Consider the following 55,800-nt stretch of genomic DNA (forward strand, 5'->3'; position numbering starts at 1 on the left):
GTAGCACCGGAGAGTGGCCCCCGCCCCCCGCGTTCTGGACTGACACCCTGCCCGAGAAGACCGCCGGCATGAGGAGCCCGCACCTGTTCAAGGGGGTCGTCCCCGCCTCGGCGGCGAACGCGGACGCCGTCCTGGAGGGCTTCGCCGCGATCCGCCGCGCCCACGCCGCCGGGCTGGAGATCACCGCGAACGCCCGGGTGTACGTGGGCGAGGAGCACCGCCCGGACCTGGTGGACCAGGTGCTGGCCGCCGACGGCTGGCCGGAGGGCGGCTTCGTCGCGTGGATGCAGAAGCAGGTCGGCGCGGAGCGGTTCAGCCTGGTCCTCAACACCCTGGAGAGCGTCAGCGAGACGCTGGCCGCTGGCCTGGGTGAGTTCGTCGGCGCGCTGATGAACGGTTGGGGCGTTCCGGCCGGCGGCGCCGAGCTGGTCGCCTTCGTCGGCAACTACTCCGGCACCGCGTTCGGTGTCCACGAGGGCTACGAGAACGCGTTCCTCACCCACTACGGGCCCGGCACCAAGGACTTCTACTGCTGGCCGGCCGAGGAGTACCTCAAGCTCACCGGCGGCAGCGACCCACTGTACGGGGACTACACGTGGCTGCTGGAGCACGGCGAGCACTTCGCCCTGGAGCCCGGTGACGCGCTGTTCCTGCCCGAGCGCGTCTTCCACGTCGGCCGGCAGAGCGAGTTCTCGGTGTCCGTCGCCGTCCCCCTCTACACCTTCCCCTACGCGGCGATCGCCCGGGGCTGGATCGCGCCGGACATGGTGGAGTCCCTCCTGGCCAGCGCGCCGGACACCGACGCCGGCCAGCCGTCCCCGATGCAGCCGCTCAGCGCCGGTCCCGACGAGCTCGCCCGCCGCCTGGGCGAGGTGACCGCCGCCGCGTTCACCGCCGCCGCCGAACAGGCGACGGACGTCGCCGCCCAGCACGCTCACCAGCGCTGGCACACCGTCCTCAGCAACGGCGGCTGGCAGCAGACCGAGAGCGACCTCGCCCGCGACGAGGCTGCCGCCGCGTTCGCCGCCGCCAGCCTCGAACCCGGCACGAGCGTCGCGGTCCGTGCCCCCTACCAGCTGATCGTCACCGGCCGGCAGGCGTTCCTGCGCGGCTGCGAGGCGCCGGCCGACCCCGCCGTCCTCAGCCCCGACCTGGTCGAGCGCCTCAACAACGGCCCCACCCTCCTGCCCGACGATCCGCAGGTGCTCTCGGCGATCCGCACGCTCGGCGCCACCGGCGGCCTGACCCTCTCCACCACCTCCGAGGAGACCCAGTGACCACCACCGCCCCCGCGCCCACGCTCGAGGACCTGCGCGGCACCAGCCTCATCGAGCTGTACCTGCAGGCAAACCCGGAAACCCGCGGCTACATCCACGCCACCCTTCAGGGCACCCGCAGCAGCGGCGACGACCTGGTCGACAAGCACCTCAAGCCGATGATCGACGTGATCTACCGGCAGATCCGCGCCCTGGTCGACCCCGCCACCCTCACCGTGGCGCAGGCCCGCATGTACATCGCCGAGCTGGCGGTCTTCGCCCGGCACAACGCCCAGTTCCTGCGCCTGGCCGCCGCCCAGGTCTACGGCTCCTGCCCGGCGCTGGGGCACGAGTTCGACCGGAACTTCCTGGAGGAGGGCGGCGAGCCCGGCAAGGTCCCCGCCCACTACATCCTCTACACCCGCGCGCTGCTGACCGACCTCGGCCTGCTCGTCAACGGCCACGTTCCCGCCGACGAGACCGCCAAGCTGGTCCTCCAGCACCAGGTCCTGGTGAACAGCCACATGACCGGCCTCATCGCCGGAGGCTACTACGCCACCGAGGGCGTCGCCGTCGCCGAGACCGAGATCCTGCGGGACATCACCGACCGGTACGGCGAGCTGACCATCGGGGCCAGCGGCGCGGCGCTGAAGAACCTCGACTACTACTACCGGCTCCACCTCGACGAGGGCCACGAGGCCGCGCAGGTCGGCGGCATGAGCGTGGAGGAGGCCCACATCGAGGGCCTGGCCCGGTTCATCCGTCAGAGTGACCTCTTCCACCTCGACCTGCCGCAGGCCCTGGAGGGCTTCCTGCAGATCTTCGGCGCGATGGCACACTGGTGGACCCAACTGGCCTACCGCGCGAGGGAACTGAACTAGTGTCCGAGACTGTCGCCGTCACTGCCACCGCTGCCGCCACCGGCCCCGTCCTCACGGTTCGCAGCGGCAGCTGCCTGTGCAAGAGGATCCGCTTCACCGTCACCGGCCCGGTGGTCGACCCGCACGTGTGCAACTGCGCGCACTGTGCCAAGCGAGCCGGCGCGCCGTTCCAGTGGTGGGTCGGGTTCCCGATGTCCGGGCTGACGTGGACCGGCGAGGGCGGCGAGCCGACCTGGTACGACACCTACGAGGGCAAGACCGCCCGCGGCTTCTGCGGCAACTGTGGCAGCCACATCGCCGCCCGCGACTACGGCGACGACACGATCATCGGCATCCTCGCCACCGCGCTCGACCACTACGGCACCGACCCGGCCCTGGCCCCCACCAACATCAACCGCGTCGCCGAGGCCGCCCCCTGGCTCGCCCAGTGCGACACCCAGCCCGCCGCGGCCGGCTGACCCCGGACCCTGCGAGGGCGGGCGCACCTGACAGCGCCCGCCCCCGCAGACCCACCGCCACCGGGCCGTGCCGGGACCACCTCCACCCCGCACCACTGCGCCCGCACCGACCCCAGGAGGACCCGTGCGCTCCGACGTCCATGTCGCCACCGAGTACGGAACGCTCAAGCGGGTGGCCATGCGCCACGCCAGCGACTTCGCTCGCCCCCTGGACGGCCCCGACGTCCACCCGGTCCTCGCCCGCCAGCAGACCACCAGCACCTGGGCCACCTTCGATCCCGCCACCGTCCGCTCCCAGCAGGACCAGCTGATCGGCCTGCTGCGCGACCGCGGCACCGAGGTGGTCCTGCTCCCCGCGGCGCCGGGCTGCTCCGTTCAGCACTACCCCCGCGACATCGCCTTCGCCATCGACCACGTCCTGTTCCGGGCCCGCCTGAACTCCGCGCACCGCCAGGCCGAGGCCGACGCCCTCACCGACCCGGCCACCAGCATGCAGCCGGTCGAGCTCTCGCGCGGCACGATCGAGGGCGGTGACGTCCTGCTCCCCGACACCGGCCGTGTCCTCGTCGGCCTGAGCGAGGAGACCAGCCCCGACGGCGCGACCGCCCTCCAGGAGGCCCTCGCCCGACACGGCATCAACCGCGAAGTCGTCCCCGTACCCTTCGCGGTCAAGGGGATCGTCCACCTCGACGACCACCTCGCCGTGGTCGCACCCGGCACCGCCCTCATCCACCGCGAGGTGTTCACCACCGACCAGAACCGCTGGTTCGACGCCCACTTCGACCACCTCGTCCCCGTCACCGACGCCGAGGCTCGCGCCGTCCAGGTCAACGTCCTGGCCATCGCCCCCACCACGGTCGTCGTCGCCGCGGGCAGCGACCGCATCGCCACCGCCCTGGCCACCCTCGGACTCGAGGTCCTCACCGTCGACTACTCCGAGGTCACCCGCATCCCCGGCTCCCTGCGCTGCACCACCCTGCCCCTGCTTCGTACCTGAAGCCGCTACGCCCAACCGCCCGAGCCCGCCGGCCACCCCGCCGCCGGGCCGGCTGGCCGCGCCTGCCCGGTGACCTCCCGCCGATCCCCCTCGCCCTGTCGCCGGAGCGGCGGTGGCGGCAGCCGACCCCTGAGCGCAGGCCGAACCGGATGACACACCCGCGAAAGGCGGATCATGCACGAGACCCGAGAGATCAAGACCCACGGACGCACCGTGTGTGTGCATGTGGACCCGGAGCCCGAGCGGGAGGGCCGGCCCGCTCTGTGGCCGACAGTCGGCGAGTACCCCATCTACGACCAGTTCCTCTACTCGACCATGACCACCGACCACGAGCGCAACGAGCGCTTCCGCGCAGCGCTGGCCAAGCTGGCGCCGGGCCGGCACGTCCTGGACATCGGCACCGGAGAAGACCTCCTATGGGCGCGCGAGAGCGTGCAGGCCGGAGCCCGGCACGCCCTGGCCGTCGAGGTCATCGAGCCCGCGTTCCACAAAGCCGCCGACACCCTGGCGGCCCTCGACCAGCGCGACCTGATCACGCTCCTGCTCGGCGAGTCGACCACCCTCCAGTTCGCGCCCAAGGCCGACGTCTGCGTGGCGGAGATCATCGGCTCCCTGGCCGGCGCCGAAGGCGCGGCAGCCGTCCTGACCGACGCCCGCAACCGCCACCTGGTGCCCGGGGGCCTGGTGGTGCCGCACCGAGCGGTGACCCTGGCCGCGGCCGTCCGCCTGTCAGATCTGCTCCCCGGCCAGCCTGTCGCGTTCGCCGAGGCATCCCTCCCGTACCTGCAGAGCATCTTCGACTGGCACGGCGGGCCCTTCGACATCCGGCTGCGCATCGAGAACCCGGACACCGACGCCCTGCTCTCCGACGGCCGACCGGTCGAGGTGCTCGACTTCAACGGCGAACTGCGAACGGAGCAGCGCACGACCGTCCGCCTGGCCATCACCCGGGCCGGCCACGTGGACGGCGTGCTCACCTGGCTCAACCTCTGGTGCCTGCCGGACGAAGAACCGCTCGACGCGCTGCGCATGAGGACCAACTGGGCCAGCATCTACTTCCCGCTCTTCGACCGACCCGTGCCGGTCGAGCCCGGAGACGTCCTGGAACTCACCGTCGAGACGGCCCTCAGCGACGACGGCATCCACCCGGACTACCACCTCGGCGCCACGCTGCGCACCACCGGCGGGGAGGAGCACCACGGCTCGCTCGCGTCCCCGCACCACGGCGGCCCGTTCAGGGCCCACCCGGTCTACCAGGCCCTGTTCTCCACGACCTGACCGGGCGTCCGCCACGGGGCGGCCCGAGCAGCGCTTGTTGCGGCACTGCTGCTGGGCCGTCGGCATCGGTGCCACCGCCGTCGAGCACCGGGTCGCCCCGTTCCCGATCCCCTCGCCGCGGCCCGGCGCCTCCGAACAAGCGGGCCGCCGAGCCTCTCGCGCATGCCCGCGCCCACGCCGACCTTCGCCCGGAGACCGCTGATGTCCAGTCCGCTCTCGCTCGTCCTCGTCGCCGTCCCGGCCGTGGTGCTGGCCTGCCAGGCCGGCGGCTGGGCCGCCCGCCGCCTCGGGCAGCCACCCGTCATCGGCGAGATGGCCGTTGGCATCCTCCTCGGCCCCTCCCTGCTCGGCTGGCTCGCCCCCAGCGTCCAGTACACCCTGCTGCCACCCGCCGTCCTGCCCTACACCTCGGTGCTCGGCAACGTCGCCCTGCTCGCGTTCCTCTTACTCGTCGGCCTCGAACTCGACTTCCACTCCCTGCGGACCACCCGCCGCGCCGTGGCCTCCGTCGCCGCCGGCAGCATCCTGCTGCCCCTCGGCCTCGGCACCGGACTCGCGGTCGTGATGTACCCGGCCCTCGCACCGCCCGGCGTGCAGCGGCTGCCGTTCGTCCTGTTCGTTGCCACCGCGCTGTCCATCACCGCGTTCCCCGTCCTCGCCCGGATCCTCACCGACCGGGGCCTGGCCACCACGCGCCTGGGCGCCTTCGCGCTCGCGTGCGCCGCCACCGACGACGCCCTCGCCTGGTGCCTGCTCATCGCCGTCACCGCCCTGGCCACCGCCGGCTCCCCGCTGGACGCGCTCACCGCCCTCACCCTGACCGCCGCCTTCACCGCCGCACTGGCCGCGGCACGCCCCCTAGTCAAGCGGGCGCTGGAGCGCGCCGCCCGCACCTCGGAGGACCTGGTGACGGTGCTGCTGGTCGCCGGGCTGCTCCTGGCCGCGTGCGCCACCGACCGGATCGGCGTCCACCCCGCCTTCGGGGCATTCCTGTTCGGCGCGACGGTGCCGCGCGGACTGCCAGCCGTCGAGCGCAGCGCGGCCCGCCTCCAGGCGGTCTTCGTCCCGGTGTTGCTCCCGCTGTTCTTCGTCGACACCGGTCTGCACACCGACCTCGCCCACCTCCCGGCCGGCCAGTGGGGCTGGGCCGCGCTCGTTCTGGCCGTCGCCGTGACGGGCAAGTGGGTCGGCGCCGCCGGGGCGGCCCGGCTCGCCGGCTGCGACTGGCGGTGGTCGGCGCTGATGGGCACCCTGATGAACTGCCGCGGGATCACCGAGATCGTCGTCCTCGGCATCGGCCTCCAACTCGGCGTCATCTCCCCGAACCTGTTCACGATCATGGTCCTCATGGCCGTCGTGACCACCGCCGCCACCGCGCCCCTACTGGACCGGCTCACCCGGGGCGCCCCGGACCTCACCCCTCCGGCCCCCGCCGCCGAGCCGGTCACCTCCCTGCCCGGCACCCCCGGAGCAACCCGGTGACCGCCGCACCGCCCGCCGCGGCCGCCGCCGAGACGGCGATCCGCACCCGGCGCAGCACCATCCGCCTCACCGAGCCCGCCCCGGGCCCGGACGAACTCCTCGACCTGCTGGCGACCGCGGCCACCGCGCCCGACCACGGCCAGCTGCGCCCCTGGCGCGTGATCGCGATCTGCGGTGACGCCCGTGCCCGGCTCGGTGAAGCCGCCGCCGAGGCCGCGCCCACCACCGACCTGGCCGAGCGGGTCGCGGCCAAGCACCTGCGCGCGCCGCTGATGCTCGGCCTCGTCTTCCAGCCCCGCGACCACCCGACCATCCCGCGCTGGGAGCAACTGGCCGCGACGTCCGCGATGGCCACCACCCTGCTGCTTCTCCTGGACGCGCGCGGCTGGGGCGGCGTCTGGTTCGGCGGCCCGTACCCGGACGCGCCCCAGGTTCGCAAGCACCTCGGCATCGGCGACGACGAGCAACTGCTCGGCTATCTGTACGTCGGCACCCCCGTCCCCGGGGAGCCGCCCCGGCCTCGCGCGACGGTCGACGTCCGCGCCAAGCTCACCTGGCTCGGCGGCACCACGGTCTGACCGGCCTCGTGGTCCCGGGCTGCCCGACATGGCCGGCGTGGGGTCAGAAGTCGTGGAGGGGGCCGCCCGCGGCGGCGTCGGCCAGGCGCCTCGCCAGCCGCCGGCTCTTGAGGTGCTGCGCCGTCGTCTTCGCCTTCGCCAGCAGTTCCTCCCTCTCTGCCCGGTCGCCGCGCAGCCGGGCCAGCTCTGCACCGGTGATCAGCAATTCCACGCTGTCGCGCGTACGCTCCGGCGGCAGGCCCATCGCCACCTTCAGAGCCTGCGCGCCTTCCCCGGCCAGCCCGGCCATCGCCAGCGCCCACGCGGCCTGCCCCTCCAGCTCCGGGCGGTCCAGCCACGCCAGCCACCGCGGGTCCGATCCGCGCCCGGCCCGGTCGAACGCGGCACGTGCCCGCTCCACCGCCGCCCGGCACTGCGCGCCGTCACCGTTGTAGGCCCAGGCCCTCGCCTCGGTCACCGCGACGTAGGCCCGTACCAGCGCGGGCGATCCGGTAGCCGCGACCACCGCGCTGCGGGCGTGGGTCAGTACCTCCCGGCCATCGCCCCGCACCGCCGCCAGCCGCGCCTGGTGAATGCAACCGCGCGCCAGTCGGCCACGATCCCCGATCGCCTGCGCCAGCCGCATCGCCTGTAAGTCGTAGCGCTGCGCCAGACCGGGAAGTTGGTCGTCGTAGGCCATGCTCGCCAGCGCGAGGACCGCATCCGCAACGCTGCCGTACAGCAGCCGGCCGCGCCCGGAGTTGAACCCGCCTTCGAGTAGCGGAACGGCGTGGGCTGCGAGGAAGCCGGCGAACACGGAGCGGAACTGCCCGCCTCCGTGACGGGCGTCCGTCCTGCCGTACAAGTCGGTGTGCGCGTCCAGCAGCTCGATGTCCGCCACGCTCACCCGCCGCTGTCCGTACCCGGCGATCTCCGTGTCGGGCAGCATGACCAGCGCCTCCATCGCGGAGGGCGTCGCGGCGAACGGCATCTCTCGCACCGATGCACTCCTGGGAACGGCGTCCATCTGCCAAAGCCGTCGCAGCATCCGCACCGCGTGAGTCAGGTCGCCGTACTGGAGCGCCTGCTCGGCGACCCTCATGTCCTCGGACGGCCACCCCAGACTCTCGGGCGTCACCTGGCGCTTGCACGCCTGGGCGAGGACGTAGCACGCCGCGGCCGCCAGTTCCGGCCCCGGCCGCGCCCCCGCACACCATCGCGACACGGTGCTCGTGCTGACGGACCGGGGATGTCCGATGGCGGCGCAGCGCTCGCGGATCCGCTTGGCGAACCCGGACATCGACCACTTGAGCTCTTCCAGCACGATCCGCTCGAGCTCCCGGTTCCGCTGCGTGGTGGTGCTCACCGGCACCGACCCGCCGGAGGTTGGGCGACCGTCAGCTCACGCATGCCGGTCTCGATCCTGGACGAGGACCTTCGGTCGGGCCCGGCGCGACGCGAGAGCGCTGCGGTACGCGCCCGCGGCATCCTGGGCCGCCGGCCCGGCGAGCCTCCAGGCGCCGTCGTCCGCCGTGAACGGGTACCAGCTCCCGTCGGGATCGACGCGGACCTGGACACTGACGAGCAAGTCGGTGATCCGGCTACCTTCGGCCGACAGGGGTGACCGGTTGGCGGGCCGGAGCGGGGCGATGGCCTGCAGTGCTCGCTCCAGCAGGGCCGGGTCGGCGGGGAAGTCGGTCCGAGCGGCCCGCACTCCGGCCGCACCGGCCACCTCGTGGGCGGCCAGCAGCAGGCGCAGTTCGCCGGGTTCCAGGCCGAGGCGGTGCGCGAGGTCGGGAACCTTCCCGGCGGGTGGCAGGGCGGCGGCGATGCGGACCGCGTCGCTGACCGGGTCGCTGTCCAGCGTTCCTCGGCTCGCCAGGAGGTGCCGGGCCTCGTCGGCCGCGAGGGCAGCGAGATGGCGCAGCTGGGCAAGCTCGGGGGCAGGTTCGGGCGGTGCGGGCAGCGGCGCGTCGGCGAATGTGACGGTGCCTGGCTCAGGGAGGGGGCCGGATGCCGCGGGGGCGCTGGGCAGCGTGGCCGGTCGGGCCTGGAACGCCTGGTGGGCGGGGACGAACGCGGCGTACTGGCGTTGGTGCTTGGGACGGGCGCCGGGAGCGTGGTCGTGGAGGAGCTGGGTGAGGCGGTGCCCGTGAAGCCCGCGTAGGAGAAGGAGGAGGGCGGGGTCGGCGGTGAGGCGGTCGGTGACGGCGTGGGCGAGGGCCGCGGTGTGCCGGCAGGGTGCCTGGCCACAGGAGCAGTCGAACGCGAGGTGCGCGGGGTCGGGGGTGATGGCGACGCCGCCGGTGTGTTCGGAGTCGGTGAGCGCTGCCGGGAGGTGCCCGGCGAGCAGCAGTTCCCGGTGCGGGCCGGCTGCGAGGGCGGTGCCGAGCGTGGCCCGTTCGTCGGCGGTGAACGGCACGAGGTCCAGTTGGGCGCGGGCCGGCTCGTCCTGGTGGGCGGTGACGATTCCGGTGGCTCTCCCGGGAGCCAGGTTCAGGTCTCCGACTCCGCCCGCGAGGTGGATCGCGCTTCCCTGGAGGAAGGTGTGCTGGTGGGCGGCGGCCTGCTGGGCGGCGAGCTGCCAGGTCTGGGCCCACGGGCCGTGCGGGGTCATGGGCGCGCTCCGAGGGTGATGAAGTCGGCGAGCGCGGAGTCCGAGAGCTCTCCGAGCGCGGTCTCCGCGGCATGGGGTACGGCGGCGTCGGCCAGGGCCCGCTTGTGGTGGAGCAGGGCGTCCACGCGGTCCTCGACCGTGAGCTCGGTCGCCAGCCGGTGGACGTGAACCGTGCGTTCCTGGCCGAAGCGGTGGGCACGGTCGGTGGCCTGGTCCTCGACGGCCGGGTTCCAGGGGCGGTCGTAGTGGATCACGTCACCGGCGCGGGTGAGGGTCAGCCCGCTGCCGCCGGCCTTCATCGTGCTGATCAGGACCGGGCTGCGCCCGCCCTGGAACGCGTCGACGAGGTACTGCCGCCTGGAGCCGGGCGGGATGCCGCCGTGCAGGAACAGGGGTTGGATGCCCTGCGCGCTGAGATGGGAGACCAGCAGGCGCCCCATCGTGGCGTAGTTGGTGAACACCAGCGCGCTTCCGCCAGCGCCGGCAATCTGCTCGACGAGTTCGTCGAGCGCGGCCAGCTTGCCCGCGCGGCGCCGCGCCGCTGGCACGTCGTAGGTGCCCGCGTCCTGCGGCTTCTCACCCAGGTAGTGGGCGGGTGAGTTGCACACCTTCCGCAGCTCGGACAGAAGCGTCAGGACCAGGGCCCGCCGGTGCAGCGACTCAGTGCCGCGGATCCGCTCCATCGCCTCCCGGGCGACCCGCTCATACAGGACGACCTGTTCGGGCGTCAGCGGGATGTACCGGTGGGAGATGATCTTCGGGGGGAGTTCCTGGAGGATGTGGGCGTCGCTCTTGCGCCGGCGCAGCAGGAACGGGCTCATCAGCCGGGACAGGCGGCGGGTCGCCTCACCGCCGGGGTCCGCCTCGATCGGCCGGGCGAAGCGCTCGCCGAAGGCGCGCACCGTCCCGAAGAGTCCGGGGTTGGCGAGGTCGGAGACGGCCCACAGGTCCTGGAGGCGGTTCTCCATCGGGGTGCCGGTCAGCACGATGCGCCGGGTGCTGGGGATGCGGCGCAGGGCGCGGGCGGTCCGGCTGAGGTGGTTCTTGACGTACTGCCCCTCGTCGACGACGAGCAGGTCGACGGGGAAGCCGGCCAGGGTCTCGATGTCGCGCAGCGCGGTGCCGTAGGTGGTGATGACGACCGTGTCCGCGGTGACGCCGTCGAGGGTGCGCTCGGGGCCGTGGTAGGTGTGGGTCGGGGTGCCGGGGGCGAAGCGGGCAATCTCGCGCTGCCAGACGGTGATCATGCTCGCGGGGCAGACGATCAGGTCCGGGTGGGGCCGGGCAGCGCGTTCCCGGCGGTGAAGCCGCAGCGCGACGGTTTGGACGGTCTTGCCCAGGCCCATGTCGTCGGCCAGGACGGCGCCGAAGCCGAGGTTCAGGGTGTGGGCGAGCCAGCTCATGCCGCGTTCCTGGTAGTCGCGCAGCGTGGTGGTCAGCGCGGCGGGTGCGGGCACCGGCTCGCGGGCGCCGGGGCGCAGTGCCTCGACCAGGTCGGCGAGCGGTCCGGCCGGGTCGCAGGGGTGGTCCACTCCGTCGACGGCTGCGGTGCCGGTCAGTGCGGCGTCCAGGGCCCGAGGGGCGTCGAGGGTGCCGATGTCGCGGTGGCCGGCGCGGTGGGCGGTGGGCTCGTCGAGGAGGACCCAGCGCCGCCGTACCTGTTGCAGTGGCCGGGCCGAGGCGGCGAGGGCGTCCATCTCCGCCTCGGTGAGGTGGTCGCCGTCGAGGGCGATTTGCCAGCGGAAGTCCAGTAGGTTGGCGAGGCCGAACCGGTGCGGGGCGTCGGAGTCGTCGGGAACGGGGCGGGAGCCGACGACGGTGCGCAGCTGCAGCCCCATCGCCCAGTGCTCGGGCCAGGCGACCTCGACGCCGGCGCGGGTGAGGCGCTGGCCCATCTCGCCCAAGAGCAAAGCCGCTTCGGCGGGGCGGACGGTGAACCGGCCGGGCCGCTCCTGCTCCAGCAGCCGGCCCAGCGGAGGCCAGGCGGGCTCTGCCGCCCGCAGCGCGCTTCGGACCCGCTCCAGCCGGACGGGGTCGCAGCCCGCAGCCGGCAGGTACTCCGCGGCGGGGACGAGGTGGGTGCGTCCGCCGCGCGTGGTAGCGGTGCGCAAGCCCAGGTGGGCCCACAAGAGGTCGGTGTCCAGGGGGCTGCCCTCGGACGGCTGCTTGATCGTCAGGACCAGCGCCGGCAGCCGGTGTCCGATGCTGCGCTCCACCTGGTCGCACCAGGAACGGAGTTGGCGCTGCTGCGGGCGCGGCACCGGGCCGCTCCACGGCCCGGTCCCCAGAACAGCGGCGGCGCCTGGCCCGCGGACCACCGCATCAGCGACAGCGTCCAGGTACTGGCGCAGCACCGTGCGCGGCGCCCACAGCCGGTAGGGCGTACGGGCAACTGGCACGCAGTGGCCGTGGGGTGGCATGGCGTCGGCCAGCCCTGCGGCCTCGGCGGCCACCGCCGCCGGGAGCGGGCCAAGGCGCCACACGTCTCGGTCGCCGGCGTCCAGGGTCGGATAGAGCAGTCCGGCCGCGATCGCGGCCAACGCGAGCCGCGTCGCCCTCGCCCACAGCCGCGCCGACGGATGCAAACCGTGGTCCGGCAGCTGGGCCAGGACACCGGTCAGCAGCCGCATCGGCACCCGCCAGACGGGAACGCTGACCGCCCGCACGCCCACGCCCATGTGCGGGAGGACCAGCTCGAGGTCGCTCGGCAGGAGCGGCGCGGGGCAGGCGCCCGGGAGCGGAGCACAGTCCACTCGGTAGAGGGCCATCGCCACGCCGCCGTCTACCAGCTCGGCGACCAGCGCCGCACCGTCCAGCAGGACGTCGCGCACCGCCAGCTCGGCCGCCACTGCTTCGGCGGTGCTCGCAGCCGGCGGGCGGCGCTGCGCCGGGACCAACGCGGGTTCGGGGGCGGGTGGCGTGCCAGATGCGGTGGCGGTGGTGGGTGCGGGTACGGTACTGAGTCGCCGGACTAGGGCACGCGCCGCCTCGCGCCGGGCAGCCTGCTTGCCGACGGCGCGAGCGGTGGCCGTGTAGAAGGAGTCCTGGACGCGGCAGGACATGGTGCAGGGGAATTGGGGGCCGGTCGGAACGCCGATGTCCTCCTTGAGGTCGGTGATCGTCCGCTGGTCGCTCAGCACCTTCACCACCCGCAGCGGGTCCAGGCCGTCGGTGCGCTCGGGTGGGGCCACCATCCTCACCGGCCTGCGCTGGCGTTGCCGGGGCTGGAGGGACGGCAGGTCGAGGACGCGCCGCAACATCGCGTCAGCCGCCTTTTCCTGGGCGCTTCCCGTGCTCGCTCCGCTCCCACGGCACTCGAGGTCTTCGCCTCCGGCACTGCACGAGATGCGGCAGCTGAACATCAGGGAGGTACCGGTCAGCGCGTCGTCGTCCTCGATCCGCAGACCGGTCAAGAGCATCGCCTGTTCCATCTCGCGCAGCGTGGCGACGCTGTTCTTGCCTCCGGCCGAAGGGCCAGGTTGAGGGCCTGCGGCGGCTGGCCCGTCGAGGTCGGGCACTGGAAGGCCGGCGAGGTTGGCCAGCAGGTGCAGTGCGGCGACGGAGAGGGCCACCGTCGGCGAGCGGTAGGCGCCGCCGGTCACCTCGTGCGCGTGCTCGCCGACCTTGTAGACGGCTCGGACGGCAAGGCGCTTCCCGCGGTCGGCGGGGTCCGCGGCCGGCTCCTGGTGGTAGACCGGCCTGCGGACCCCTGCCTCCTTGGCGTGGACCTTCAGCACCGCCTGGGCCTTGCCGGGGGCCGCTGCGGCCTCCAGCGCGGTTCGGCGTACCGGCTCCCACTGCGGCCCGGCGGCCCGGAACAGGATCTGGTGGAGGTCGCGCGCGGTCAGGGCTCCCGCACGGGTCCGGGCGGAGATCTCGGCCAGGACCGCCGGCGCCACCGTCTCCAGCGCGCACAGCCGCAGCAGCTCGTTGTGGAACGCGCCCGGACCAGCGGTCTGCGGTTCCGGCACCGGTCTGGCGCCGTGCAGCGACCAGCTCTCCCCGTCCGGTGTGTCCTGGGCTACAGGGTGGGCTCCGCTGAGATGTCCGAGCAGGCTCAGGAACGCCAGGTCCTGCGCTGCCTCCAGGCTGTAGGAGAAGGCGGCGGCACCGTGGGCGAAACCGCCGTCCGAGCGCCGACCGGCCTGGACGGCCACTCCGTTCCCCGGCGCCGGGACCTGGCGGACCATCAGCCGGGCGGAGCTGTCGGCGGCCTGGTTGTGGGCGGTCAGCACGGTGACCGCCTTGCGCGGCGTCGCTGCCATCGCCTCCCACGCCGCGACGGCCAGCGGCAGGAGGCCGGGCGCCTTGTCGCCGAGCAGCAGGGCACGCAGGTACGGCGCGCGGACCCTGCCGGCGCTCACCCGCACCACCAGCTCGTCCTTGAACGGCTCCGGGACCACGCCGTCGGCGCAGACCGTCCGCAGCAGCTGACCGAACGCGCGGTCGGGGAGGGCGCTGAGGTCCGCTTCCGGGTCCGTCAGGGGCGCCGGTTCCTTCTTCGTCTTCTTCTTGAGCCGGAGGTACTTCGCAAGCTCGGCCGGGCTGACCGTTCCTCCGGTCATGATGTTCGTGCTCCTTGCAGCGGTGGTGCGGCTGGACGATCGGCCAGCAGGCTGTACCGGTCGGCGACGGCGGCCGCGCTCAGGCGGGTCGGGGCGCCGAGTTTGGCGAGGAGCCGCTGGATGTGGGTGCGGGCGGTGCTGACCGTGATCCCGAGCCGGGCACTGATCTCGCCGGTGTCGAGGCCGTCGCAGATCAGACCCAGGACCTCGAGTTCGCGGGTGGTGAGCGCGTCCAGCAGCCGTTGCCGCTCCTGGTCGTGGGGCGAGGCGGCGTGGTCGCGGGAGGCGAGCGCGTCGTGGAGGAGGCCGGCCGCGATGACGGCGCGTCCGGTCCGGGCGAGCCGGCAAGCGTGTTCGACCTCCTCCAGGCCGGTGGTGGCGGGCACGAACCCGGCGGCGCCGGCGCTCAGGAGCGCCAGCACCCCGGCGGGGTCGGGCCTCCCGATGACGATCACCGGGACGGTCGGCAGGACAGTGTGCAGCTGCCGCACCTCCGCGGCCGCCGTGCCGTCGGCCGCGTCCAGGCTGAAGAGCACTGCGGTGAGCGGCCGTCCCGGCGCCGGGACGATCAGGCCGGGCCCGGGGTAGGTGGTGGCCTGGTGCCCGCGGCGGGTGAGTGCGGAGGCGAGCGCCGTGATGTGCAGGGCCGGGGAGCCGAGGACCGCCACTCGAAGGGGGTTGGTCGCGTTCACGGTCAGCCCCGCTGCCCCCGGCGCCCGGGCGGGGGCAGCCCCGGGGCGCTGGGGTGCGAGGTCGGTGGAGCTCACTGCCGTACCCCCTGGGTCGCGTTCCGGCCGCCGACCGCGGCGTCGGTGCTCTCGCCGCGCCCCGGGCCGGGCGCGTGCGCCGATCCGGTGCCGGGGAGGACCGCGCGCGGCCGGCCGTGGATGAGCTCGGTGGTGACCGCGCGGGTGCGGGCGTCGAGGGCGGCGAGGATGCGCCGTGCCGCTCCCGGCGCAGCGATGACGAGTTCGTCCGGGGCGACCAGGAGCGGCCCGCCGTGCAGGCCGCGGTCTGCGGTGAGGGCGGCGACCTGCCGGGCGGTCAGCGGAGGGTGGTCGTAGACGCAGACCTGCTCGGCGTCCACCGGGGATGCGATCGGCCCGGCCGGATCGGGGGACCAGCACAGGGCCAGGAGCCGGCCCGCCTCCAGTCGGACCAGACCGGTGACCGCGGTGCCGTGGACGGCGGCGGTGGTGGCCGGGTCTTGGCCGGGCTGGACCGGGCCACCGGGCAGCCCGACGTTCGGACCGGCGCCGACGAGCAGTACACGGCCGTCCGGATCGCTGAGCAGGAGTTCCGCCCGCACCGGCCACAGCGGGCCGGCGGACACAGTCGGGTGAGCAGTCACGCGCTCTCCTGCGGTGCTGTCTGGACCTCTCCGGCGAGGTAAGCGGCGAGGGTGAGGGCCGGGAAGGTGGGACGGATGCTGTTCAGGGGCAGCAGGCCGGTCGCGATGGCGGCGTAGCCGGCCTGTCCGTGGCTTCGGGTGCCGAGTTCCCGGGCCCGCCAGTACGCGGTGACGGTGTGCTCCTTGACGTCCATGGCGACCGCGGTCTGTTCGGCGGTGCGCCCGCCGACGGCGAGCCGGAGTGCCTCGGTGCGCCGCACCGAAGGGCGCCGGGGCGGGATCGGGCCGATCCCGATTTGGTCGGCGGTCAGCAACCGGTGAGCGGCGACCAGCGCACCGGCTTGCACCAGGGTCGCCGCGCCGACCAGGCAGCACGCCCGGTCATCCGCGTCCGCGACCTCACCGGCGCTCAGCCCGGTGGCGGCCTGGCGGGCCAAGCGGCCACCGGGCAACAGCGCGTACCGCAGCAGCGCCAGCTCGGCGGGGTCGAGCAGCGGCACGCGCGGCATTGCGGCCGTGATGCTCTCGCCCGTCATTCCCGGGTCCAACCGGCGGCACCGCCGTAAGGCGCGGCGCGCGTGATCAGTATCCGCTCGACGGCGCCCGGCGGGAGGAGGACGGTGCCCGCCGCCGCGGTGTGGACGCACAGCAGGGTCACCGGGTCGAACGGGCTCTCGCCGGGGGCGCTGGCCCAGGTGAGGGCGGTGACGAGGTCGACCGCTGCCTGAACCAGCCTGCGCCGGGCGGACGGTCCCCGGCTCGGGGCTGCGGGTGGCTCGGCAGTCGTCTGGAGGGAGATCAATGGGGGTTCCTTGCCGCTCACGAAGTGACAGGTGCTGATGGTGGCCGGGTGCCGCCGAGGGCCGCGTCCCGGCCGCCGTGGCGGTCACACGGCGACCGCGACGGCGGCGTCCGGGACGGTGGCCGGCGTCTGCTGGCTGGGCAGCACGGTCCGCTCGCCCGCGCCGGGGGTGCGGGCGAGTCGCAGGGCTGCCGAGATCAGCGCCCAGAGCGGGAACCCCTGGGGCAGGTTGCCGACCAGGCGCCGCTTCGCGGCGTCCCACATCTCGCTGAGCACGCCGTGCGGGGTGCGCAGCGTCAGGAGCCGGTCGAACAGGGCGTGGGCCTCGGCGGTGCGGCCGATGTAGGCCAGAGCTTCGACGAGGTGGAAGCTGCAGGCGAGGAAACTGCCCTCGTCGTCGGTGAGCCCGTCGACGCGGCCGGTCGGGTCGGGCAGGTAGCGGCGCACGAGCCCGGCGGCGTCGGTGAGCTCGCGCTGGATGGCGTCGATCGTGGTGATCAGCCGCTTGTCGTCCGGGGGCAGGAATCCGCTGGGGGCCATGAGCAGCACGGCGGCGTCCAGGTCGCTGCCGCCGTAGTACTGGGTGAAGGCCCTCGCCCGGGGGTTGTAGGCGTGCTGGAGGATGTCGTCCTTGATCGTGTCCCGCTCGGCCGCCCACCGGGCGACGGTCGCCGGGTCAGTCGGCCCGGTCCCGGTGGCCGTGCGGGCCTGGGCCCAGTCGACCAGCAGGTCCAGGCCCTGCCAGCACAGCAGGGCCGAATGGACGAAGCGCCGCTTCGGGCCGCGGACCTCCCAGATCCCCTCGTCGGGCCGCCGCCAGATCCGCACGATCTCCGTGCCGAGCGCGACCATGAGGACGTCCACGCGGGGGTCGGCGGGCAGGCCCGCGCGCTCGGCCGCTACCAGCGCCTCGATGACCTCGCCGTAGACGTCGTTCTGCACCTGGTCGGCGGCCGCGTTGCCGGCCCGCACCGGGCGGGAGCCCTCGTAGCCGGGCAGCCAGTGCAGCTCACGCTCCGTCAGGGTCCGGGTTCCGTCCAGCCGGTACATGATCGCCAGGTTCTGCACGTCCCCGGCGATGGCGCGCAGCAGCCAGTTCCGCCACCGCGCCGCCTCCTTCAATGCGCCCAGCCGGACCAGGGCGAGGATCGTCAGCGCCGAGTCCCGCAACCAACTGGCCTCGTAGTCCCAGTTCCTCGTGCCGCCGAGCGCCTCGGGCACGCCGCGCGTGAGCGCCGCCGAGACGGCTCCGGTGAGACGGATCGTCAGGGACCGCAGCAGGATGGCGCTGCGCCGTACCGGCTCCTCGTAGGGGCCGCGGTAGGCGAGTTCGGCGGTCCACTCCTCCCAGTCACGGCGGGTGGCGTACAGGTCGGTGTCGGCGTGCGGACGGCTGTCGGGGTCGGGGTCGCCGATGGTCAGCGTCAGTGCCGTCCGGGTGCCCTCGGCGGCGGTGAACCGGACCGTCCACCGGCCGAAGGAGTCGAGGCCGTGGACCGGGCCATCCAGGAGGAGGGTGACGGGACCGGCGGACAGCCGCAGGGTGTGCCGGCCGTCGGCGCGTTCCAGGATTTCGGTGTGGCCGGGCAGTCGGCCGTCCTCGAAGCGGGGCTGGAAGGCGGAGTGCATCTCGACGGTGCCGGTGACGCCTTCGACGATCTGGTGGAGGCGGCTGGGTGCGCCGCCGTGCGGCTGCGGCGGCATGAAGGTGATGATGCGGACCGTGCCGCTGGGGGTGTCCCACTCCTGGGTGAGGATCAGGTTGTCGCCGTCCCAGCCGCTGCGGTCGGCTCGGCCCGCACCGGTCGGCGCGAGGCTCCACTGCCCGTGCTGGTGGTCGCCGAGCAGCCGGGCGAAGTGCAGGCTCCCGCCGATCCGGTCCGCGCCGTACTCGACGACGCCGCTGGTGCTCAGCAGGACCGCGGCCTGGTTGTCGCCCAGGGGGACGAGTTCCTCCAGCGGAGTGCTCGGGGCGGCGGCGGGCGGGGCGAAGGTGGTGGTCTGCACGGTGGTGGCTGTTCCGTTTCGGTGTGGGTGGGTGGGAACGGCTCGGGGCCGGTTGAGGAAGTCGGCGGCCGGGGCCGCCGGAGGGGTGAGCAGCCGGAAGGGGGGCGGCTGCCGATCGGGTCACGGGCCGGGCGGTCCGCCGGCTTCGGCCTGCGCCAGGCGCGTCTGGAGACGCCGGGCGTCGCGGGGGTTTCCGCTGTAGAGGGCGAGCGCCGCGCGCAGCAGCTCGCCGACCTTGTCCGGGTGGCCGGCTGCTGCGGCCGCGTCCGCGCGCCACTCCAGGGTCAGCGCCTCCCAGGCGCGCGAGCCCTCGGCGGCGAACTCCGACTGCGCGTGGTGCAAGGTCCTGGCCCCGTCGGCGGTCTCGCCGTTCAGGAGCTGTATCCGGCCGCGCCAGGCGAGCGCCCGGGCGGCGTCGTGGAGGTCTTCCACGGCCAGCAGGGTCTCGCGGGCCTGGTCCAGGTCCGCCAGCGCTTGAGCGTGGTCGCCGAGGGCGGCGTGCACCTGGCCGAGGAGGATGTCGGTCACTGCCGCGCCGCGCCGGTAGCCGATCTGCTCGCGCAGTTGGCGGGCTTCGGTCAGGTGCGGCAGTGCGGCGGCGGCCTGCTCGGGCGTGGGGAGGTCACCGGGAGCCGTCCGGTCGATCTCGATGAGGGTGGCGCCGATCTCGTGCCGGTGCTGGCTCTCGCCGCGCGGATCAGCGTCCAGGCGGGCCAGCTCCAGGGCCTCCTCGATCAGGGGGATCGCGTCGCCGGGGCGGTGCAGGCCGCGCAGCGCCACCGCGTGCTGGTTGAGCATCTCGCGCAGCACCAGAGGGTCACCGGTGCGGCGGGCAGCACCGACGACAAGTTCGCACGCTGGCAGCCACAGCTCGTAGGGACGGAGTCGGTGCCAAAGCGGCCACAGCGCGTGGACCATCTGCCAGGTCAGGTCGTCCCAGCCGGCCGCCGCGGCGGCGGCGAGCGCCGGGCGGATCTGCTCCTCCTGCCTAGCCAGCCAGGCCCATGCCTGCTCGCGGGAGTCGAAGTGCGGGTCGGCGGTGACCGGGTGGAGGTAGGTGCGCGCCAGGTCGCGGTGGTGGGGGGCCAGGTGCCGCTCGGCTCGGGTGAGGGCGGCCAGCCACCACTCCAGCGCCCGGCGCCGCTGTCCGGTCAGCTGCTCTGGGCTGTCAGTGAGTTGAGCCAAGTCGGCGGCGGCACGCTGGCCGTCGCCGGCCGGGACCAGGGTGAAGGCATCACCGGTAGCCGCCATGAGCCCGGCCCGCTCCAGCGCGACGAGGCTGCGCCGGGCCGCCGCCCGGTTGGTGGCGAGGACGGCGGCGAGCATCGGCTCAGTGATGTTGCTGAACGGCACGGTCCCGGCGGCCCGGTAAGCGGCGGCGGCGTCTTCAGGCAGCGCCTGGTAGGACTCGGTCAGGTGCACGGTGATCACGTCCATGGTGTCGTAGGGGTGGGGCACCGCCGCGGCGTAGGGCGGGTCTGCAGGCGCGCCGCAGCCAGGGCGATCAGCAGCGGACGGTTCCGGCACGCCTCGACCGTGGCCCGGACGGCCTGCGGGTCGGGGATGTGCCGAGTACCGGCCAGGAGTGTCAGCAGCTCCACCGCCTCGGCCGCTGGGAGCGGCCCCAGCTCGTGGTGCTCGGCGCCGACGGCGACGAGGCCGGGCAGCACACTGCGGCTGGTAACCAGCACGGTGGACCCGGCGGCCGGGAGTGTGGATCCGGTCGGGGTGCGGACCAGCTCGTCGGTCAGGTGCGCGGTGATGTCACGGCGGTCCAGGAAGTGCGGCGGGCGGCGGGGAAGTTGGCGCTGCACGGGAGGTCGGGGGGCCAGGGCGGCGGGGTTGATCGTCAGGCTCTCGATCGAGCGGGCCTGCACGGTCGCGCCGAAGTGTCCGCCCCCGATCTCGTTGTGGCTCTCAGGGCTCACGCGGCACCGGCTTCGGCGGTGAGGTCGGCGCTCTCGTGCGCAGCGAGGTGCGGGTGGGTGGTGGGCAGCAGGTGCAGGCGGTGGCCGAGGGCGACGGCGTGTGCGGTGGCGCGGGCCAGCAGGATGTCCCGGGCCGCGGCCAGGACCTTGTGGACCTGGCCGATGGAGATGCCCAGATCTTCGGCGCTGGCTTCCGCGCTCGATCCAGCGGCGGCGTTCGCCAGGGCGCCGCGCTCGGCGCTCTTGAGGTCGCGGCTGGGCCGTCCCGAGCGGATCGGGGCGACCACGTCCGGGTCGATCAGCTGCCACCGGATGGCCAGGTCGACCAACTGCGGGATCCGCTGGGCCCCGAGGACGGCGCGCAACCTCTTGATTCCGTCGCGGACCTGGCTCTCCTTCAGGCCGAGCTGGCGGGCGATGGCTGCCGTGGTCAGTCCGCAGGCCAGGGGCAGTAGCAGTGCCGCGTCGGCCGCGGCAACCACGATGGTGTGGCCGCACGGGCACGGCTCGCCGGACACCTCTGCCGGGGCGGCGGGCTCCGGTGCGCCGGGCCCGGCGGTGGCGATGTCCGCGCCCGGCAGGACAGGCGGTGGGGCAGCTGCTAGGCCTCTCGGCTGGGCGGCCCGCTCGCGCGGGGCACCGATGCCGATGGGTGCTGCCGGTCGGGTGGCGGTGGGAACGGGCGGCACAGCGAGATCTCCAGACGCAAGAGCAGGTGGCGGGCGGTGAATTGCGGTCGCGCCCGCGGTTACGGCGGACGGGCCCGGTGGAGCTGCGGCGCGCCGCAGCTCCACCGGGGCGCGCGGTCGGCGGCGGTGCCCGGCATCAGACCGGTACCTCGGGGTAGGCGGCGGCGACTCGTTCGGCGAGCTCGGCGTGGCCGGCGGCCGCGAGCTCGGCGGCCAGGTCGACGACCGTGCAGCCGCGCAGGACCGCCGCCTGGGCGGAGGCGACCAGCCAGCCCACCAGCGGGTGGTTGTAGGGGATGGTCGAGGCCTTGGCTCGAGGTACGGGGACGGGTCCGGCGGGGGAGGGCTGGTAGAGGGTGCCGCAGTAGCCGTACTCCGGGTCGGGGTCGGTGACCCGCACGGCGACCCAGCCATCTGCCAGGTGGCCGCAGGCCAGGACCGACCAGGCCGCCCCTTCGAGGGACAGCGGCGGGTGGAGCGTCACCGCGCCCTCCGGCCAGCCGGCGGGCGTCTCCTCCTCGCCCCGGACGTCGCTCAGGAGAAAGAGGACGCCCTGCTCGGTCCAGTCGGCCTCGGTGAAGAACACCTGGCAGCGCAGGTCGTCCATCGCGGCGGCCTGGCGCTCCGGGTGGGCGTAGCGGTACCGCGGCGCGCCGTCCGGGCACTCGCTGACCCGCTCCCACAGGACATCGCGGGCGTCGCGATCCTCCTCGACTTCGTCGGCGTAGCCGATCCCGACCGACGCGGGGCCGTTCATGGTGTAGACGACGGTGGGCCGGTCCTGCACTTCACCGCGACGGACCGTCAGATAAGGCACGGGCGCCTCGGCCGGTGACAGCGGTGCGCGTCCCATCAGGCCACCTCCGCGGCGGCGGTGGCCGTGCCGAGCTCGGCCAGGGTGCCAACTCGGGAAGCCGGCCTCTCCGCACGACCGACGCCGATTCGGACCGGAACTCGAAGACCAGTGCTACTACGCCGGTGTAGCAGGTGGGCCCTGACCTCCAGGGCCCGGGCGGCGCCGCGCGCAGTCGAGCGGCCGGCGAGACTGCCGGGGCCCGGCAGCAGGGTGAGGCCGCAGACCCCTAGCTGGGCTGCCCGATGGACGGCGGCATCGACGAGCAGCAGCCGCCCGGCGTCCCCGACGGTGGGCGGCGGTGCCTCGACAAGGAGCTGGACGGGCAGCCCGGCGTCGATCGCCGCCCGGATGCCGCTCAGCGACTGCTGGTAGCTCGCCTGGTGCGGCAAGGCCAGCGTGTCGTGTTCGAACTCGGTGGGCGCGTGAAGCCGCACCCGCAGTGCATGGACGACACCGGCCAAGTCCTCGGCCAGTCGCGGCAGACCGGGCCGGTTGGTCGTCACGGTCACCAGCAGGCCGGCGCGATGCAGCAGCCGGGCCGAGCGGACCAGGGTCTCGTCCGGGCCGGTGGCCAGCAGGTTCACCGCGACGATGCTGGCCTGGCCTAGAGCGGGCAGCGCGACGTGCGCGTCGGTGAACGTCCTGCTGGGGGCGCTGACGGCGAGCAACGGTGCGCGCCGCTCCTCCGGCCAGCCGGTGACCTGCTGGTCGTCCATGGCCACCCGGCCGCGAGGAAGCGGCTGCGGGCCACGGTGGGCGGCCCCGGTCAGCGGGTCGAAGACCAGCGGCCGGTCGCCGGTGCCGTCTTCTACAACGGCGAAGGTCCGGATCTGCCTCACGCGGCGGCCCCCCGGTCCCGGCCCGTGGCCAGCGCGGCGGGATGCACGAAGACCACGTTCGGTGCGGTGCCCGCGCCCGCGCGGTCGGGCACGACCGCCAGCACCAGCCACACCTCTACGGCGTTCGCGTAGCAGCGCCACGTCCCGTCGGCGCGCACCGAGGACGCCTGGAGCTGTCCCTGGAGGAAGGCACTGAGGTAGCCCACGTCCTCACCGTCGGGCACGGTGGCGGCGAGCAGCGCCTGGACGAAGCGCGCCCGGCTCCTCTCGGAACGGAGTGCGGAGCCCGGGAGGCGATGAACCTCGGTGCGGCTGCCGTCCCCGTACCGGCAGACGGTGAACGCCGGGCCGGCGACGTCCGTGGCTTCGGCGCTCACCCAAGGGGTGTCGGCGGACGCGAGGAGTGCCACCGGCAGCCCGGACGCGTCCGCAACGGCGTGGGCGCGCGCCGCGCCGGGAAGGTTCGCGATGTCGCGGTGGAACGCGGTGGTGGCGGTCATCCCGCACCACCCCCAGGCACTGGCGGGGCGTCGGCGAGCATCGCCTGGACCAGGTCGGCGGGCCGGGTGAGCGTGTCGGTCGGTGGCACGGACAGCCAGTACCGGCCCCGGGCGGTGCGGCCGGGGCGCGGACACCGCACGGAGCTCGCCGAGTGGATGGCGCCGTACAGGGCGAGGCCGTCGGCGGTACCCGGCTCGCACAGCAGTTCCAGGCAATGCCGCGGGGTGGTGGCCAGCACCGGGCCGACGGGGTCACCGGCCAGCAGCAGCCGGGCGACGGCGGCGACGGCGACCGGGGTGAGCAGGCGCACCACCTCGAAGCGGCCCGTGCCGTCGATCTCCGCGGGCTGGGCCGGGTCCGCCCACGGGTCGGCGGTCGCCACGGAGCCGGCGAGCCAGGCGGCAAGCCGGTCGTGGTCGGCCGGGCCGCCCTTGAGCACGGCGAGCTGCTCGGAGGTCAGCTGGGGCGCGGTTGCCGGGACACGGGCGAAGCGGCCCGGGGCGACGGGGGCGACGGCTCTCACCAGGTCACCCGCTCGTACACAGGGGGCACGACCGTGCCGTCGGGGTCCAGTTGGCCGCCGTCTTCGAAGACCAGCGCGCCGCTGGCCAGTCGTCCCCATCCCTGCTGCGGGAAGAAGGAGGCGAGCTTGTCCTCCTTGGTGTCGGACGTCGTGCCGGTCGTGGGTGCTTCGGCGGGCATCACGGGCTCCTTCGGATGGTCAGGGGGGACGGAGGCGGGGCGGAGCGCGGTCACTGGACCGGCCGCCACGTGGGCGCCGCCGGCCGCTCGGCGAGGGGCGGACCCGCGCGCCGCCCGGCGCCCGGCGGCGCGGGCGGGCGCAGCGCCGCGGCGACGTCGGCGAGCCGGGTGGTTCCGACGCCCGGCGGGACCCTCCAGTACAGGCCTTCCGAGGGCGTGGCGATCAGCGGCGGGACGTCGATCTGGGTGCCCTGCGGCATCATCCGCACCCCGGACGCGCGCGGCACCGCCTCGCGGAAGTGCTCACCCGGCGGGAGGAGAAGATCCGAGTAGCCGAGTGCCGAGGTGATCACTGGGCCGCAGGCGGGGCCGATCGCGGCCAGCACCGTCTCCGCTTCCGGTTCGTTGCACCGCAGCGCGTCGAACGTCCGCCCGCAGTAGAGGCGGACGGTGTGGGCCGGCAGCCACACCGGCCGGGACGGGAACGACGCCTGCGCCTGGGCGGGAACTCGAGAGCCGTACATCGTGGCCTCCTACGGCTTCCGGGCGATCACGGCGTAGGCGTCGTCCCGGCGCCGGGACGACGGCGTGTCCGGGCCCAGGGACGGTGACCAGTGGGGCAGGGGGACGACACCGGGACCGAGGGGCTCCCAGCCCTCGACCAGGCCAGCGACCTCCTCCCGGCTGCGCGCGACGTGGGGCAGCCCCGCCGTCCGGTGGCCGGCGGCTGCGGCGCGGCCGACCGGGGTGTCGGCGCTGCGGTGGCTGACCACCAGCCAACTGCCCGGGGCGACAGCGGCCTTGTAGGCGGCAAGCACTTCGGCGGCGGCCTCGATCTCGTGGAGGACGTCGAAGAAGAGCAGCGCAACCGGCCGGTCCGTGCGGATCGGCACGTCGGTCCGGCGGAGGACGGTGGCCGGGTCGGTGAAGTCGCCTTGGTGGTGCCGCACGCGCACCGGGCTGCCCGCCGGGGCGGCGAGTAGGGCCCGTGCGTGCGTCATCACCAGCGGGTCCCGGTCGACGTGCACCACCGTGGCCCCGGGTGGGGCCAGGCGGTGGATCTCGTCGGGCGCCGACTTGGGAAGGCGGAGGGTCCAGTGCGGCAGGGGGAGGCCGCACCCGAGGTCGATGAACTGGTCGGCGCCGAGCTGGGCGAGGCGGGTGGTGGCGAGCGTGCGGAACCGCTTGCGAGCCATGGCGAGCTTCCTCGCGTGCGGGTGGGCGTCCAGGACCTGTTGCGCTGCCGTCCGGTCCGCGGGGAAGTGCGTCTGCCCGCGGAGCAGGTAGTCCTCCACCCGGGCGGACTGCGCGAGATGCAGGTCCAGCCGCTGGCAGGGGTCCTCGCCGAGTTCCGGGGCGGTGGCCGGCCAGGGGGTGCGGAATCCGGCGCCGCCCACCTCGCGCGGCGGGGTGTGGAGCCTGGTCGCGGGGCGGTGCGGCCCGGCAGGGCGGTGGGCGGTGCGGGGCATCGGGTTCTCCGGCGGTCACGGGCGGCGGGGGATCGGGCCTGGATGTCAGGCCGGCAGTGCGGCGGCGGGGGCCAGGCGGGCGGCCAGCGCGGCGAGTTGCTCGCCGATGACTCCCAGGTCCGCCTCGCCGGTGGCGAGGACGGCCAGCAGCGACCCGTCGCCCGCCGTCACGATCAGCAGCTGGGAGTCGTGGTAGTCGACGGCGATGTGCTGGGTGGGGGATCCGTTCAGGGCCCGGGCGACGCTGGCGCTGATGGAACCCATGCCGGTGACCGCGGCGGAGAGGGTGTCGGCGATGTCGCGAGGCATGCCGTCGGTGGCAGCGAGGAGAAGGCCGTCGGAGCTGACCTGGAGGGCGTGGCGTACGCCGGCGACCTTCCCGGCCAGGGCGTCCAGGGTTGCGGAGAGGTCGGTGGGGGGCTGGTTCATCGGACCGTGTCTTCCAGGGTGTCGGGAGTCGGGGCGGATGCCGGCAGTGCTGGCGTAGCGTCAGCAGGGGCGGCGAGCAGGTGGACGGGCAGGTGGACCGTGGCGCGCGTACCGCTGCCCGGGACGGACTGCAGCTGGACGTTGGTCCCGATCACGGCCGCAGCCGCGGCCACGGTCCGCAGCCCGATCCGGGGGCGGGTCTGGCCGAACGGTGCCGGCCGGAGAGTCCCGGGTGCGGGGGTCGAGTCCGCTGCCGGGTGAAGCCGGCCTTCGACCAGCGCGATGGCCTGGGCCAGGGCGAGGTCGTCCATGCCCGGCCCGGTGTCGGTGATGGTGACCAGAGCACCGCCGTCGGCACCGCGCCCGACGTGCAGGTGTACGGGCTCCTCGCCTCCGGCCGCACGGACGGCGTTGTCGAGCAGCTCAACCAGGGCCGTCATCAGCGGCTCCACCACATCGCCGCGCACCTTGACCGCGGAGTCACCGGCCACCTGGACACGTCGGTAGCCCGCGATTGCGCACTGGGCGCCCTGGGCGACCGCGACCAAGGTGGTGGGCCCCCGGCGGGTGTCGGGCCAGGGGCCGCCGGCCAGCACGAGGGCGCGCAGCACGCCGTGGTGGGCCATCGCGTTGGCGTGGTCGAGGCGCATCATCGACGCGAGCTGGTTGGGGTCGGAGAGCGACTGCTGCTGTTGGGCGAGCATGCGGCGCTGGCTGACCAGGACGTCGAGGAGGGGCTCGATGCTGGCCAGCAGGTCCTGGCGGGCCGCGTTCTGGAGCTGTCCGACGCAGTTCGACACCTGCCAGGCCGCCTGGTGCAGTTCCGCCGGGGTATCTGGATGGAGGGGGTGGCCGCCGGGTCGGACGGTGCGCAGGATGCGGGGCAGGCTGCTGCGGACGAACTGCTCTACCGCCGTCCGGCCGGTTTCGGCGAGCTGTTGGCGACGGCTTTCGAGCTCGGCGTCCGTCGGGGGCGCGGTACGGCGGTGCTTGTTGCGGCCGATGATTGACCTGGTACTCACGTTCACCTCCAAGGCGGGTACTCGGTATCGGTGGGGGAGCGGCTGGTGAAGTGCGGTCAGGTCGGCTCGGGTGCTCCGAGCGCGGCGAGCAGTGCGCGGGGTGGCGTGGCCACCAGCCGCCCCGGCGGGACCGCCCAGTGCACGTCGCGGCCTGATCGCACTACCGCGGGTGGCACGCTCAGGCGGGCGTCGGCCCGCATCAGCCGAGCGCCGCGGTCGCGCCAGCCCGCGTTCAGGAGCCCGGGCTCGACCAGGAAGTCCATGGAGTCGGCCAAGCGACTGGTCAGGACCATCCCGCACTCGTCCCCCAGCGCGGCGATCACCCGGCGTCCGATCGCCTGCGGCATCCGGACGACGTCGAAGTGGTCGCCGACCACGACGGATTCGACCTGGTCGCGGGGCACCCAGTGCGGGGTGGGGCCGTAGCTTCCGTAGCCGCTTCGTTCTGCCTGGGATCCGGCCCGGAGCGGCTGCCGTCGCCGCTCGGCCGCGCCGGTCACCGGACCTGCCCGGCGGCGAAGGGCACGAGGTCGGCCGTGCACGGGCGGGCCAGGGATGCCGTGACGGCCTTCAGCGCGGATCGCATCGTGTCGAAGGGCGTGGTGCCGTCGGCCGTGACGACGAGCAGGCAGCTGTCGTCGAGGGCGGTGACCATGGCTTGGGTGTCGTGGGTACGGCGTGCCCAGTACCAGGTCCGTCCGAGGTGGCCGCCTTCCCGGGCCCACCGCCAGCCGCCCACCGCGACCCGTGCCAGGGCCGTTGTGGTTGCGGGGTCGAGTCCGAGCGTGTGGGCGAGGATCTCCCCCGTGGTGGTCGTGCGCACCGCGCCGACTCCGCCGCTGATGCCGGTGACCAGCGTGGACAGCCCTGCGGGGGAGCACGGGGGCGAGGTGACGGTGTGCGGCCGGGGGAAGCGAGTCGATTCGAATTCCAGCTCACGGGGTCGGTTGAGCTGGAGCTCGGGCTCCGAGCGTGAGGGATTCAGCACGCGGCGGCCCCCGCGTACCGGTGTCGGCCGGGCTGCTCACGGTCCAGGGTGCGCCGGGTCGGCGACGCCGCAGTGCCGAACGCGACGTGCGCGTAGGTGTCGAGGAAGGCGAAGTAGCCGGGCGGCACCCTGCCGTGGTCAACGGCCCTGCCCAGGGCGTCCCGCAGCTGCGTCTGAATCGCCAGATCGGCCTCGGTGGCGATCAACAGTGCCGCGGTGCTGGCCTCCTCGCCGATCAGCCGGTACGACGGCCACCCGTGGTCGGCCACGATCGCAGTGAGGAGCTCGACCGCGTGTCGGGCGGCCTTCAGACGTGCTTCGGCCCACGTGTAGTCACCGGTGCTGGTCTGCCGCCGGATCGCGCGGCGGACGGCATCGGCGTGGCGGACGAGCTGGCCGGCCACCAGGTCATCGAGCGTGAAGCCCCCCGCCTCCCGCTGGTCGAGGATCTGCTCGGGCGCCGCCGGCTGATGCCCGGACACCGAGAGCAGATCAACTCCGCTGCTGTGCAGAGCGGCTACCGCTGGCAGCGGCTGTCCGGCCGCCTGCGCCGGCGCAGTGGCGGCCGGGTCGTTGCGCCCGGACGACGGCCGGTGATCGTGGTCGGCGGCACGGCCGCACGCATGCAGCTGGAAGGGGCTATCGGCGCAGCCGGTCCGCATCAGCCTGCCGAGCCGGTTGAGGAGCCGGCGCCCTGGCGCAGACGGCTTGCGCCGCCGTGCGCCTCCAGCGCGGATGGTGGTCATTTCCCCCCCAGGGAACGGTGATTGGGTTTGGTGACGGGTGCGTGTCAGCTGGCGAGCGCCGGCTCGGTGGCTGTCTGGAGGCACTTGGCAGTGCCGTCGCTGCGCCAGTAGGCCGTGATCCGCTTCCCGTCACCGGCCTCGGTCTGGCCGAGCGTCAGGTGGTCGCTCAACGCGCTGACCAGTTCGAGCCCGCGGCCACCGGTATCGTCCGCTCCTGCCACGCGCTCAACCGGGAGGGCGAGGTTCTGGTCCTCGACCGAGACGGCGACCATGCTGCTGTACCGGGCGACGGTCACGGTCACGGAACTCTTGCCGCCGTCAGGTCTGGGCCTGCGCCCGTGCAGGAGTCCGTTGGTGATCAGCTCGCTGGCCACCAGGACCGCGTCGTCGGCCAGGTCGGCCAGGCCCCAGTCGACGAGCTCGTCGTGAACCAGACGGCGGCCGACCGAGGCAGCGGTTCCGTCCGCCTCCAGCTCCACCGAGCGCAGCTCTTCGACCTCGGTGCGGTCCGGGAGAGTCCCCGGCTCCGGCTCAGGGAGCAGCCAGGGCTGGTCCGGGCTTGTAGTCATGCCTTCAGCTCCCTCGCGTCAGCGCCGCCGCAGGGCAACGGGCCCAGCGTGCTGCGTACCTGTGCTGTCGAAGCGGCTGCCGCCGCCGGACGCCCGCTGTGTACTGCCGGCAGGGGGCAGATCGGGCCCGAGGCCGTCGCTGGTTTGTGACTCACGCTCACTCCGCCCTTCGCGCCGAAGCCGTTGCCGGCCGACGACGGGCAGCACGATCGCGGGCTCCGGTCGTTGACCTTGACGAAACCGCCTCGGCCCGGTGCCGCGGAGGAATATCGTCGACAGTGAGCGAACCGCCGATCACCGCCCGTGGGTAGCCCGCAGCGGCTGCGGATACCGCTAAAGCTGCTAAAGATCGTTTCGGAGAGGGGCGGCGAGCCGTGGCGCTTGAGCGCAACCTGGCGTTGGAGGCCGCCATCAAGGAGCTGGGCTGGTCGCAGGAGCGAGTGGCCACCCACTTCCGGCACGTGGCCGCCGAGAGCGGAGCCGTCGAACTGCTGTCGGTGACCCGCAGTCACATCTCGCAGTGGCTGCGGGGAGTGAAACCGAGCGACCGCGGCGCGGATATCTTGTGCGCGACGCTCTCCAGAGGACTGGGGCGCGTGATCACGGCCTCGGAGGTCGGGCTTGCCCCGGCCCGCCAGGCACGCCCGGCGTCCGAGTGGGACGTCGACAGCGTTTCCGCACTCGCAGACCTCGGGAGCACCAGCGACATGTTGAGCCGGCGACAGGTGATCGGAGGCTCGATCTACTCCGCGGTCGGAGCCGCACTCCCGCCCGCCCGCTGGTGGGACAGCCGACTCGCCACGGCGCAGAAGCGTGCGCCGGTCTCGCGCCTGGTCATCAGCCCGGTGGAGGTCGAGGCCGTGCGCGAGGCGACCGCCTTCTTCTCCTCGCGGGACCAGCGCCTGGGTGGCCGCGCGGGCCGGGCGGCCCTCACCACCTACCTGCGCACCGATGTCGTCGACTACGTCACCGGGCGTTTCCCCAGCGAGCAGGTACGCCGTGACCTGGTCTCGGCGGCCGGTGAACTCGTTTACCTCGCGGGGTGGATGGACTTCGACGCCGACCGGCAGGGGTCGGCCCAGCGCAACTTCCAGCTGGCGCTCGCCTTGGCCGCCGAAGCGGACGACGCCCCGCTGGCTGGCCACATCCTGCGCGCCGCCGCCCACCAGGCCGTGGATCTCGGCCACCCGGGCCGGGCGCTGCAGTTCGCCGAGGCATCCGTGGACCGCCGCCGCTACGGCCTGGCCGGCTCCCGGGAGAAGTCGCTGCTGGGTGTCGTCCACGCACGGGCCCTGGCCGCCGCGGGCCGCCGGCAGGACGCCCTGACGGCGCTGCGGCAGGCCGAGGACGACCTCGGCAACGCGGGCACACCCGGCGGCGGCGACGATCCGGCGAGGGTCGGCTTCTTCGGCGAGGCCAGCCTGGCCCATGAGACGGCCTGCACCCTGCGCGACCTCGGAGACCTCCAGGGGGCGGAGACCGCGTTCGTGCACAGTGTCCGCACCCGCCCGCCGGCCTTCGCCCGCACCCGCGCCGTCACCTTGGGATACCTCGGCGACGTCCAAGTCCGCCAAGGCCGGGTGGATGCCGCGTGCGCCACCTGGCACCAAGCCCTGGACGCCATGGCCGGACTCCAGTCCGGCCGTGCCCGCAGCACCGTGGTCCAGATGCGCCGCGCCCTGTCCCCAGTCCGGGGCCGCGGCGGCAGCACCGCGGCCCAGCTCGACCGGCGCGCCCAGGAGTTCCTGCGCACCGTAGGCTAACCGCGCCACAGCCACGAACACCCGGCCCGGGTCACGCCCCTGGGCGGACCGACGGGCCGACCGAGACGGGAGCCAGCCGTGCCCGACACGCTCCACTTCACGCCGATCGCCACCGTCGTGGGCGGGGCCCCCCAACCCCCCCCCCCCCCCCCCGGGGGCGGGGGGGGGCCCCACCCCCCCCCCCACGACTACCAGGGCGGCGTCGAGTCGATCATCCGACTGCACGACGAGTACCCGCTCGAGACCCTGCTGGGCATCGACGAGTTCTCCCACCTCACCGTCACCTGGTTCTTCCACCTGGCCTCGCCCGACGACGTCCAGCTCCACGCCCGCAGCCCCCGCGGGGACAGCCGGTGGCCGGCCACAGGCACCTTCGTCCACCGCAACCACCGCAGGCCCGCGCAGATCGCCACGTCCTACCCGCGCCTGCTGCGTGTCGCCGGCCGGGACCTGCACGTCACGGACCTGGACGCCGTGGACGGCACCCCCGTGATCGACCTGGCACCCTGGTTCGCCGCGATGGGCCCGCGCGGACCGATCACCGAGCCGGCCTGGCCGAGCGAGATGCTCACCCACTACTGGGACGACGCCGCCGACCGCAGCCACTGAAGCAGCACCGCGTCCGCGTCCGGCCGACGCGCGGCAGCCCGATCGTGCGGCCACAACAACCCGGCCCTGGGGCGGGCGGCCACTGCGCCCGACGACGACGAGGAGGCGGCTCGGCAGGGCGACGCCCGGCCTGGCTGAGCTGGTGGACCCCACGCCGTTCCTCCTTCGAGATGCCGACTGCCATGGATGCCGGAGCCGACGGCCGAGTGACCCCCGGGGCTCTGCGGGCTCGGCAAGACTCGCCGGGGTGGTCGGACGTGACAACCAAGTGAAAACGGGCCGAACGGAGAGAGCCGAGCCGAACGTTGGGCCGTCGCCGACGCGCGGCTCGGTTTCAGCAGCGAAACCGAGCCGTTCTCGGACCGAAGTCGCCGCAACATGCACGGCCTGGGCCGATGGGCCCGCACAATGACCGGTATGACGAATCGTCACGGGCGACCTTGCGCATTGCGGCTGCGGCATGATCGCGCGGTGTCCGACGGAGGACTGCCGGCCCTCGTAGCCGCTCTGCAGCAGTGCTGCGGAGTCAGCGCACTGAACGCCCACCGGCAGGCCCGAGGGTGGAGTCGCCCTCAGGTCATCACCAAGCTGGCGGAACTCGCGGAGCAGACCGACCAGGGGCCCTTCCGCGGCACCAAGGAGCTGCTTCGCGGCTGGGAGGACCTCGGCGTCCGCCCCCGCGAGCACACCGTCCGACTCCTCTGCCGGCTCTACGAGTCGACGCCCAGCGCCCTGGGACTGGCGAGCCCCGCGCCGGTGGCGCTCGCCTCGCCGCCACCGCCAGGCATGGAGCAGCCGGATCCCGTGCACGATCTCGCGGAGCGCACCCGCCGTGCGATCAACCGCTCCCTCGCCGACACCACGGTCAGCCCCGGCGAGCTGGACCTGCTCGACGAACGGCTCCAGACCGCCCGCTGCCTCTACGTCACCGCTCCACCGGAGCAGATGATCCAGATCCTGCTCAGGGACTTGCAGGACATCCAGGCCCTGTCCGCCGAACGGCAGCCAGCCGCGACGCAGTGCCGCCTGTCCGAGCTGACGGCCGTCGCCTCCACCCTGGTGGCCGACGCGATGATGAAGCTCGGCCGCCTGCACGACTCCCAGCGCTGGTACGGCACCGCCCGGCTCGCCGCCGACGACGCCGGCAACCCCGAACTCCGCGCGCGCGTTCGCGTCCAAGCGGCCATGCTGCCGTACTACTACGGCCCGCTGGCGGCAGCCGCGCAGCTCGCCCGGGAGGCACGCCTCCTGAGTCGAGGCCGCCCGAGCCCGACAGCGGTGTTCGCCGTCGCCGCCGAAGCGCGCGCGCTCGCCCGCCTCGGTGACCACGACGGAGCCAAGGCCGCGATCCGTCTCGCTCAAGAACTCTTCGAGCACTGCCACGGCGGAGCGGAGAACGACGCCTGGGCCTTCCCCGAGCGGCGCCTGTGGCTCTACCTGTCCGGGGCGTTCACCGCCCTCGGCCAGACCATGCAGGCGCGGCACGCCCAGCAGCAGGCGCTGGCGCTCTACCCGCAGGGTCACAGCGGCATCGACCCGGCGCTGCTCCGGCTCGAGGAAGCCATGTGCCTGGTGATCGAGCACAACCCCGTGGACGCGTTGCAGCTGGCCGTGCACACCTACAGCGATGTACCCGGCCCGCACCGCACCGCGATCCTCGGCGCCCGGGCCCAGGAGGTCATCGACATACTCCCCATTCAGCTCCAGTCGGGCCGCCCGGCCAGGCAGTTCGCGCAGGCTCTCGCACTGCCCGCCGGACGGGCGTGACACAGGTCCGTGCCGTACGACACCCTGACCACCATGTCCACCACCGCAGTCACTGCCGGCGGGTACACGCCCGCACGCCTGGCTACCGTCCTTGACCAGACGTGCCGCACCGTCGGCCTCGACCCCGCGGGCGCCATCCTGCTGCGCGGCCACACCAACGCCGTCTACCACCTGCCCGCGGCGAGGGTTGTCCTCAAGATCGCCCGGCTCGGCACATCGCCCGACGCCGTACGCCGCACGACCGCCCTTGTCACCTGGCTCACCGGACTGGACTTCCCGACCGTCGGCCTGCACCCGGTGCAACAGCCCGTCGAAGCCGACGGCCACCTCGCGACGGTCTGGACCTACCTCCCCCAGCCACAGCACCCGGTCTCCGCCGAACAGCTTGCGGGCCCGCTGCGAACTCTCCACCAGCTGACCGACCCGCCCGTCCAATTGCCCGTCCTGGACACGGTCGCCGCCATCCGCCGTTCCCTGACCGCCGCCGTGGTACTCACCCCCGACGAGCACGGCCTCCTGAGCCGACGGGTGGACGAACTCGAAGATCGACTCGGCAGCGTTACCTACCTCCTGGAGCCGTCCGTCGTCCAGGGCGACCCCCAGCACCGCAACGCGCTCCACGACGGCGCCGGCGCAGCAGTCCTCTGCGACTGGGACACCGCCTCGTTCGGCCAGCCCGAATGGGATCTGACCACCGTCGAGATCCACTGCCGCCGCTTCGGATACGGCCAAGCTCACTACAACGCCTTCGCCGCCAAGTACGGCCTCGACATCACCGAGTGGTCTGGCTACCCCGTCCTGGCCGCCCTGCGCGAGCTCCGGATGATCACCACCAATGCGAGGCGCGCCGTTCCGGGCAGCGTCACCCACCAAGAGGTTCAGCGCCGCATCAGTCAGGTTGCCAGCGGCGACACTGGACGGCGGTGGAGCATCCTCTGAGCCGAGGAAGCCAATGGCGGCCCGTACCACCTCGCTAGGTGGGAAGAACTGCGGGCCAAGCGCGCGCCCTTGCCGAGCGCCCGACGGCTGGCCCGAGCTCCGGGTGGCGCAAGGCTCTGCGGCGTGGCGGCGAAGGCGCATGGCGATTCCAGTTCGTTGGCCGAAATCAGTCCCGTGATCGGGTACGGCCACCAGCGAACCGTGATCGCAACGCGATAAGAAGGGTGCGCAGAGGTTGGTTTCGGCCACAGGGGTTGGCACGGTTGCTGGGAGGTTGGACAGGTGGCGGACTTGAAGGACAGCGGCACGCGGCCCGGGCCGGCAGGGCGATTCACGGGGCGCCGGTTCGTAGTGACCGGCGGCTCCAGGGGGCTCGGCGAGCACATCGTCCGCCTACTGCTGTCGGAGGGGGCCCGCGTCGCAGCCTGCGGACGGCGGGCCGAGTCGCTGGAGGCGCTTCGCAACTCGGTTGACTCGCCCAAGGCCCTGTTCGCTCACGCGCTCGACGTCACCGTCCCGGAGCGGCTTGAGCAGTTCATCGACCAAGCCGCCCTCGAACTCGGCGGCCTGGACGGTGCTGTCGCCTGCGCGGGCGGGGCACGGGGGCACGGGATCACCGATGCCACCGCGCAGGACTGGCTGGAAACCTGGCAGCTGAACGCCGGACACTTCGCCCGCCTGACCGCGGCGAGCGTCCCGCACCTTCGGACGGCTGGTGGCGGTTCGATCGTCGTGGTGTCGTCGATCTCGGGCTGGAAGCCGGGGCCCCAGGCCCAGTACGGGGCGGCGAAGGCCGCCCAGCTTCACATGGTTGCGTCCCTGGCCAGGGAGCTGGGCGGCGGAGGGGTGCGGGTGAACGCCGTGTCTCCCGGTTCCATGCTCATCCCGGGGAAGCGGTGGGACCGGATGCGCCGGGAGGAGCCCGCGGCGTTCCAGCGCTTCAGCGAGGAGTTCCCCGGCGGGGAGCTGGTGCAACCGGCCGAGGTCGCAGACGTGGTCGCGTTCCTGCTCTCCGACGAGTCGCGGGGCGTGACGGGGGTCAACATCCCCGTCGACAAAGGGCAGAACGCGCCGACTCCAGACGGGTACTGATCATCAGATCACGCTGCTGGGGCGCCGAGTATCGGGCGCGCCTTGCGCTCGAACTCCCGCACGATCGTCTCGTTGCTGTGCGGTGCCAGGCGGGCCCGGAAGGTGCGAAGGGCCTGGACGGAGCGCTCGCTGTGCACGCCGGCCAGGTGTTCGAGGGCGGTGCTCGCGGTGTCGACCGCCTCGTCGAGCCGGTGCTGCTGGAGGTAGGAGGTGGCGAGTACGGAGCGGCTGATCGCCTGGCGGCGGCGACGGTCGCCGTTGGCCTCCACAGAGGCCGAGGCGAGCTGTTCGGCCTGGGCCGACTCGCCCAGGTCGCGGTGCACCAGGGCCGCCTCCGCTTCCAGGTAGTGGTGGTCGAGGAAGCGCACCCACGGCGACTCCCCGTCCGCCCCTCTGCTCGTCTCCAGGGCGGCGCCGGCCGCGAGCAGGGAGGAGGTCGCCTGCCCTGCGTCGTCGAGCGCGGCGTATCCGCGGGCGGCCATGGCGTGCAGGCGCATGAGCCCGAGAGGACTTCCCGAGCGCTTCGCTGTCGCGACTCCCGCGCGGGCGAGGGCGACGCCTTCGGCCGGATTACCGAGGTTCGTGGCCAGGTGCGACATCCCCGCCAGGATCTGTCCTCCAAGGACGCGGTCGCCGCCCTCGGCACACAGCCGCAGGGCCTGGATCATGTACCGCTGCGCGAGTCCGTAGTCCGCGGTGTCGTAGGAGCACCAGCCGGCCATCGCCGCCAGCTTGGCGGCGTAGGTGTAGAGGAGCCGGCGCTGCGACGGGGGCAGGGTGCGCTGCTGGAGCATGGGGGTGAGCTGGGTGCTCAGGTAGTGCACGATGCTCGCGCGGACCCCGCCGCCGCCGAAGCGGTTGTCCATCAGGTCGAACATCTCGATCATGGCTTCGACCTGGGCGACCGATCCGCCGCCTGCCACAGCGGCGAGGACGGGTGCGTTCTCCTCCTCAAGCAGCCACAAGAGCCAGCGCCGCTGCGGATCCAGCAGGGCGCTCGCGACGAACGGAACCGCTCCCAGCACGCTGCGGCGGGAGATGTCCGTCGAGCCCAGTTCGGCGAGCGTGTGCAGTGTTTCACCCACGTCTTCACGGTACGTCAGTGCGCGAGCGACGACCGGACGTTGGGCCTGCTGAGCGAAGCCGGCGTCGGCCGGGGTGACCGGGCGTCCTAAGAAGCCGGCGAGGACCTCGACGATGTAGTGGGGCGATCGCCCGCTCGGCCCCTTGGGCGTCATGCCTTGCAGCCAGCGGGTCACCGACGCCTTGTCGTAGCGCGTCATATCCCCTTGTGCCAAACCGAGTTGGTTGACCTTGCGCGCCAGGGCCGCGTGCGAGCAGCCGGCTTCATGGACCAGAGCCACCAGCGCGGCGTTGCCCTCGCCGACCCCCTTCGCAACACCCATGCGTAGATGATGCCGCGCCGATCACCCTGTGTCCCAGGCTTTCGACACACGGGTATCGAGGAACAACCCGCGTGCAACCGTACAACCCTCGCGCCCCCTCCTCCGAGGACGTGATTACGTCGAGACTGGGAGGGCTTTGGGCTGTCGACCTTCCAGAGTGTTGGTCTGCTGGACCGCCCTCGCGGCTCGAGGCTCCGGAGGGAGACACATGCGGGTGATCTTGGACTGCTTCACCGTCGAGCCCAGTGGACTCGGCGTTCCGCCCTACCTGTCCACCTACGTCCGCAACGCCTGGTCGGCGCTCCAGCAGGCCCGTCCCGGCGAGGACGTGCGGTACCTGACCATCGACGACGTCCGGTGGTGCCTGGCCGGTGGTGGCCCTCTCGTCGAACCTCCCGAGAGCGACCCGCTCACCTACTCGACAACCGTCAACCGGGACGACGCCATCCAGATCCTGCGGGACGCCGAGATCGTCCTTGTGATCGCCGGAGACGCGGTGCCCTCGGTTCACCTCCACGCCGTCAACGGATCCCTGGAGGAGATCGCTCGCACGCTCGCCTGCACGCGCGGGCGCCGGTACCTGCTCGGACCGCTGTCCACCTACGCTCTCGCGGCACCCGCCCAGTACGCCGGCCTGTTCGACGCCGTCCACACCCACACGGTCACCTCCGGCGACCTCCTGCTGGGCAGCCGCCAACCCGCGGCCTACGATCAGATGCGGCGCGAGCGGACCTCGTTCACCGGCCTGATCGAGCAGATGCCGTGGCGACCCATCGCCGAGCTGGAGCTGTACCGCGGCTGCACCCGCCGCAAGTTCTGCGACTTCTGCAACGAGCCCGCCAAGTCCCCGCTCGTCGCCTTCCGCGACGTGGACGACGTCGTCGCCGAAGCGGCCCAGCTCTACGCCGCCGGTGTCCGCAACTTCCGCCTCGGCCAGCAGACCTGCTTCTTCTCCTACCGCAACCGCGACGAAGAGGCGATCCGCGCCCTGCTGAGCGGCATCCGCGAGCACTGCCCGGACCTCGAAGTGCTCCACATCGACAACGCCGACCCCCTCGCCGTCGCCGCGCCCGTGGGCCAGCGCATCGCCAAGCTGGTCGCGGACTACTGCACCGAGGGCAACTGCGCGCCGATGGGGATCGAGAGCTTCGACCCGGTCGTCATCGAACGCAACAACCTCACCTGCACGCCAGAGATCCTCCGGCGGGCCGTCGAGCACGTGAACGAAGCCGGCGCCGCCCGCGGCCCTGGCGGCCTGCCGATGCTGCTACCGGGCCTGAACCTGATCTACGGCCTGCCCGGGGAGACCCACCGCACCCACGCGGCGAACCTTCGGCGGCTGGCGGAGATCCTCGACGCCGGACTGCTGTGCCACCGCACGAACGTCCGTCTGGCCCGACCGTTCCCCGGAACGCCGCTGGCCGCTCTCGGAGCGCGGGAGCCGCTGCCGTCGGCGGAGCACTTCGACTCGTGGAAGGCGGACATCGACTTCACCTGGGACCTGCCGATGAAGGAACGGGTCTACCCGACCGGCCTGCAGCTACCCGGCCTGCACTCCTACTTCATCGGGCAGGGCGGGACCTGGTGGCGCCGTCTCGGCTCCTACTCCATCCAAGTCGTCGAACGCGGAGCGGCCGTACCGCTCGGGACCACCGCTGACCTCGTGGTCACCGGCCACGCGCCCCGGCTGATCCATGGAGAACGCCTTGCCCCAGCTGCCTGACGGATCGCTTGCGGCCCTCACCGCCCTGGACAGCGCAGCCACCCACATCACCCGGGTCGGGCTGCTGCTGCCCTGGGCGAACGTGGCGGTCGAGACCGAAATGCCGCGCCTGGGACTGCAGAACACGGTCTTCCACCACGCCCGCCTCGTGCCGGCGTCCAGAACGACCGCGGTCGACGACGCCTTCTGGCACGGGCTCCGCGACGCGTCGGCGCAGGCATTGGACTCGCTGTCCCACCTCGCGCTGGACGCGGTCGTCCTGGCCTGCACCTCGGCGGGCTTCACGGGCGGACCGCCGCTGCCCACCGGCGTCTTCACAGCGTTCGACGCGCTGCTCGACGCGCTGGCCGCCCAGGGCCTGGAGCAGATCGTGCTCGCCACCCCGTACCCCGAACCGGTCACCGAGGCGGAGGCCGCCGCGCTCGCCGAGGCCGGCATCGACGTCCTGGCCCACGCGAGCCTCGGGCTGGACGACGGGTACCCGCGGATCCCACCAGAGCGGATCCTGGCGCTCGTGGACCAGCTGCCGGACAAGGCGCTCGAAGAGGCTGAGGCGGTGGTGCTGTCCTGCACCGGCTGGCTCACCCTCCCGGTCGTCGCCGAACTTGAACTCAGCCTGGGCAAGCCCGTCTTCTCCTCCAACCTCGCCATGGCCCTGCTGGCCGCCCGCATGGGGGCCGCGTCGTGACCGCCGACCGCGCCGCAGCGACGGCGCTGGAGATCCGCCGAGTGCACCGGCTCGTCGCCCGCGCGGCCGGCCTGCCCGACGTCCAGGCAGAGGTCGAGGCCAACCACGACGAGAACCGGTGGTGGCCGACGACGATCACCGACCCCCGCGTGCGCATGCTCGCCGCAGGCTGGTCCACCCGGGTCTCCTACCGCATGGTCGAGACCTACGCCCGAGTGATCCGCGCCGCCGACACCCGCGGCTTCGACAAGCTGATCGCCGCGACGGACACCGAACTCACCGAACTGGTCCGCCCGCTCGGCCTTCCGCAGACCAGGATCGACTACCTGCACTCCCTCGCCGGGCTGCTCCAGAACTGGGAGCAGGAAGGCATCGACCCCACCTCATCGGCGGCGAGCAGCGACGAGCTGATCGGCGACTTCGCCGGCCGCGTGCGCGGGGCCTCGTACAAGGTGGCCCAGTGCGCGCTGCTCACCGCTCGCGGCTACCACTGCGGGATCATCCCGGTGGACTCCGGCATGGTCACCAAGCTGGCCCCGGCGCTGGGCATCGCCCTCCCGTTGGGAGCGGTGGCCCATGAACGGATGCGCCACGTCCTGGAGGCCGCCGTGCACGCCCGCGCCGCCGACTTCCGTGCCCTGATCGCTGAACACGAGTACCGCGTGAACGTTCCGGACGACGTTGAACCCACCTGGTGGGTGCACCTCGTCCTGATCTACTTCAAGCGCCTGTACCTCAACGGGCCATCGCCACGACTGTGCCGCAACCGGCCGGTGTGCACCAAGATCGTCGACTGCACGCACCGCGCCCGCGAGCTGCGGGCCGCCGGGCGGCGACGGTGAAGCGTCTCGACGTGATCGGCAACGTCAGCCGGGACGTGACCTTCTATCCGGACCACCGAGGAGGAGCGCGGCTCGGAGGTGCCGCGCTCCTGGTGGCGCTGGCCGCCGCCAAGGCCGGCCGCGCCGCCGCGCCAGTCTGCGTGCTCGGCGACGACCTGGTCCACCTTCCGCAGGCAGCGGAGCTCACCGCGATCGACTGGTCGGCCCACAGTACGGCCAAGGGCCCGTCCGCCCGCTTCGAGCTGGAGTACGACCAACACGGCGAACTGGTCGCTGTCCGCCCGGACTACGGAGTCGCCGACCAGCTGACGGCACACGCCCTCGCACACGTGGACCACCACCCGGACAGCCAGTACCACGTCTGCTGCCGTCGCCCTCTCGACACGGCAGCCGTCCTGGACCGACTCGAGCGAACCGGTGCGGACTTCAGCGTGGACTTCTTCCTCCCCAGTGCCGAAGCCATGATCCAGGCGGCCGCCCCGTGGCTCGCGTACACGACCACCGTGTTCGTCAACGCTGCCGAGCACCGGCTCCTGCAGTCCGTCGTCAACACCACCGAGCTGCAAGAGATCGTCGTCACCGACGGCCCCCGAGCGGCGACGGTCTGGGCCTATGGACGGCAGACCGGCGCCGCGGTTCCTCCGCAGCGCCCGCCCCTCGAGGTGTCGGGAGCCGGCGACACCCTGGCAGGAACCTTCCTGGCTCTTCGCTCCCAGAACGCCCCTGCTACCCGCGCTCTCGCGCAGGCCACGGCAGCCGCAGCGCAGCACGTGACGGCACCGTCCCTTCCGATCCCGGCGCAACGCCGCTCCTGACCTTTGGAGGCACCTCCCGGTGTTCTACATAGCCCACCGGCTGTTTTCCGCGCACGACCGTGCGCTCGCGGCCGATCTCGCCGAGCGGCTGGCCCGCAAGACCGGCGCCGAGCGCGTCTTCCTCCCCTTCTGCGACACGGACGAGGAGGAACTCGTCGCCGAGGTCAAGGGCCGCCGACTGTTCGAGCTGGACCGGGCGCGGCTCGGCCGACTGGACGCGATGGTTGCCCTCCTCCATGGGCCGAGCCTCGACGACGGTGTGTGCATGGAGATCGGCTACGCCGCCGCCAGCGGCGTCCCCGTGGTCGTGGTCACCACCGACTTCCAGACGTACTCGCTGACCGAGCAGGGCCCCATGCTCGAGTTCCCCGACCCGCTGATCCAGGCACTGGCCGCCCGGATCGTCCGTGTTCCCCGCCTCGGCCCGTCACCCGGCGGCCAGGTCCGCTCCCGGCACGCGGAGTTCCAATCCCGGAATCTCTCCCAGGTCGACGCTGCGCTCGACGCGGCCGTCGAGGAACTGCTGACCGTGCCAACCGGCCATTGCCAGCCAGCACGAGGCCCCGGGACCGAATCGGTGTACGTCGAGGGATCTCCCTACGCGGCATGGGGCCGCGACCACCTGGCCGAAGCCTGCGTCGATGCCGGCCGCACGGTGCTCCTGCCCCGACGCTTCACCGCTGGCGACCCGGTCGCTGGGGCCCTGGCTGACCTGTCAGCCGTGTGGACGGCGGATCGGCTCCTCGTCGACGTGTCCGGTCCGGAGACTCCCCCGGGAACCGCCCTGCTGATCGGCGCGGCCGCCGCGGCCGACCTGCAGGTCGCGGCGTTCCAGGCGCGTCCGACGTACACCCACGCCGAGGGCCGTGAGCCCAACTGGCGCAACCTCATGATCCAGTACGCCTGCACCACCCTCCTCACCGACATCGAAGCGGTACGGGCGTGGCTGGCCACACAATGAACCTCGCCGAGATTGCCAGCACCTGCGACACCCTGGTGCTCGAAGGACCAGACGGAGTCGGCAAGAGCACGCTGGCCGAACGCCTGTCGAAGGAATATGACTTCACCGTCGTGCACTCTCCCCAGACACCCGACCACCTCGACCTCACCAGCCGCTACCGCACGATCCTGGACGGCACCGGCCGCATCATCTTCGACCGGTGCTTCATCAGCGAACTGGTGTACGGCCCGCTCTATCGCGGCCGCTCACGCATCACCTGGAGCCAAGCCATCGACCTGGCCGAGACCGTCATAGCCCGCTCCGGCCTCTTCGTTCATCTGACCGCAGACCCCCACGTGATCCGCCGACGCCTCATCCAGCGTGACGGCGAGGCCGCGGGCCTGGAGGAGATCACCGCCCTCGTCACCGGCTACCAGCGGGCCTTCTCAACCCTCGGGGACTACACGAAGGTGCTCACGGTGGACGCGGCGACCATCGAATTCCCACCAGCCGGGTGATGGCCGGCCAAAGCGGCCTGCTGGCACTCCGCTGTTCCCAGTAGGCTGCGATAGCACCTGCCGTCCCGCCGCCGGAGAAGTCGTGAAAATCGCAGACGCCCAGAAGCTCGCCTGGGAGAACAAGACCCTGAAGGGGTTCAATCAGACGGACGTGCCTCTGGAGTTCGGCCTTCTGAGCGCCGAGGTAGGCGAAGCCTTCACGGCCTGGCGCAAGGGCCTTCCTGACCTCGGAGAGGAACTGGCCGACGTGTTCCTCTACCTCACCGCCCTCGCACAGATGACAGGCGTAGACCTGGACGCCGAGGTTGCCCGGAAGATCGAGAAGAACACGCGGCGCACGTACGAGCTCAACGAGCATGGAGCGCACATCCGAGTCAGCGACGAGTAGCACCGGTGGCTCGGTTTCGAGGAGGCAGTTTCTGTTCGGCCGAAAGGCTGTGGGGCGATGGCAAGCGCATGTCACTCGTGATCGTGGGGGTTCAGAAGACGCGGTGACCTTCCCGGAGTGCGTGGACGATCCGGTTCAGGGCGTGTGGGATGCGTCCGGACCCCGCAGCCGAGGCATCCGAGTCGGGTTCTGAGCTGGAGTACACCTGCGGCTCCTCGCCTCGGGCACGGAAGACGTGGAACTGCTGCTGGTTGATGTCCACGCCGTAGACGCACCGTGTTTCGACGCGGTCTGGTGCGAGGTGGTTGACCCTCAGTCCCAGTTCTGCGGCCCGCTGCTCGTACTCGGTGAGCGCGCGGTTGTTGGGGCGTGCCCAGCCTTCGAACATCAGGGCGGCGCCTGCCACGGGGGAGTCGGCGTAGTCGCGTCGCCGGAGGCCGGTCGGGGGGTGGGGAAGGTTTCTGGCGATGTTGACGAGTGCGTCGGCGGGGTTGATGTCCCGGCCGTTCCATGACCGGGTGGGGACCATGCGCAGCTCGATCGATCGCGAGTCGATGCTTTCCAGGTGCACGGTGAACAGGCGGGCAGGCCGATCCCACCCGCGCCGTTCCCCCTCCCTCGCCTCGATGGCGTGCAGCGCCGTGGCCATGGCGTCGGCGAGATCGTCCTGGAAGAGGCCCAGGGGCTTGCTCGGCATGAGGACGGTGCGCTTCTCCCAGGACTGCATGATCGCTCTCTTTTCTGTCGGCCCGGCGAGAGGGCGGATGGGGTCCGGCGGATGCTGGCCGGGCGATGGGGCGCGCCGGGCTGATCTACGCCGGGGGAGGGCCGGGTGGTCGCGGCCGGCATAAGTACACCCTACCCACATTCATAGTGTTAAGCAATATCTTTTGGGGTTTGATCTGCCTATCTGCGCTGATGGGCGTGGCTGCTCCGGTCGGAGCCGGAGCAGCCGGGAGGGGGTGGTCAGAAGACGGGGCGCCCCTCGCGGAGCGCGTGGGCGATCCGGCCGAGGCCGAGGGGAACGAGCCCGGCGCCTACCGTGGTCTGGTCGTGCTGGGCGGTGGAGAGCACCTGGGGCTGGTGGCCGCGGCGGCGTCGGACGTAGAACTCCTCCTGGTTGATGTCCACGGCGTAGACGAGGCGGCTTTCGATCCGGTCGGGGGTGAGGTGGTTGACGCGCTGGCCCTGCGCGTTCGAGCGCTTCTCGTACTCGGTTGGCTCCCGGTCGGCGGGCCGGTCCCAGCCTTCGAACATCGCGGCGATGCCGGCCACTGGGGCGTCGGCGTACGAGCGGTGCTTCACCTTGATCGGCACGGCGGGCAGGCGCCGGGCGGTGTGGGTGATCGCGTCGGCGGTGTTGCGGACCTGGGCTCCCCAGAGTCGGGCCGGGACCACGCGTAGCTCGATCGAGCGGGTGTCGAGGTCGGCCAGGTGGACGGTGAACAGTCGGGCGGGCTTGCCCCAGCCCCGGCGCTCTCCTTCTCGTTGTTCGATGGCGGCCAGGGCGGTGGCCATGGCGTCGGCCATCTTGTCCGCGCAGAGGCCGAGGGGTGTGGTCGGCATGAGGACGGTGCGCTTCTCCCAGTTCTCCATGGTGGTGCTTCCTTCGGGTGCTGGTGGTGTTCGTGCGGGGTGGGCGGTCGGCGGGGGCCTGCGCGAGGGTCAGGGCAGGTCGCGGTACCAGGTGAGGAACCCCTCGGCGTGGCGCTGGTCGAAGGTGACGGTCAGAGTGCCGTCGTCGGCGAGGTTCTGGGTGACGCCGTCCGCCGGGCTGGTGGGGGAGGTGGTGCGGGGCCAGAAGGCGACCAGGGCGAGCAGCGCCGCGGCGGTGGGACCTGCGGCGGTGAGCTTGAGCACGATGCTCAGCGCCTCGTCGTCGATGCCGAAGTCGATCGTGCTGCCCGGAAGGTCGGAGCGCAGCCGGCCGACGAGGTGCTGCTGGTCGGGGATGGTTGCGCCGAAGGCGTCGGCGTTGGCCTGGGCCTGGGCGGTGCGCTGGTAGAAGGTGTCGATCAGCTTCTGTGCGCTGGCGCGCAGTTCGGGGTCGGTGATCTCGTCCAGCGCGTGGACGGAGTGCTCCGTGGTTTGGGGCGCGGTGTGGGGGTGGAAGCCGGTGTCGCGGTGGGCTCCGTCGCCGTCGAGGAGGGTGAGGATCGCCAGGTTGGCGACGGGGTGGATGTTGATCGCCCACTGGGCGGGGAGGGGATGGGGGGTGGTCACGGCGGTCTCCAAGGTGGGTGCGGGTTGGTGGCGGGGCGGGGCGGGGGAGGCGGGGCGTAGTTGCCGTCCTTGCCCCGTGCTCGTCGTCGGCGCTGTGGTGGAGCTGCGGCGGCGGGTGGGAGTGCGGGGCTGCCGGCTGCGTTCCGCAACGTGGTCGGGTGCGGGTAACTGGTCTCGAGGGAGCGGGTCGCCGGGGAGTGGGACACGGTGCTCGGGTTCGTTCACGGGGGGTCGGGCTCCGGGTGGTGGGGCCGGGTTCAGAGGAGGCCGAGGGTGGGGAGCGCGCCCCAGCCTTCGTGGCGGATGTGCCAGGGGATCTCGGTGTCGGCCGGACGCCAGTGGCTGGCGGCGCGGGTGTGCTCGGGGGCGAGCCTGACCGTCATCTCGGTCCGCCAGCCGCGGTACTTGTCACGCTTGGCGTCCGGGTCGGTCACGGTCATCTGCACGCCGAGGTTGTCGACGACCCGGTCGCCGGCCCGGACCTTTTCGAGGAGGGCTGCCTCGACGTAGACCTGCGCGTTGCGGAACTGCTCGTAGAAGGCCTGGCGGCGCTGGAGGGCGCGGTGGGTGCTCGGGGTTCGGTCTTGTGGATCGCGGCCGTGGAGCTTGAGGAGTTCGCGGTAGTTGCGGAGGTAGGCGGTGCGCTGGGCGGCGGGGGTGTCCGGAGTGGAGAGCATGTCGGTGACCTCCAGGCGAAGGGTGTCGTAGATGGCCGCCTGGTGGATCGGGTAGAGGCAGAGGGCTACGTCCACTCCGAACGGGGTGGCGTAGACCCGCTGGACGGTGGAGCGCCTGCCGTAGTGGCCGCGTACGGATCTGCCGAGCCAGGGGGAGTCGGCGACGGGGTGCAGCTGGGCGTGGTGGAGGTGCTCGTAGGGGTCGAGGTCGCCGGGCGGCAGCGGGGACACGGGATTCTCCCTGGACGGTCGGTCGGATCGGGTCGTGGAGATCGGCTTTCCGGGCCGCGGCTGTTCCTCGTGGGCCGCAGCCGGCCGGAGCGCCGCGCTGGTGCTGGGGCGGAGGCCCCCCCGAGGTGGAGGTGCGGACGCGGACCGGCGGGGTCAGATGCCGGAGCGCAGCGCCAGGCGCAGCGCGTCGTAGACCGCGGCGCGCCGCTCGGCGTCGACGTGGTCCGCGAAGGCGACGTGGACGCGGATGGCGGCTTCGTCGTCTTCCCACCGGGTGAGGGGCTCGGGCTCGGGCACCAGGTCGTTGGTGGCCAGCCCGATGGCCCATCCGCCGAGGTCGGGTGCCTTGTCGAGGAGCTGCCGCACAGCGTTGTAGGCGGTGCTGGCCGCCTCGTCGCCGAGGGACTGCCAGGTGCGCGGCTCGTCGGTGTCCGCGGTGTGGGGGATCGGCTGGTCGCAGAGGCTCTCGCCGACGCCGGACTGGGAGTCGAGGGCGAGCAGGAGCATGTGGTGGACCGTGGCGGCGGCGTGGTGAAGATCAGTGGCTGTGTAAGGCGGGAGCGCGGGCGGCCCTGGTGGGGTGCCGGCGTCGGCCTCTTCGTTCTCTGCTTCGCCTTCGGCTTCGGCGCGGTCGGCGCAGTTGCCGCACAGCCCTGCCCACCCTTCGCCGTCCGCGGTGGATTCTTCGCAGTCCTCGGCCGAGCAGAAGTGCTCCTCGTAGGTCGCGGTCGGGATGAACCGCATGGCCGCGCTGGGGCTGGTGAGGGTGAGGACGCCCTCCTCGAAGAGGTGCACGGCGGCGTCGTAGCGGCGACCGCGCCGCACGGTGTGCCAGACGTCGATGCCGTGGAGCTGGTGGTGTTCGGCGGACTCGGGCCGGTCCCAGGTGTTCCCGTCACGGAAGTGGACGACGTACTCGGAGTCGAAGTCGATCGCGGCCCGGACCTCGGCGGCGGTTGCGGGGGAGGGGGTGTTCGCGGGCATGGAGCGTCTCTCAAAAGGGATTCGGGGTGAGCGAAGGGGCGGGGGTGCTGCCGGGCGGCCTCGGGCCGCCCGGCAGCGGGCGGGTCAGATGCGGGTGACGCTGTCGCCGCCGTCGGTGAGGACCAGCATCAGGCGGCGGTGGTCGTGCGGGGCGTCCCAGGCGACGCCGAGCTGCCGGATGAGCGGGTGGGGATGCCAGTGGGTGACGGTGCCGGTCGCCCCGGCGGGGATGGGGTCGTGCTCGTCGGTGCACAGGATGACCTTGATGCGGTCTCCGGGCGTGAACTCGGGCTGCACGTCTGCTCCTTCGATGAGAGGTGGCCGGGGCGCTGCGGGACGGCGCGGCCGCGGGCGCGGTGGCGGTCGGGTTCAGCGGTGTTCGGTCTCGCCCTTGTTGTCGACTTCGACGAGCAGGAGCCGGGGCCGGTCGGCCTCGTGGTCGATGTGCACGTACGGGACCAGGTGCTCGCCCTTCCAGTCCTGGCGGAGCCGTACCAGCACGCTGACGCCGTAGACCCGCAGCTCGTAGGTGTCGCTGGGGCTCCCGCTGTCGGGGTCGGGGTCGGCTTCGACGATGGCCAGGGTGGCCCGGCGTGCCTGGTAGGTGGTGCTGCGGCGGCGCAGCGGCATGGTGGTGGCGAAGACGTAGACCGCGACGCTGGAGAGGGTGGCGGCCATCAGGGCGTCGGCGGCGGTGTGCGGCTCGTAGAGCCAGGAGCTGGCGAGGGCGACGGCGGCGCTGGGCAGGGCGCACAGGACGCTCCAGCGCCACCAGCGGGCGGATGAGGTCCGGCCAGCGGGTGCGGAGCGGCGGGCGGTCTCGGGCACGGATGCCTCCAGAAGTGGGCGGGCCAGAAGGCGCGGAGAAGAGGAGGGAGTCGCACGGCCCGGGCCCGGATGGGGCACTCGTTCGCCCGGCGACACCTCAAACAATACATAGACTCATAGAGTTAAGCAACTTGATGTCGAACCCCCTCCCTCCGCACCCCTGCCGCGCCCGGCCGGCGGCGCGTTGCACGATCGACCTCCCGCTTGGCCGGCGGCGCTGCGCGGGGGTCGACGTTGGCCGTCGGTGCCATTCTCTGGCGTGCAGGGTGGTGGTCGACGGCAGGGGCGAGGGCTGGAGTACCGCTATGTTGCTTAAGTCTATGAGTTGCCTTATGTTTGGGGAGTCGCGGACCCCGAGTTGCACGCCCTCCTCCCGGCAATCACGCACTCACCACCCATGAGGAAGATCCGTCATGCCTGATGCACCCGAGTACACGCCGTACAGCATCTACGTGCTGGAGCCGCACGCTGACTATGCGACCGCCGAGAACGGCCACATCCCGATCGAAGCCATTGCCGAGCGCGTCTACGGCAAGCCGTACAGCTCGCTGAGCGGATGCCGACGGGACGAGGAGCACATCCGCAATGACAGCGTGAAGCTGTACGAACTCACCTCCGACGATGACTACCTGGAAGCACTCGAAGCGTTCGACGACACCGAGATCTATCTGGGCTGGGACTCCCGTACCCGCGAGAGTGTCGTCAAGACCGGCATGACGGAGCTGAACTACTGGCTGAGCATCCGGATCGCCGACGAGACCACCCCAGCCACCGTCGAGGCGAACCCGCCTGAAACGCAAGACCTTGAGAACGCCGTGTTCGAGAGCCGATTCTTCGCCGATCGCGCCTTCTCCCCGTCGCTGAAACTGATCCTCGCCGATCTCATCCGACGCGGCGAACTGCCGCGCGGCAACTACCTGTTCCGGCACTGGTGGTGACCGGAGCGGAACGAAGACCAACGCCACGAAACCCCACCCTGGAAGGCCCCGATGTCCCTCACGCGCCCGGTCGTAGAACTCCGGACACTGCTGCACGACGCGCTCTCGGCCGCGCTCGCCACCGACGCCCTCACCCTCCCGGCCCCGCTGATGTACACCCCCGGCGTCCACCGCCCGGCTCTGTACCTGGAGAGCACCGTCGTACGCGGACGGCCGGGCGAGGGCAAGACGTTCTGGGCCAGGGCCCTGACGGACCCGCAGCTGCGCGCCGTCGCCGCGCGGGAGTACCGGATGCCCAAGCTGGAGCGGACGGAGGCGGTCACCGCCTTTGGGGCGCGGCCCGACGCCGGCCAGCCGACCGCAGGGGAGCTGCGTGCCCTGACGGGACGGGGTGTGCCGCCGACCGTCCTGTGGAGTGCCGTCGCGCTGACCGCGCTCGGCGTTCCGGACCTTGCCGCCCTCACCACCTGGACCGAGCGCGTCGACTGGCTGACCCGCAACCCCGGGGCCGTCGAGCGGTCGCTGGCCGAACTCGAAACCGCCGCGCGCGGCGACGACACCGTGCGGCTCGTCCTGTTCGACGCCCTGGACCAGCTCCACCCCGACCGGGTACTGGCCGAGCACCTGGCCTCCGGCATGCTCAACCTCGCCGTCACCCTCTCGCGCCGCACCACCCGGCTGCGCGCGAAGGTGTTCATCCGCCCGGACATGCTCGACGGAGCCCTGACCGGCGTCCCGCGCCCGGACCGCGGCTTCCTGACCGGCCGGGCCGCCGACCTCTCCTGGGGCCGGTACGACTACCTCGGCCGGACCGGCAGGACCGAGCTGTACGGCCTGTTCATCCACCTCCTGGGCAACCACGACAGCGCGCAGGCCGCCGCCTTCCGCGCGGCCTGGCCCACCTGGGAGCAGAGCCAGGACGGCCGGTTCCTCGCCCCCTCCGGGCTGAGCTGCGACCCGAAGACGCAGGAGGAGTTCTTCACCACCCTCGCCGGCCGGTTCATGGGCACCAACGCCCGCACCGGCTACACCTACAACTGCCTGCCCAACCGCCTCCAGGACGCGCTGGGAGTGATCACTCCGCGCCCGTTCCTCACCGCGCTGGCCACCGCCCTTGAGGAAACCGGTCTCCACCACCCCGGACACGACCGGCCGCTGCACCACGACGATCTGCGGCACAGCGTGCGCTGCGGGGCGCGGGCCACCGAACTCCACCGGGCGCTGCCGTGGGTCCGCCTCGCTCTGGAGCCGCTCGCCGGGCAGCAGGTCCCGATCTGGGAGGAGGACGTGTTCGCCCTGTGGCAGCGCAGCGGCCTGGCCGACCGGCTCCAGGAATCCGCCCGGGAGGCCGGGAACGGCACCGGCCGCGCCCGGACCGGCCCGCGCAGCGCCGCCAGCCTCCCACAGCTGTTGGAGGAGCTGGTCGACGCCGGAGTGATGAGCCGCCGCAGCAGCGGACAGCTCGACATGCCCGACGTCTACCGGGTCGTCTACGGCCTCGGCCGCCGCGGAGGAGTCAAGCGGGCCGCCACCACCGCATAGCCCCGCCTCGACCGGCTCCGGCCACCGCGCCGGCCCGTCCCCGGACCGGCACAGGCCCCTGCGGAAGTCCGCAGTGAGCCGCCACCGGTGGCGGCTTACTGCGGCTCGCCGCTCCGCGGCTTCGGGCGGGTCCGCGCAACCAGCCGCTCCATCCCCTCGCGCACAGCCTCCGGGACGGCGGGAAGAAGAAGGTACGGGGCCAGGCTCCGGTCCCGCTGCGCCCGCATGGCGGCGACGACCTGTTCCTTGCGTTGCAGGTTCCGGCGCCGTTCCGTCGCCTCGTAGTTCCTGAGCGCCAGCTCGGTGGGCGACAGGTCGCCCAGGTCGACCGGCAGCACCTGCCGGCCCCGGGCCCACACACCGACGTCGGCCACCGTGACCGTCTTCTCCAAGCCCCCGCGGACCAGCCCGAGCAGCGCCACCGACGGCTGCATGTCCAGTGACGGGGCACCTCCCGCTACGGCCGGGGCCGGGAAGGGCTGGGGGTGTGGCTCGGTGAGCATCCGCACGGCTTCCTCACGGCCGGCCTGGTCGAGCCTGGCGGGCAGCCGGCCCGCGTCGGCCGCGGCCTGCACGCGCTGGAGGGCCTTCTGGTAGCCGCAGCCGGTCGAGCTGTTCAGCAACCGGGCGATGCGCTGGTGGTTGCTGGTGTTGGGCGAGGACGGGGCCACCGCTTCTCCTTCGTCGCGTCCCGGCACTGCGGTTCGTCCCACCACGAGCAGGCCAGGGTGCGGTTCGGAAGAGGCACCGGTCATCGCTCGCATCCGCGCGGCAGCACGATTCACCGCAATCCCGGGGGTGGGCCCGAGCCGGCGCGCACAGCGAGGTGCGCTGTGCCGAGCATAGCGATCGGCGCCGACACCGCCAGGGTCCTGTCCGCCAGCAGGCCGCGGACAGCTGGTCACACCGCAGGCCCTTCTCACACCTCTAGTGGGCGTACCGCTCCTCACCCACCGGACGAAGGGCCTTCCCGTGACCGACACCGTGCTCGACCTCCCCAGCTCCGAGGACTGGCTCGACGACGCCGTAGCAGCCGTGATCTCCTACTCCCGCCTCCCCGCCTCCTCGGCCTGGGCCCGCAGGGAGGCCGCCCGCCGGCTGCTGCGCTCGCCCAACATCCACCCCGTCCTCGAGCGGGCCGCCTTCACCTCGCTCACCCGCGGCGCGGTACTGGAGATCGCCGGCTACGACATCGCGGACCACCTCGATCGGCCGTGGACAGCCCGCGCGGAGCACTGGGCGGAGGTGATCCGCCCCTCCTGGCAGGAGTCCGCCGAACTGCTCTCCGACATCGCCTGGAAGGGCCGGCAGTCCGGCAGCAGCGCGCTCACGCACCTGACGGCCGAGCAGGTCCTGGGCGCCGCGCCGCCGCTCACCGTGCGGACCCGGCTGCACCTGTACGGCCTCGGCCTGCGGTACGACTTCCGCTGCCAGGCGCTGACCGACCTGTTCGACCACCGCGGCCGGACCGTGGACCTGGACCCCTTCAGCCGGTCCCTACACGCCTTCGCCCTCCTCGGCCGCTCCGATCCGGCCGCGCTCGACCTCATCGACCCGCTGCTGGAGGAGTCCGGGAACCACCCCAAGGTCTTCCACGCGCTGCTGCACGGCTTGTGGCTCGGCCATGACCTCCCCGGCCAGCCCCACCGGATCCTCGAACTCCTCAACCGGCCGCCGTTCAACCAGCGCCCCGATGCCGTCGCGCTCTTCCGCCAGGCAGCGGCGCTGCGCCGGCTGCGTCGTTTCGACGAAGCCCTGGCCTCCATCGGGCAGGCGCTGGAGGCCCTGCCGGTGGATACCGACGCCGCCGTCCACGGCGACCTCGTCCGCGAACGCGCACTGATCCTCAGCGCCCGCGAGACCTGACCACCACCCGCCCGCGGCGGCCCGCGCACCGGCTCAAGCCGGCGCCCGGGCCGCACCCATGTCCGGGCCGCACTCCACCTACCCCGCCCCGGCACCAGCGGGCGCACCGATATCCCGGCCGGGCCTGACGGTGCGGTGCCGTAAGGTGCTACGGCCAGCAGAAACAGAGGAACCGGCCCGGCCGGGCACAGGGGGAGAAGTGACCTTCAGCTCGCGCATTCCGGTCTCGGCCGACGCACACGGCGAGCCGGACTACACCGCGCCGGCGGGCGGGATCGCGGTGGGCACGGTCTGGGTCACCATGATCACGGCCATGTACTTCGCGCTCGAGTCCCGGCTCTTGCACGACCACCGCAACGTGGCCCTCGCCGTGGTGGTCGCCGTGACGGTCACCGCGTCGCTTGGGGTGTTCCTCGGGGCCAGGGCGTTCTTCCGCCGCTTCGGCGCGCACTGGTGGCACATCATCCTCGCCACGGTGGTTCTGTGCTGGGTGGGAGCGCAGGCTCCGGACGCCGCCGCGTACGTGTTCCCCGACCCGATGGCGCGCTACCACCGGGAGCTGGGCGGTCCGGGCCAGTGCCTGCACAGCACCCCGTACGCCAGCGACCGAGGGTTCCCGAGGTCCTCGCAGGTCACCTACGACGACCAGACCGCGGGCCGGATGACGGTCGCCCCGCTGGACAAGACCTACCCGCCGCTGGTGCTGGACCACGCTGTCCGCGGCGGGCTGCACGCGTTGACCCCGGCCGACGAGAAGGCCCGGCAGATCCTGGAATCGTACGGCTGCTGAACCCGTCCCCGGTCTAGATGCGTCGTCCGCGCAGACCACGCCACGGCGGCCCGGTGCGAAACGCCACGGGGTCAGACGGGATCGGTGTACGAGACCGGCTTGCCGGCGGCGCGGGCGTACGCGATCTCCCTGCTCGTGGACTCACCGATATACCCACCAGGGTTGACGACCAGCACCCGGTCAGCCAGGTCGATCTTGCGCAAGTGGAGAGCGTCCAGCACGGTCTTCTGCTCGTCGGTGACCGGTCCGTCCGCTTCGCCAGGCGCGACAACGATGACACCCGCGAAGGTCAGATCACGGTTCGCCACACGCATCTCGTCCACGAACCGGGCAGAGCCGCAGATGCAGACAATCTCGGGTCGGTCCGGCACGGCTCAGTCCTTCGGTCGAATGGAAAACGGCTACCGGCCGACCTGCGGGTCGACGCGTCCCTCGTCGAGTGCGGCGAAGCGCTCCTGAAGCTCGCCGGTGGTCTCGGCCTGGGCGATCCGTACGGGGAACGCCTCCCACAGTGCCGTCGCGTCGATCTCCCGCTCCACGACGTGGCCCGCGGCGAGCTGGTCGAACTCCGGCCCGGTTAGTTCGAGCACGGGGCCGATCGCCATCAGGCCCATGTCGGGGTGGGCCGCCATCCAGTCCCCGTCGAGGAGGGACAGCGGCCGAGGGCAGACATCGAGCCGGGCGAGGTCGAGGTGGACCGGCGTGCCCGCGCGCAGCTCTGCGACGGTGGCGGACTCCAGGCCCGCCAGGACACCTCGGCGGCCGTCTGGCGAGAGGTAGTCCCTGCCGACGGCTGACGGCTGCGCGGTCACCATGCCCCCTTGGAATTCATGCCGGTCCGAAGTCCACCGGCCGGCTGCGGCCATCGTACGGGCTGGGGCACGGACGGCGGACCGGAACGGGCCGGCGGCAACCGCGCCGAATGCCAGCCAGCTGTCTCGCCGTCACACCGGGAACGGCAACGGGTGTTGGCCGCGGCCGGCCGCCATCTGCGCCCGGCGTTCGGCAGCGGCGGTCCGCCACCGCTCGGGGTCGCGGTCTCGCCCGGCCCGCTCGGCGCACCGGGCGCACTCGGCCTTCCGCAGGGCGTTGTCCATCACGCGGGCCAGGCAGCTGCCGCCGCAGGCCAGGTCAAGCCACCCGGTGGGCCGCCCCGCCCGGGTCAGACGAGGACGGGCCCGGTGGTCGAGCCGACCGCCGGTCACCCGGACCACGAGCGGCCACGGATCCACCGCGGCCGCCGCCGGCGTCTCCCGCCCCGTCCCACGTACGGGCTCGGCCCGCGGAGTGGGCGCGGACATCAGCCGACGTGCGCGGCCCGCGCCGCGTCGACCCGATCCACCAGACCGGCCGCCGCTGCCGTCTTGGCCGCCGCCTTGGTCGGGGCCGACGCGGAGCCGACGACGGTTGTGCCGTCGTGGGTGGCCTGGGCGGTGCACGTGAACGTCGGGAGGTGGCTGGGGCCCTTGGAGGTCATCGTGTAGCTCAGGCCGCTGATGACCTTGATCTGCTGGTACTCGTTGAGGACCGAGATGGGCGAACGCCCCTCCGCCGTTTCTGCGGCGGGTTCGGCGGCCGGGGGTTGCGCGGCTTCGGGGACGGGCTGTGCGAGGTCGAGGGAGGGGTCGGGCAGTTCGGTGAGCGCGGCGAGCAGGCTGAGCGCGGCCTGGTGCCGGGCGCCCTTCTTCGTAGACGCGGACCGCCGGGCTCCCTCGACCGGGCTCTCGGCCGCCGACCACGACGCCTGCGCGTAGAAGACGGTATTGGGGCTCTGGCCGACGGTCTTGTCCGTGAACTCGACCGGAGGCAGGGCGTTGACCTGCGCGTGGACGGACAGGATGGACACGGCCGTCTCGGGTGCGGCCGCGATGGCGTTGAGGCAGGCGCTGCGCCCCGACTCCCATCCGGGCCCGCCCGCGACGAGCAGCACCATCTGGAGTTCCAGCAAGGTGAGTTGCCCTGCGGCGGCCCGCCGGGAGGTCTCGGCGACCAGGGGCGCGCCGGCGATGCCCTCCTTGCAGCCGCGCTTGAGGAGGGTGTGGAACGCCGGGGCGTCGAGGCCGGTGTAGTCGGCCTCCGCCGCCGCGGCACCGCGGCGGGCCGCGGAGTGCGCGGCCGACTTGCGGGAGTCGTGCTCGGCCTCGCGGTCCTGCCGGGCGCCGGTGTTCAGCGCCTTGCCGATCGCGGCCAGGGCGTCCTGCCCGTACGGGGAGTCGGCGCCGTCCAGGTAGCTGGAGATGACCCGCTGCACGACCAGGTCGGCGTAGCGCCGCAGGGGCGAGGTGGCGTGGAGGTAGCCCGGCAGGTTCAGGCCCCAGTGGCCGCCCATGAACGGCGCGTACTCCGCGGCCTTGAGGGTCATCAGGGTGCGCTCGCGCAGTGCCTCCAGCCGGGCGGCGGACCCGTCGGTGAAGGCGACGTCGAGATCGTCCAGCAGGGTCTGGCGCGGGGCGGCGACGCGGCCGGCGGCGTGGTTGCGGAACAGCAACGGGAGGTCGTGCCCTGCCGCCCAAGAGGCCAGCGCGGTGTTCGTGGCGATCATGCACTCCTGGACGATCTTGTAGCCGACGGTCCGCTCGTAGGAGGCGAGCCGGACCACGACGCCGTCCTCGCTGGTCGCCCACCCGCTGAGGAGGTCGTACAGGGCGAGCGCCCCCTGCCGGCGCCGGCGAGCGAGCAGGACCTCGCTCAACGCCGCTGCCTCGCGCAGGACCTCGTGAAGGGGATGCGCGCGGTCGCGGACCGCCTCGGCAGCCTGGGAGTGACTCAGCGCCACCAGGCCGCTCACCGTCGCCCGTTCGACGTCCACCTGCCCGACCTGCCCGTCCGGAAGGACGTGCAAGCGGATCGCGATCGCGGCGCACGGCCGTCCCTCGGCCAGGGTCAGCCGGGCCTCCACCGGCCGGGGCAGCATCTTCTGGGTGCCCCGCCAGCCCCCGTACGCCGACTCGCGCCGCGCGAACGCTTCCCGGTCGACGGCGCTGCCCGGCGCGACGCCGGAGGCTACGTCGGCGACGTAGACGGTCAGGCGCCATCCGTCACCGACGCGCTCGACGCCGATGGCGTCGTCGCGGTCGACGGAGCCGGGGCGGTCGATCATGACGGCAGGGGCCGGTCCGGAGAGGACGGAGGGCTCGGCGGTCAGAGGCTGAGACAACGGTTCGATTCCTTCGTACATGGAGTGGCCAGGTCGTTGGGGGTGCTGCTTCCGGGCAGCCCGTCCTCCGCATCATGTCCAACGA

The 55,800-nt window shown here is 72.7% G+C and carries 60 protein-coding genes (1 of these 60 cut by a window edge); 23 read left to right on the plus strand and 37 right to left on the minus strand.

Features of this window, described 5'->3' with window-relative positions:
• The 7 genes from ACFYNO_RS14990 to ACFYNO_RS15020 all read left to right on the plus strand — a co-directional run.
• Window positions 1–1,277 carry the 3' portion of a hypothetical protein gene (locus tag ACFYNO_RS14990; protein ID WP_388011202.1) on the plus strand. The gene continues 4 nt to the left of window position 1, outside the view, so 1,277 of the gene's 1,281 nt are visible here — the last part of the coding sequence; its start codon lies beyond the left edge, outside the window; the stop codon is at window positions 1,275–1,277.
• The gene (locus ACFYNO_RS14995) at window positions 1,274–2,137 is read left to right on the plus strand and encodes a DUF3865 domain-containing protein (protein ID WP_388011204.1); all 864 of its coding nucleotides are present in this window, start codon (window positions 1,274–1,276) and stop codon (window positions 2,135–2,137) included. Before ACFYNO_RS14990 ends, ACFYNO_RS14995 begins: the two co-directional genes overlap by 4 nt.
• Window positions 2,137–2,595: a GFA family protein gene (locus ACFYNO_RS15000; RefSeq protein ID WP_388011206.1), complete on the plus strand. Its 459-nt coding sequence runs from the start codon at window positions 2,137–2,139 to the stop codon at window positions 2,593–2,595. The genes ACFYNO_RS14995 and ACFYNO_RS15000 overlap by 1 nt, the downstream gene beginning before the upstream one ends.
• A 124-nt stretch (window positions 2,596–2,719) precedes the next feature.
• The gene (locus ACFYNO_RS15005) at window positions 2,720–3,592 is read left to right on the plus strand and encodes a dimethylarginine dimethylaminohydrolase family protein (RefSeq protein WP_388011208.1); all 873 of its coding nucleotides are present in this window, start codon (window positions 2,720–2,722) and stop codon (window positions 3,590–3,592) included.
• A 174-nt stretch (window positions 3,593–3,766) separates the two neighbouring features.
• Window positions 3,767–4,870 (plus strand): class I SAM-dependent methyltransferase, encoded by a 1,104-nt coding sequence (locus ACFYNO_RS15010; protein WP_388011210.1) that lies wholly within the window; start codon window positions 3,767–3,769, stop codon window positions 4,868–4,870.
• Between the two features lie 162 nt (window positions 4,871–5,032).
• On the plus strand, window positions 5,033–6,352 hold the full coding sequence (locus ACFYNO_RS15015; RefSeq protein WP_388011212.1) for a cation:proton antiporter: 1,320 nt from the start codon (window positions 5,033–5,035) through the stop codon (window positions 6,350–6,352).
• Window positions 6,349–6,930, plus strand: a complete 582-nt coding sequence (locus ACFYNO_RS15020; RefSeq protein WP_388011214.1) for a nitroreductase — start codon at window positions 6,349–6,351, stop codon at window positions 6,928–6,930. The genes ACFYNO_RS15015 and ACFYNO_RS15020 overlap by 4 nt, the downstream gene beginning before the upstream one ends.
• A gap of 43 nt (window positions 6,931–6,973) precedes the next feature.
• Here ACFYNO_RS15020 and ACFYNO_RS15025 read toward each other — a convergent pair whose 3' ends face one another.
• From ACFYNO_RS15025 to ACFYNO_RS15140, 24 genes are all read right to left on the minus strand, one after another.
• On the minus strand, window positions 6,974–8,275 hold the full coding sequence (locus ACFYNO_RS15025) for a transcriptional regulator (RefSeq protein ID WP_388011216.1): 1,302 nt from the start codon (window positions 8,273–8,275) through the stop codon (window positions 6,974–6,976).
• Window positions 8,276–8,311: 36 nt separating this feature from the next.
• A complete protein-coding gene (locus ACFYNO_RS15030; RefSeq protein WP_388011218.1) occupies window positions 8,312–9,526 on the minus strand; it encodes a hypothetical protein in 1,215 nt (404 codons plus the stop codon).
• Window positions 9,523–14,091: a DEAD/DEAH box helicase gene (locus ACFYNO_RS15035; RefSeq protein ID WP_388011220.1), complete on the minus strand. Its 4,569-nt coding sequence runs from the start codon at window positions 14,089–14,091 to the stop codon at window positions 9,523–9,525. The genes ACFYNO_RS15030 and ACFYNO_RS15035 overlap by 4 nt, the downstream gene beginning before the upstream one ends.
• Window positions 14,088–14,858 (minus strand): LuxR C-terminal-related transcriptional regulator, encoded by a 771-nt coding sequence (locus ACFYNO_RS15040; RefSeq protein ID WP_388011222.1) that lies wholly within the window; start codon window positions 14,856–14,858, stop codon window positions 14,088–14,090. The genes ACFYNO_RS15035 and ACFYNO_RS15040 overlap by 4 nt, the downstream gene beginning before the upstream one ends.
• On the minus strand, window positions 14,855–15,442 hold the full coding sequence (locus ACFYNO_RS15045; protein WP_388011224.1) for a hypothetical protein: 588 nt from the start codon (window positions 15,440–15,442) through the stop codon (window positions 14,855–14,857). The genes ACFYNO_RS15040 and ACFYNO_RS15045 overlap by 4 nt, the downstream gene beginning before the upstream one ends.
• Window positions 15,439–15,978, minus strand: a complete 540-nt coding sequence (locus tag ACFYNO_RS15050; protein WP_388011226.1) for a hypothetical protein — start codon at window positions 15,976–15,978, stop codon at window positions 15,439–15,441. Before ACFYNO_RS15050 ends, ACFYNO_RS15045 begins: the two co-directional genes overlap by 4 nt.
• A complete protein-coding gene (locus tag ACFYNO_RS15055; protein WP_388011228.1) occupies window positions 15,975–16,244 on the minus strand; it encodes a hypothetical protein in 270 nt (89 codons plus the stop codon). Before ACFYNO_RS15055 ends, ACFYNO_RS15050 begins: the two co-directional genes overlap by 4 nt.
• 84 nt (window positions 16,245–16,328) lie before the next feature.
• Window positions 16,329–18,251 carry a glycoside hydrolase family 15 protein gene (locus ACFYNO_RS15060; RefSeq protein WP_388011230.1) on the minus strand — a complete coding sequence of 641 codons (1,923 nt, stop codon included), beginning with the start codon at window positions 18,249–18,251 and terminating at the stop codon, window positions 16,329–16,331.
• Window positions 18,252–18,371: 120 nt separating this feature from the next.
• Window positions 18,372–19,709, minus strand: coding sequence for a hypothetical protein (locus tag ACFYNO_RS15065; RefSeq protein ID WP_388011232.1), 1,338 nt, complete (start codon window positions 19,707–19,709; stop codon window positions 18,372–18,374).
• Window positions 19,679–20,179 carry a hypothetical protein gene (locus ACFYNO_RS15070; protein WP_388011234.1) on the minus strand — a complete coding sequence of 167 codons (501 nt, stop codon included), beginning with the start codon at window positions 20,177–20,179 and terminating at the stop codon, window positions 19,679–19,681. Before ACFYNO_RS15070 ends, ACFYNO_RS15065 begins: the two co-directional genes overlap by 31 nt.
• The gene (locus ACFYNO_RS15075) at window positions 20,176–20,697 is read right to left on the minus strand and encodes a hypothetical protein (protein ID WP_388011236.1); all 522 of its coding nucleotides are present in this window, start codon (window positions 20,695–20,697) and stop codon (window positions 20,176–20,178) included. Before ACFYNO_RS15075 ends, ACFYNO_RS15070 begins: the two co-directional genes overlap by 4 nt.
• 307 nt (window positions 20,698–21,004) lie before the next feature.
• Window positions 21,005–21,721, minus strand: a complete 717-nt coding sequence (locus tag ACFYNO_RS15080) for a hypothetical protein (RefSeq protein ID WP_388011238.1) — start codon at window positions 21,719–21,721, stop codon at window positions 21,005–21,007.
• Window positions 21,721–22,563 (minus strand): hypothetical protein, encoded by an 843-nt coding sequence (locus tag ACFYNO_RS15085; RefSeq protein WP_388011240.1) that lies wholly within the window; start codon window positions 22,561–22,563, stop codon window positions 21,721–21,723. Before ACFYNO_RS15085 ends, ACFYNO_RS15080 begins: the two co-directional genes overlap by 1 nt.
• Complete coding sequence (locus tag ACFYNO_RS15090) at window positions 22,560–23,063, minus strand: hypothetical protein (protein ID WP_388011242.1); 504 nt, start codon at window positions 23,061–23,063, stop codon at window positions 22,560–22,562. The genes ACFYNO_RS15085 and ACFYNO_RS15090 overlap by 4 nt, the downstream gene beginning before the upstream one ends.
• Window positions 23,060–23,587, minus strand: coding sequence for a hypothetical protein (locus tag ACFYNO_RS15095; protein WP_388011244.1), 528 nt, complete (start codon window positions 23,585–23,587; stop codon window positions 23,060–23,062). Before ACFYNO_RS15095 ends, ACFYNO_RS15090 begins: the two co-directional genes overlap by 4 nt.
• The gene (locus ACFYNO_RS15100) at window positions 23,584–23,766 is read right to left on the minus strand and encodes a DUF5999 family protein (protein ID WP_388011246.1); all 183 of its coding nucleotides are present in this window, start codon (window positions 23,764–23,766) and stop codon (window positions 23,584–23,586) included. The genes ACFYNO_RS15095 and ACFYNO_RS15100 overlap by 4 nt, the downstream gene beginning before the upstream one ends.
• 50 nt (window positions 23,767–23,816) lie before the next feature.
• Entirely contained in the window at window positions 23,817–24,290 is a 474-nt protein-coding gene (locus ACFYNO_RS15105; RefSeq protein WP_388011248.1) for a hypothetical protein, read from the minus strand.
• 9 nt (window positions 24,291–24,299) lie between these two features.
• Window positions 24,300–25,235, minus strand: a complete 936-nt coding sequence (locus ACFYNO_RS15110; RefSeq protein WP_388011250.1) for an SAM-dependent methyltransferase — start codon at window positions 25,233–25,235, stop codon at window positions 24,300–24,302.
• A gap of 45 nt (window positions 25,236–25,280) precedes the next feature.
• A complete protein-coding gene (locus tag ACFYNO_RS15115; protein WP_388011252.1) occupies window positions 25,281–25,664 on the minus strand; it encodes a roadblock/LC7 domain-containing protein in 384 nt (127 codons plus the stop codon).
• Window positions 25,661–26,686, minus strand: a complete 1,026-nt coding sequence (locus ACFYNO_RS15120) for an ATP-binding protein (RefSeq protein WP_388011254.1) — start codon at window positions 26,684–26,686, stop codon at window positions 25,661–25,663. The genes ACFYNO_RS15115 and ACFYNO_RS15120 overlap by 4 nt, the downstream gene beginning before the upstream one ends.
• 56 nt (window positions 26,687–26,742) lie before the next feature.
• Window positions 26,743–27,090 (minus strand): hypothetical protein, encoded by a 348-nt coding sequence (locus ACFYNO_RS15125; RefSeq protein WP_388011256.1) that lies wholly within the window; start codon window positions 27,088–27,090, stop codon window positions 26,743–26,745.
• A gap of 92 nt (window positions 27,091–27,182) precedes the next feature.
• Window positions 27,183–27,509 (minus strand): hypothetical protein, encoded by a 327-nt coding sequence (locus ACFYNO_RS15130; RefSeq protein ID WP_388011258.1) that lies wholly within the window; start codon window positions 27,507–27,509, stop codon window positions 27,183–27,185.
• A gap of 158 nt (window positions 27,510–27,667) precedes the next feature.
• Window positions 27,668–28,420, minus strand: a complete 753-nt coding sequence (locus ACFYNO_RS15135; RefSeq protein ID WP_388011260.1) for a hypothetical protein — start codon at window positions 28,418–28,420, stop codon at window positions 27,668–27,670.
• Window positions 28,421–28,464: 44 nt separating this feature from the next.
• A complete protein-coding gene (locus ACFYNO_RS15140) occupies window positions 28,465–28,989 on the minus strand; it encodes an ATP-binding protein (protein ID WP_388011262.1) in 525 nt (174 codons plus the stop codon).
• A gap of 374 nt (window positions 28,990–29,363) precedes the next feature.
• Here ACFYNO_RS15140 and ACFYNO_RS15145 point away from each other — a divergent pair, with 374 nt between their 5' ends.
• From ACFYNO_RS15145 to ACFYNO_RS15165, 5 genes are all read left to right on the plus strand, one after another.
• Complete coding sequence (locus tag ACFYNO_RS15145; protein ID WP_388011264.1) at window positions 29,364–30,752, plus strand: Tat pathway signal protein; 1,389 nt, start codon at window positions 29,364–29,366, stop codon at window positions 30,750–30,752.
• Between the two features lie 78 nt (window positions 30,753–30,830).
• The gene (locus ACFYNO_RS15150; RefSeq protein WP_388011266.1) at window positions 30,831–31,361 is read left to right on the plus strand and encodes a TrmO family methyltransferase; all 531 of its coding nucleotides are present in this window, start codon (window positions 30,831–30,833) and stop codon (window positions 31,359–31,361) included.
• Window positions 31,362–31,832: 471 nt separating this feature from the next.
• Window positions 31,833–33,128, plus strand: coding sequence for a hypothetical protein (locus tag ACFYNO_RS15155; RefSeq protein ID WP_388011268.1), 1,296 nt, complete (start codon window positions 31,833–31,835; stop codon window positions 33,126–33,128).
• A 9-nt stretch (window positions 33,129–33,137) separates the two neighbouring features.
• Complete coding sequence (locus ACFYNO_RS15160; protein ID WP_388011270.1) at window positions 33,138–34,067, plus strand: phosphotransferase family protein; 930 nt, start codon at window positions 33,138–33,140, stop codon at window positions 34,065–34,067.
• A 282-nt stretch (window positions 34,068–34,349) separates the two neighbouring features.
• Window positions 34,350–35,159 carry an SDR family NAD(P)-dependent oxidoreductase gene (locus tag ACFYNO_RS15165; RefSeq protein ID WP_388011272.1) on the plus strand — a complete coding sequence of 270 codons (810 nt, stop codon included), beginning with the start codon at window positions 34,350–34,352 and terminating at the stop codon, window positions 35,157–35,159.
• Between the two features lie 8 nt (window positions 35,160–35,167).
• Here the strand turns inward: ACFYNO_RS15165 and ACFYNO_RS15170 are convergent, their stop codons facing one another.
• Window positions 35,168–36,565: a hypothetical protein gene (locus ACFYNO_RS15170; protein WP_388011274.1), complete on the minus strand. Its 1,398-nt coding sequence runs from the start codon at window positions 36,563–36,565 to the stop codon at window positions 35,168–35,170.
• Window positions 36,566–36,773: 208 nt separating this feature from the next.
• Between ACFYNO_RS15170 and ACFYNO_RS15175 the strand changes: the two genes are divergently transcribed.
• The 7 genes from ACFYNO_RS15175 to ACFYNO_RS15205 all read left to right on the plus strand — a co-directional run bounded on the left by ACFYNO_RS15175 (window position 36,774) and on the right by ACFYNO_RS15205 (window position 42,479).
• The gene (locus ACFYNO_RS15175) at window positions 36,774–38,288 is read left to right on the plus strand and encodes a radical SAM protein (protein WP_388011276.1); all 1,515 of its coding nucleotides are present in this window, start codon (window positions 36,774–36,776) and stop codon (window positions 38,286–38,288) included.
• Window positions 38,272–38,976: a hypothetical protein gene (locus tag ACFYNO_RS15180; protein WP_388011278.1), complete on the plus strand. Its 705-nt coding sequence runs from the start codon at window positions 38,272–38,274 to the stop codon at window positions 38,974–38,976. Before ACFYNO_RS15175 ends, ACFYNO_RS15180 begins: the two co-directional genes overlap by 17 nt.
• Window positions 38,973–39,818, plus strand: coding sequence for a hypothetical protein (locus tag ACFYNO_RS15185; protein WP_388011280.1), 846 nt, complete (start codon window positions 38,973–38,975; stop codon window positions 39,816–39,818). The genes ACFYNO_RS15180 and ACFYNO_RS15185 overlap by 4 nt, the downstream gene beginning before the upstream one ends.
• Window positions 39,819–39,829: 11 nt before the next feature.
• Complete coding sequence (locus ACFYNO_RS15190; protein WP_388011282.1) at window positions 39,830–40,633, plus strand: PfkB family carbohydrate kinase; 804 nt, start codon at window positions 39,830–39,832, stop codon at window positions 40,631–40,633.
• Between the two features lie 19 nt (window positions 40,634–40,652).
• On the plus strand, window positions 40,653–41,594 hold the full coding sequence (locus ACFYNO_RS15195) for a nucleoside 2-deoxyribosyltransferase (protein WP_388011284.1): 942 nt from the start codon (window positions 40,653–40,655) through the stop codon (window positions 41,592–41,594).
• Window positions 41,591–42,091: a hypothetical protein gene (locus tag ACFYNO_RS15200; RefSeq protein WP_388011286.1), complete on the plus strand. Its 501-nt coding sequence runs from the start codon at window positions 41,591–41,593 to the stop codon at window positions 42,089–42,091. The genes ACFYNO_RS15195 and ACFYNO_RS15200 overlap by 4 nt, the downstream gene beginning before the upstream one ends.
• Window positions 42,092–42,173: 82 nt before the next feature.
• A complete protein-coding gene (locus tag ACFYNO_RS15205) occupies window positions 42,174–42,479 on the plus strand; it encodes a MazG-like family protein (protein WP_388011288.1) in 306 nt (101 codons plus the stop codon).
• A 91-nt stretch (window positions 42,480–42,570) separates the two neighbouring features.
• Here the strand turns inward: ACFYNO_RS15205 and ACFYNO_RS15210 are convergent, their stop codons facing one another.
• From ACFYNO_RS15210 to ACFYNO_RS15240, 7 genes are all read right to left on the minus strand, one after another.
• Window positions 42,571–43,206, minus strand: a complete 636-nt coding sequence (locus tag ACFYNO_RS15210) for a hypothetical protein (protein ID WP_388011290.1) — start codon at window positions 43,204–43,206, stop codon at window positions 42,571–42,573.
• A gap of 239 nt (window positions 43,207–43,445) precedes the next feature.
• Window positions 43,446–44,075 carry a hypothetical protein gene (locus tag ACFYNO_RS15215; RefSeq protein WP_388011292.1) on the minus strand — a complete coding sequence of 210 codons (630 nt, stop codon included), beginning with the start codon at window positions 44,073–44,075 and terminating at the stop codon, window positions 43,446–43,448.
• 69 nt (window positions 44,076–44,144) lie between these two features.
• Entirely contained in the window at window positions 44,145–44,702 is a 558-nt protein-coding gene (locus ACFYNO_RS15220; protein WP_388011294.1) for a hypothetical protein, read from the minus strand.
• Window positions 44,703–44,959: 257 nt separating this feature from the next.
• Window positions 44,960–45,610, minus strand: coding sequence for a hypothetical protein (locus ACFYNO_RS15225; protein WP_388011296.1), 651 nt, complete (start codon window positions 45,608–45,610; stop codon window positions 44,960–44,962).
• Between the two features lie 153 nt (window positions 45,611–45,763).
• On the minus strand, window positions 45,764–46,594 hold the full coding sequence (locus ACFYNO_RS15230) for a hypothetical protein (protein ID WP_388011298.1): 831 nt from the start codon (window positions 46,592–46,594) through the stop codon (window positions 45,764–45,766).
• An 84-nt stretch (window positions 46,595–46,678) separates the two neighbouring features.
• Window positions 46,679–46,891 carry a hypothetical protein gene (locus ACFYNO_RS15235; protein WP_388011300.1) on the minus strand — a complete coding sequence of 71 codons (213 nt, stop codon included), beginning with the start codon at window positions 46,889–46,891 and terminating at the stop codon, window positions 46,679–46,681.
• A gap of 72 nt (window positions 46,892–46,963) precedes the next feature.
• The gene (locus ACFYNO_RS15240) at window positions 46,964–47,422 is read right to left on the minus strand and encodes a hypothetical protein (protein ID WP_388011302.1); all 459 of its coding nucleotides are present in this window, start codon (window positions 47,420–47,422) and stop codon (window positions 46,964–46,966) included.
• A 413-nt stretch (window positions 47,423–47,835) separates the two neighbouring features.
• Between ACFYNO_RS15240 and ACFYNO_RS15245 the strand changes: the two genes are divergently transcribed.
• Both ACFYNO_RS15245 and ACFYNO_RS15250 read left to right on the plus strand, forming a co-directional pair.
• Window positions 47,836–48,360 carry a hypothetical protein gene (locus ACFYNO_RS15245; protein WP_388011304.1) on the plus strand — a complete coding sequence of 175 codons (525 nt, stop codon included), beginning with the start codon at window positions 47,836–47,838 and terminating at the stop codon, window positions 48,358–48,360.
• 51 nt (window positions 48,361–48,411) lie between these two features.
• Window positions 48,412–49,902, plus strand: coding sequence for a hypothetical protein (locus ACFYNO_RS15250; RefSeq protein ID WP_388011306.1), 1,491 nt, complete (start codon window positions 48,412–48,414; stop codon window positions 49,900–49,902).
• 95 nt (window positions 49,903–49,997) lie between these two features.
• Here ACFYNO_RS15250 and ACFYNO_RS15255 read toward each other — a convergent pair whose 3' ends face one another.
• Entirely contained in the window at window positions 49,998–50,573 is a 576-nt protein-coding gene (locus ACFYNO_RS15255) for a hypothetical protein (protein WP_388011308.1), read from the minus strand.
• 301 nt (window positions 50,574–50,874) lie between these two features.
• On the opposite strand from ACFYNO_RS15255, the gene ACFYNO_RS15260 reads away from it, so the two are divergent.
• On the plus strand, window positions 50,875–51,768 hold the full coding sequence (locus ACFYNO_RS15260; RefSeq protein ID WP_388011310.1) for a hypothetical protein: 894 nt from the start codon (window positions 50,875–50,877) through the stop codon (window positions 51,766–51,768).
• Between the two features lie 199 nt (window positions 51,769–51,967).
• On the plus strand, window positions 51,968–52,558 hold the full coding sequence (locus ACFYNO_RS15265; protein ID WP_388011312.1) for a hypothetical protein: 591 nt from the start codon (window positions 51,968–51,970) through the stop codon (window positions 52,556–52,558).
• Between the two features lie 71 nt (window positions 52,559–52,629).
• Here the strand turns inward: ACFYNO_RS15265 and ACFYNO_RS15270 are convergent, their stop codons facing one another.
• From ACFYNO_RS15270 to ACFYNO_RS15285, 4 genes are all read right to left on the minus strand, one after another.
• Entirely contained in the window at window positions 52,630–52,929 is a 300-nt protein-coding gene (locus tag ACFYNO_RS15270) for a hypothetical protein (protein ID WP_388011314.1), read from the minus strand.
• A gap of 30 nt (window positions 52,930–52,959) precedes the next feature.
• The gene (locus tag ACFYNO_RS15275; RefSeq protein WP_388011316.1) at window positions 52,960–53,373 is read right to left on the minus strand and encodes a hypothetical protein; all 414 of its coding nucleotides are present in this window, start codon (window positions 53,371–53,373) and stop codon (window positions 52,960–52,962) included.
• Between the two features lie 129 nt (window positions 53,374–53,502).
• On the minus strand, window positions 53,503–53,859 hold the full coding sequence (locus ACFYNO_RS15280) for a hypothetical protein (RefSeq protein ID WP_388011318.1): 357 nt from the start codon (window positions 53,857–53,859) through the stop codon (window positions 53,503–53,505).
• Window positions 53,859–55,715: an RNB domain-containing ribonuclease gene (locus ACFYNO_RS15285; RefSeq protein WP_388011320.1), complete on the minus strand. Its 1,857-nt coding sequence runs from the start codon at window positions 55,713–55,715 to the stop codon at window positions 53,859–53,861. Before ACFYNO_RS15285 ends, ACFYNO_RS15280 begins: the two co-directional genes overlap by 1 nt.
• Window positions 55,716–55,800: the final 85 nt, after the last annotated feature.

It is taken from the genome of Kitasatospora sp. NPDC006697 (assembly GCF_042869935.1).
Taxonomy (GTDB): domain Bacteria; phylum Actinomycetota; class Actinomycetes; order Streptomycetales; family Streptomycetaceae; genus Kitasatospora.

Excerpts from the sequence above, each read along its gene's own strand:
- ACFYNO_RS15275 (WP_388011316.1), bottom strand. The coding sequence starts at position 53,373 with ATGGTGACCGCGCAGCCGTCAGCCGTCGGCAGGGACTACCTCTCGCCA.
- ACFYNO_RS15170 (WP_388011274.1), bottom strand. The coding sequence starts at position 36,565 with ATGGGTGTTGCGAAGGGGGTCGGCGAGGGCAACGCCGCGCTGGTGGCT.
- ACFYNO_RS15140 (WP_388011262.1), bottom strand. The coding sequence starts at position 28,989 with ATGACTACAAGCCCGGACCAGCCCTGGCTGCTCCCTGAGCCGGAGCCG.
- ACFYNO_RS15200 (WP_388011286.1), top strand. The coding sequence starts at position 41,591 with ATGAACCTCGCCGAGATTGCCAGCACCTGCGACACCCTGGTGCTCGAA.
- ACFYNO_RS15050 (WP_388011226.1), bottom strand. The coding sequence starts at position 15,978 with ATGACGGGCGAGAGCATCACGGCCGCAATGCCGCGCGTGCCGCTGCTC.
- ACFYNO_RS15250 (WP_388011306.1), top strand. The coding sequence starts at position 48,412 with ATGTCCCTCACGCGCCCGGTCGTAGAACTCCGGACACTGCTGCACGAC.
- ACFYNO_RS15115 (WP_388011252.1), bottom strand. The coding sequence starts at position 25,664 with ATGAACCAGCCCCCCACCGACCTCTCCGCAACCCTGGACGCCCTGGCC.
- ACFYNO_RS15015 (WP_388011212.1), top strand. The coding sequence starts at position 5,033 with ATGCCCGCGCCCACGCCGACCTTCGCCCGGAGACCGCTGATGTCCAGT.
- ACFYNO_RS15035 (WP_388011220.1), bottom strand. The coding sequence starts at position 14,091 with ATGACCGGAGGAACGGTCAGCCCGGCCGAGCTTGCGAAGTACCTCCGG.
- ACFYNO_RS15280 (WP_388011318.1), bottom strand. The coding sequence starts at position 53,859 with ATGTCCGCGCCCACTCCGCGGGCCGAGCCCGTACGTGGGACGGGGCGG.
- ACFYNO_RS15105 (WP_388011248.1), bottom strand. The coding sequence starts at position 24,290 with ATGTACGGCTCTCGAGTTCCCGCCCAGGCGCAGGCGTCGTTCCCGTCC.
- ACFYNO_RS15230 (WP_388011298.1), bottom strand. The coding sequence starts at position 46,594 with ATGCCCGCGAACACCCCCTCCCCCGCAACCGCCGCCGAGGTCCGGGCC.
- ACFYNO_RS15030 (WP_388011218.1), bottom strand. The coding sequence starts at position 9,526 with ATGACCCCGCACGGCCCGTGGGCCCAGACCTGGCAGCTCGCCGCCCAG.
- ACFYNO_RS15215 (WP_388011292.1), bottom strand. The coding sequence starts at position 44,075 with ATGGAGAACTGGGAGAAGCGCACCGTCCTCATGCCGACCACACCCCTC.
- ACFYNO_RS15080 (WP_388011238.1), bottom strand. The coding sequence starts at position 21,721 with ATGGGACGCGCACCGCTGTCACCGGCCGAGGCGCCCGTGCCTTATCTG.
- ACFYNO_RS15090 (WP_388011242.1), bottom strand. The coding sequence starts at position 23,063 with ATGACCGCCACCACCGCGTTCCACCGCGACATCGCGAACCTTCCCGGC.
- ACFYNO_RS15110 (WP_388011250.1), bottom strand. The coding sequence starts at position 25,235 with ATGCCCCGCACCGCCCACCGCCCTGCCGGGCCGCACCGCCCCGCGACC.
- ACFYNO_RS15245 (WP_388011304.1), top strand. The coding sequence starts at position 47,836 with ATGCCTGATGCACCCGAGTACACGCCGTACAGCATCTACGTGCTGGAG.
- ACFYNO_RS15010 (WP_388011210.1), top strand. The coding sequence starts at position 3,767 with ATGCACGAGACCCGAGAGATCAAGACCCACGGACGCACCGTGTGTGTG.
- ACFYNO_RS15100 (WP_388011246.1), bottom strand. The coding sequence starts at position 23,766 with ATGCCCGCCGAAGCACCCACGACCGGCACGACGTCCGACACCAAGGAG.
- ACFYNO_RS15135 (WP_388011260.1), bottom strand. The coding sequence starts at position 28,420 with ATGACCACCATCCGCGCTGGAGGCGCACGGCGGCGCAAGCCGTCTGCG.
- ACFYNO_RS15210 (WP_388011290.1), bottom strand. The coding sequence starts at position 43,206 with ATGCAGTCCTGGGAGAAGCGCACCGTCCTCATGCCGAGCAAGCCCCTG.
- ACFYNO_RS15175 (WP_388011276.1), top strand. The coding sequence starts at position 36,774 with ATGCGGGTGATCTTGGACTGCTTCACCGTCGAGCCCAGTGGACTCGGC.